The 56,874-nt window shown below is 57.0% G+C and carries 53 protein-coding genes, 2 tRNA genes and 1 pseudogene (1 of these 56 only partly in view); 36 read left to right on the top strand and 20 right to left on the bottom strand.

The window, feature by feature from the left end:
- Positions 1-1,230, top strand: the 3' portion of a protein-coding gene (locus AC2FJC_RS00280; protein ID WP_496737982.1) for a ribonuclease J. 438 nt of this gene lie to the left of the window's left edge; 1,230 of the gene's 1,668 nt are visible here — the last part of the coding sequence; its start codon lies off the left edge, out of view; it ends in the stop codon at positions 1,228-1,230.
- Positions 1,231-1,252: 22 nt separating this feature from the next.
- Here the strand turns inward: AC2FJC_RS00280 and AC2FJC_RS00275 are convergent, their stop codons facing one another.
- The gene (locus AC2FJC_RS00275) at positions 1,253-1,954 is read right to left on the bottom strand and encodes an NUDIX hydrolase (protein ID WP_058279673.1); all 702 of its coding nucleotides are present in this window, start codon (positions 1,952-1,954) and stop codon (positions 1,253-1,255) included.
- A gap of 25 nt (positions 1,955-1,979) precedes the next feature.
- Positions 1,980-2,378 (bottom strand): DUF983 domain-containing protein, encoded by a 399-nt coding sequence (locus tag AC2FJC_RS00270; protein ID WP_058279642.1) that lies wholly within the window; start codon positions 2,376-2,378, stop codon positions 1,980-1,982.
- 190 nt (positions 2,379-2,568) lie between these two features.
- Between AC2FJC_RS00270 and AC2FJC_RS00265 the strand changes: the two genes are divergently transcribed.
- The 4 genes from AC2FJC_RS00265 to AC2FJC_RS00250 are packed head-to-tail and all read left to right on the top strand — an operon-like array spanning position 2,569 to position 4,473.
- Positions 2,569-3,036 (top strand): EF-hand domain-containing protein, encoded by a 468-nt coding sequence (locus AC2FJC_RS00265; RefSeq protein ID WP_496737981.1) that lies wholly within the window; start codon positions 2,569-2,571, stop codon positions 3,034-3,036.
- Between the two features lie 6 nt (positions 3,037-3,042).
- Positions 3,043-3,657, top strand: a complete 615-nt coding sequence (locus AC2FJC_RS00260; RefSeq protein ID WP_496737980.1) for an RNA polymerase sigma factor — start codon at positions 3,043-3,045, stop codon at positions 3,655-3,657.
- Positions 3,650-4,003, top strand: a complete 354-nt coding sequence (locus AC2FJC_RS00255; protein WP_496737979.1) for a hypothetical protein — start codon at positions 3,650-3,652, stop codon at positions 4,001-4,003. Before AC2FJC_RS00260 ends, AC2FJC_RS00255 begins: the two co-directional genes overlap by 8 nt.
- Complete coding sequence (locus AC2FJC_RS00250; protein ID WP_496737978.1) at positions 4,000-4,473, top strand: periplasmic heavy metal sensor; 474 nt, start codon at positions 4,000-4,002, stop codon at positions 4,471-4,473. The genes AC2FJC_RS00255 and AC2FJC_RS00250 overlap by 4 nt, the downstream gene beginning before the upstream one ends.
- 5 nt (positions 4,474-4,478) lie before the next feature.
- On the opposite strand, the gene AC2FJC_RS00245 is transcribed toward AC2FJC_RS00250, so the two are convergent.
- Positions 4,479-5,867, bottom strand: coding sequence for a diguanylate cyclase (locus AC2FJC_RS00245; protein WP_496737977.1), 1,389 nt, complete (start codon positions 5,865-5,867; stop codon positions 4,479-4,481).
- Between the two features lie 87 nt (positions 5,868-5,954).
- On the opposite strand from AC2FJC_RS00245, the gene AC2FJC_RS00240 reads away from it, so the two are divergent.
- From AC2FJC_RS00240 to AC2FJC_RS00220, 5 genes are all read left to right on the top strand, one after another.
- Positions 5,955-6,236, top strand: a complete 282-nt coding sequence (locus AC2FJC_RS00240) for a DUF3572 domain-containing protein (RefSeq protein ID WP_496737976.1) — start codon at positions 5,955-5,957, stop codon at positions 6,234-6,236.
- A gap of 25 nt (positions 6,237-6,261) precedes the next feature.
- On the top strand, positions 6,262-6,954 hold the full coding sequence (locus AC2FJC_RS00235; RefSeq protein ID WP_496724522.1) for an HAD family hydrolase: 693 nt from the start codon (positions 6,262-6,264) through the stop codon (positions 6,952-6,954).
- 120 nt (positions 6,955-7,074) lie between these two features.
- Entirely contained in the window at positions 7,075-8,634 is a 1,560-nt protein-coding gene (locus AC2FJC_RS00230) for a trimethylamine methyltransferase family protein (protein WP_496737975.1), read from the top strand.
- Positions 8,635-8,753: 119 nt separating this feature from the next.
- On the top strand, positions 8,754-9,341 hold the full coding sequence (locus AC2FJC_RS00225; protein ID WP_496737974.1) for a heme NO-binding domain-containing protein: 588 nt from the start codon (positions 8,754-8,756) through the stop codon (positions 9,339-9,341).
- Positions 9,338-10,345, top strand: a complete 1,008-nt coding sequence (locus AC2FJC_RS00220) for a diguanylate cyclase domain-containing protein (RefSeq protein ID WP_496737973.1) — start codon at positions 9,338-9,340, stop codon at positions 10,343-10,345. The genes AC2FJC_RS00225 and AC2FJC_RS00220 overlap by 4 nt, the downstream gene beginning before the upstream one ends.
- A 33-nt stretch (positions 10,346-10,378) precedes the next feature.
- Here AC2FJC_RS00220 and AC2FJC_RS00215 read toward each other — a convergent pair whose 3' ends face one another.
- The 8 genes from AC2FJC_RS00215 to AC2FJC_RS00180 all read right to left on the bottom strand — a co-directional run bounded on the left by AC2FJC_RS00215 (position 10,379) and on the right by AC2FJC_RS00180 (position 18,013).
- A complete protein-coding gene (locus tag AC2FJC_RS00215) occupies positions 10,379-11,077 on the bottom strand; it encodes a CbiX/SirB N-terminal domain-containing protein (protein WP_496737972.1) in 699 nt (232 codons plus the stop codon).
- Between the two features lie 70 nt (positions 11,078-11,147).
- A complete protein-coding gene (locus tag AC2FJC_RS00210; protein WP_496737971.1) occupies positions 11,148-12,080 on the bottom strand; it encodes an AEC family transporter in 933 nt (310 codons plus the stop codon).
- A 63-nt stretch (positions 12,081-12,143) separates the two neighbouring features.
- Positions 12,144-12,941, bottom strand: coding sequence for an MBL fold metallo-hydrolase (locus tag AC2FJC_RS00205; RefSeq protein ID WP_496737970.1), 798 nt, complete (start codon positions 12,939-12,941; stop codon positions 12,144-12,146).
- Positions 12,938-13,744 (bottom strand): TatD family hydrolase, encoded by an 807-nt coding sequence (locus AC2FJC_RS00200; protein WP_496737969.1) that lies wholly within the window; start codon positions 13,742-13,744, stop codon positions 12,938-12,940. The genes AC2FJC_RS00205 and AC2FJC_RS00200 overlap by 4 nt, the downstream gene beginning before the upstream one ends.
- Positions 13,741-14,862, bottom strand: a complete 1,122-nt coding sequence (locus AC2FJC_RS00195) for a DNA polymerase III subunit delta' (RefSeq protein ID WP_496737968.1) — start codon at positions 14,860-14,862, stop codon at positions 13,741-13,743. The genes AC2FJC_RS00200 and AC2FJC_RS00195 overlap by 4 nt, the downstream gene beginning before the upstream one ends.
- A 7-nt stretch (positions 14,863-14,869) precedes the next feature.
- The gene (tmk, locus tag AC2FJC_RS00190; protein ID WP_108861556.1) at positions 14,870-15,496 is read right to left on the bottom strand and encodes a dTMP kinase; all 627 of its coding nucleotides are present in this window, start codon (positions 15,494-15,496) and stop codon (positions 14,870-14,872) included.
- Positions 15,493-16,659: a D-alanyl-D-alanine carboxypeptidase family protein gene (locus AC2FJC_RS00185; protein WP_108861555.1), complete on the bottom strand. Its 1,167-nt coding sequence runs from the start codon at positions 16,657-16,659 to the stop codon at positions 15,493-15,495. Before AC2FJC_RS00185 ends, tmk begins: the two co-directional genes overlap by 4 nt.
- A gap of 16 nt (positions 16,660-16,675) precedes the next feature.
- A complete protein-coding gene (locus tag AC2FJC_RS00180; RefSeq protein ID WP_496737967.1) occupies positions 16,676-18,013 on the bottom strand; it encodes an SPOR domain-containing protein in 1,338 nt (445 codons plus the stop codon).
- A gap of 202 nt (positions 18,014-18,215) precedes the next feature.
- Here AC2FJC_RS00180 and AC2FJC_RS00175 point away from each other — a divergent pair.
- From AC2FJC_RS00175 to AC2FJC_RS00100, 16 genes are all read left to right on the top strand, one after another.
- Positions 18,216-18,305: transfer RNA gene (locus tag AC2FJC_RS00175), tRNA-Ser, on the top strand.
- Between the two features lie 517 nt (positions 18,306-18,822).
- A complete protein-coding gene (locus AC2FJC_RS00170; RefSeq protein WP_496695637.1) occupies positions 18,823-20,169 on the top strand; it encodes a substrate-binding protein in 1,347 nt (448 codons plus the stop codon).
- Between the two features lie 113 nt (positions 20,170-20,282).
- On the top strand, positions 20,283-21,314 hold the full coding sequence (locus AC2FJC_RS00165; RefSeq protein ID WP_496737966.1) for a branched-chain amino acid ABC transporter permease: 1,032 nt from the start codon (positions 20,283-20,285) through the stop codon (positions 21,312-21,314).
- Between the two features lie 3 nt (positions 21,315-21,317).
- Positions 21,318-22,523: a branched-chain amino acid ABC transporter permease gene (locus tag AC2FJC_RS00160; RefSeq protein WP_496737965.1), complete on the top strand. Its 1,206-nt coding sequence runs from the start codon at positions 21,318-21,320 to the stop codon at positions 22,521-22,523.
- A gap of 10 nt (positions 22,524-22,533) precedes the next feature.
- The gene (locus AC2FJC_RS00155) at positions 22,534-23,289 is read left to right on the top strand and encodes an ABC transporter ATP-binding protein (protein WP_058277369.1); all 756 of its coding nucleotides are present in this window, start codon (positions 22,534-22,536) and stop codon (positions 23,287-23,289) included.
- Between the two features lie 9 nt (positions 23,290-23,298).
- Entirely contained in the window at positions 23,299-24,054 is a 756-nt protein-coding gene (locus AC2FJC_RS00150) for an ABC transporter ATP-binding protein (protein WP_058274761.1), read from the top strand.
- A gap of 109 nt (positions 24,055-24,163) precedes the next feature.
- Entirely contained in the window at positions 24,164-24,472 is a 309-nt protein-coding gene (locus AC2FJC_RS00145) for a Dabb family protein (RefSeq protein ID WP_496722009.1), read from the top strand.
- Between the two features lie 414 nt (positions 24,473-24,886).
- A complete protein-coding gene (locus AC2FJC_RS00140) occupies positions 24,887-26,896 on the top strand; it encodes a hypothetical protein (protein WP_496737964.1) in 2,010 nt (669 codons plus the stop codon).
- 75 nt (positions 26,897-26,971) lie between these two features.
- Positions 26,972-27,292 carry a hypothetical protein gene (locus AC2FJC_RS00135; RefSeq protein WP_282150864.1) on the top strand — a complete coding sequence of 107 codons (321 nt, stop codon included), beginning with the start codon at positions 26,972-26,974 and terminating at the stop codon, positions 27,290-27,292.
- Between the two features lie 14 nt (positions 27,293-27,306).
- Positions 27,307-28,380 carry a hypothetical protein gene (locus AC2FJC_RS00130; RefSeq protein WP_496737963.1) on the top strand — a complete coding sequence of 358 codons (1,074 nt, stop codon included), beginning with the start codon at positions 27,307-27,309 and terminating at the stop codon, positions 28,378-28,380.
- Positions 28,377-30,443 (top strand): glycosyltransferase, encoded by a 2,067-nt coding sequence (locus AC2FJC_RS00125; protein WP_496737962.1) that lies wholly within the window; start codon positions 28,377-28,379, stop codon positions 30,441-30,443. The genes AC2FJC_RS00130 and AC2FJC_RS00125 overlap by 4 nt, the downstream gene beginning before the upstream one ends.
- Positions 30,440-30,874 carry a hypothetical protein gene (locus tag AC2FJC_RS00120; RefSeq protein ID WP_496737961.1) on the top strand — a complete coding sequence of 145 codons (435 nt, stop codon included), beginning with the start codon at positions 30,440-30,442 and terminating at the stop codon, positions 30,872-30,874. Before AC2FJC_RS00125 ends, AC2FJC_RS00120 begins: the two co-directional genes overlap by 4 nt.
- A gap of 31 nt (positions 30,875-30,905) precedes the next feature.
- Positions 30,906-31,379 carry a putative molybdenum carrier protein gene (locus tag AC2FJC_RS00115; protein ID WP_496737960.1) on the top strand — a complete coding sequence of 158 codons (474 nt, stop codon included), beginning with the start codon at positions 30,906-30,908 and terminating at the stop codon, positions 31,377-31,379.
- Positions 31,380-31,471: 92 nt separating this feature from the next.
- Positions 31,472-32,149 (top strand): response regulator, encoded by a 678-nt coding sequence (locus tag AC2FJC_RS00110; protein ID WP_496737959.1) that lies wholly within the window; start codon positions 31,472-31,474, stop codon positions 32,147-32,149.
- A 51-nt stretch (positions 32,150-32,200) separates the two neighbouring features.
- Positions 32,201-33,370, top strand: coding sequence for an FIST N-terminal domain-containing protein (locus AC2FJC_RS00105; protein ID WP_496737958.1), 1,170 nt, complete (start codon positions 32,201-32,203; stop codon positions 33,368-33,370).
- A 3-nt stretch (positions 33,371-33,373) separates the two neighbouring features.
- Complete coding sequence (locus tag AC2FJC_RS00100) at positions 33,374-35,578, top strand: hybrid sensor histidine kinase/response regulator (protein WP_496737957.1); 2,205 nt, start codon at positions 33,374-33,376, stop codon at positions 35,576-35,578.
- Positions 35,579-35,582: 4 nt separating this feature from the next.
- Here the strand turns inward: AC2FJC_RS00100 and AC2FJC_RS00095 are convergent, their stop codons facing one another.
- Genes AC2FJC_RS00095 through AC2FJC_RS00080 form a run of 4 tightly spaced genes read right to left on the bottom strand, consistent with a single transcriptional unit; the run spans position 35,583 to position 39,548 of the window.
- Positions 35,583-36,362 (bottom strand): SDR family NAD(P)-dependent oxidoreductase, encoded by a 780-nt coding sequence (locus tag AC2FJC_RS00095; protein WP_496737956.1) that lies wholly within the window; start codon positions 36,360-36,362, stop codon positions 35,583-35,585.
- Positions 36,359-37,297 carry an SDR family oxidoreductase gene (locus tag AC2FJC_RS00090; RefSeq protein WP_496737955.1) on the bottom strand — a complete coding sequence of 313 codons (939 nt, stop codon included), beginning with the start codon at positions 37,295-37,297 and terminating at the stop codon, positions 36,359-36,361. Before AC2FJC_RS00090 ends, AC2FJC_RS00095 begins: the two co-directional genes overlap by 4 nt.
- The gene (locus AC2FJC_RS00085) at positions 37,282-38,196 is read right to left on the bottom strand and encodes a bile acid:sodium symporter family protein (RefSeq protein ID WP_496737954.1); all 915 of its coding nucleotides are present in this window, start codon (positions 38,194-38,196) and stop codon (positions 37,282-37,284) included. Before AC2FJC_RS00085 ends, AC2FJC_RS00090 begins: the two co-directional genes overlap by 16 nt.
- Positions 38,193-39,548, bottom strand: coding sequence for a flavin-containing monooxygenase (locus tag AC2FJC_RS00080; protein WP_496737953.1), 1,356 nt, complete (start codon positions 39,546-39,548; stop codon positions 38,193-38,195). Before AC2FJC_RS00080 ends, AC2FJC_RS00085 begins: the two co-directional genes overlap by 4 nt.
- Before the next feature lie 68 nt (positions 39,549-39,616).
- Between AC2FJC_RS00080 and AC2FJC_RS00075 the strand changes: the two genes are divergently transcribed.
- Together AC2FJC_RS00075 and AC2FJC_RS00070 are read left to right on the top strand one after the other, a co-directional pair.
- Positions 39,617-40,285 (top strand): TetR/AcrR family transcriptional regulator, encoded by a 669-nt coding sequence (locus tag AC2FJC_RS00075; protein WP_496737952.1) that lies wholly within the window; start codon positions 39,617-39,619, stop codon positions 40,283-40,285.
- Between the two features lie 129 nt (positions 40,286-40,414).
- Positions 40,415-40,955 (top strand): annotated as a pseudogene (locus AC2FJC_RS00070) (hypothetical protein); the annotation flags it as partial.
- A 516-nt stretch (positions 40,956-41,471) separates the two neighbouring features.
- Here the strand turns inward: AC2FJC_RS00070 and AC2FJC_RS00065 are convergent.
- The 4 genes from AC2FJC_RS00065 to AC2FJC_RS00050 all read right to left on the bottom strand — a co-directional run bounded on the left by AC2FJC_RS00065 (position 41,472) and on the right by AC2FJC_RS00050 (position 47,160).
- Positions 41,472-43,025: a serine hydrolase domain-containing protein gene (locus AC2FJC_RS00065; RefSeq protein WP_496737951.1), complete on the bottom strand. Its 1,554-nt coding sequence runs from the start codon at positions 43,023-43,025 to the stop codon at positions 41,472-41,474.
- Between the two features lie 307 nt (positions 43,026-43,332).
- On the bottom strand, positions 43,333-44,334 hold the full coding sequence (locus AC2FJC_RS00060) for a HupE/UreJ family protein (RefSeq protein WP_496737950.1): 1,002 nt from the start codon (positions 44,332-44,334) through the stop codon (positions 43,333-43,335).
- Complete coding sequence (locus AC2FJC_RS00055) at positions 44,331-45,161, bottom strand: peptidyl-prolyl cis-trans isomerase (protein WP_496737949.1); 831 nt, start codon at positions 45,159-45,161, stop codon at positions 44,331-44,333. Before AC2FJC_RS00055 ends, AC2FJC_RS00060 begins: the two co-directional genes overlap by 4 nt.
- A 76-nt stretch (positions 45,162-45,237) precedes the next feature.
- Positions 45,238-47,160, bottom strand: coding sequence for a DUF3604 domain-containing protein (locus AC2FJC_RS00050; RefSeq protein ID WP_058274781.1), 1,923 nt, complete (start codon positions 47,158-47,160; stop codon positions 45,238-45,240).
- Positions 47,161-47,709: 549 nt separating this feature from the next.
- Here AC2FJC_RS00050 and AC2FJC_RS00045 point away from each other — a divergent pair.
- The 8 genes from AC2FJC_RS00045 to AC2FJC_RS00010 all read left to right on the top strand — a co-directional run bounded on the left by AC2FJC_RS00045 (position 47,710) and on the right by AC2FJC_RS00010 (position 56,691).
- The gene (locus AC2FJC_RS00045; protein ID WP_496737948.1) at positions 47,710-49,113 is read left to right on the top strand and encodes an MATE family efflux transporter; all 1,404 of its coding nucleotides are present in this window, start codon (positions 47,710-47,712) and stop codon (positions 49,111-49,113) included.
- 191 nt (positions 49,114-49,304) lie between these two features.
- A complete protein-coding gene (locus AC2FJC_RS00040) occupies positions 49,305-50,666 on the top strand; it encodes a V-type ATP synthase subunit B (RefSeq protein ID WP_496722048.1) in 1,362 nt (453 codons plus the stop codon).
- A complete protein-coding gene (locus AC2FJC_RS00035) occupies positions 50,644-51,249 on the top strand; it encodes a V-type ATP synthase subunit D (RefSeq protein WP_496737947.1) in 606 nt (201 codons plus the stop codon). Before AC2FJC_RS00040 ends, AC2FJC_RS00035 begins: the two co-directional genes overlap by 23 nt.
- A complete protein-coding gene (locus AC2FJC_RS00030; protein ID WP_496737946.1) occupies positions 51,246-53,042 on the top strand; it encodes a V-type ATP synthase subunit I in 1,797 nt (598 codons plus the stop codon). The genes AC2FJC_RS00035 and AC2FJC_RS00030 overlap by 4 nt, the downstream gene beginning before the upstream one ends.
- Positions 53,039-53,482 carry an ATP synthase subunit C gene (locus AC2FJC_RS00025; protein ID WP_050602715.1) on the top strand — a complete coding sequence of 148 codons (444 nt, stop codon included), beginning with the start codon at positions 53,039-53,041 and terminating at the stop codon, positions 53,480-53,482. The genes AC2FJC_RS00030 and AC2FJC_RS00025 overlap by 4 nt, the downstream gene beginning before the upstream one ends.
- Complete coding sequence (locus AC2FJC_RS00020) at positions 53,482-54,159, top strand: hypothetical protein (RefSeq protein ID WP_496737945.1); 678 nt, start codon at positions 53,482-53,484, stop codon at positions 54,157-54,159. The genes AC2FJC_RS00025 and AC2FJC_RS00020 overlap by 1 nt, the downstream gene beginning before the upstream one ends.
- 1 nt (position 54,160) lies before the next feature.
- Complete coding sequence (locus AC2FJC_RS00015) at positions 54,161-54,853, top strand: hypothetical protein (protein ID WP_496737944.1); 693 nt, start codon at positions 54,161-54,163, stop codon at positions 54,851-54,853.
- Entirely contained in the window at positions 54,850-56,691 is a 1,842-nt protein-coding gene (locus tag AC2FJC_RS00010; protein WP_496737943.1) for a V-type ATP synthase subunit A, read from the top strand. Before AC2FJC_RS00015 ends, AC2FJC_RS00010 begins: the two co-directional genes overlap by 4 nt.
- 10 nt (positions 56,692-56,701) lie before the next feature.
- Here the strand turns inward: AC2FJC_RS00010 and AC2FJC_RS00005 are convergent.
- Positions 56,702-56,776: transfer RNA gene (locus AC2FJC_RS00005), tRNA-Glu, on the bottom strand.
- Between the last annotated feature and the right edge of the window lie 98 nt (positions 56,777-56,874).

Raw genomic sequence — 56,874 nt, 5'->3', positions numbered from 1 at the left:
CCCGAAAGCGCTGCCCTGGTGATCGACACGCCAGAGGGGCGGATCGTACATACCGGCGACTTCAAGCTGGATGAAAATCCGATCGTTGGTGAACCTTTTGACCCCAACCTCTGGGCTGAGGTTGCCAAGTCTGGCGTCAAAGCGCTGGTGTGTGACAGTACGAACGTGTTTTCCCCCCATGCGGGTCGCTCGGAATCCGAGGTCGGTCCCGAGATCACCAAGCTGGTTGAGGAAGCCAGCGGCATGGTTGTCGCCACCACATTTGCGTCGAATGTCGCACGGGTTAAGACGCTGGCCGAGGCAGGTGAACGGGCGGGGCGCTCGGTCGTTCTGCTGGGTCGCGCGATGCGCCGGATGATCGAAGCCGCGACCGAAACGGGCATTCTGACCAGCTTTCCACGCGTCGTCAGCGCCGAAGAGGCTGTGGACATGCCGCGCCAGAACCTGATGCTGATCGTCACCGGCAGCCAGGGAGAACGCCGCGCGGCCAGCGCACAACTTGCGCGGGGCAAATACCGCGGGTTGGAACTGAAAGAGGGCGATCTGTTTCTCTTCTCGTCCAAAACCATCCCAGGCAACGAGCGTGGCGTGATTTTCATCATGAACCAGCTCAGTGAAAAGGGCGTGGATGTGGTCGATGACAGTGCGGGCCTGTACCATGTGTCTGGTCACGCCAACCGTCCGGATCTTGAGAAAGTACATGGGCTGGTCGATCCGCAGATGATCATTCCGATGCACGGTGAACATCGTCACCTGCGCGAGCATGCCAAACTGGCCGAAGCTGGTGGGCGTACCGGTATTCTGGCCGTAAACGGAACCATGCTGGATTTGACAGGGAATGCGCCACGGGTTGTCGATTATGTCGAAACCGGACGGACCTATCTGGACGGCACGGTCAAAGTTGGCGCCCTGGATGGGGTGGTGCGTGACCGGATTCGCATGGCGCTGAACGGGCACGTCACAGTCACGGTCATTCTGGACGAAGAGGACGAACCACTGGGCGAGCCGTGGTGCGATACGATGGGTCTGTCCGAGATTGGATCGTCCCGGGCTGCATTGGTTGAAGTTCTAGAAGAAGACCTGAATCAGTTCCTGATGCGGGCCGATGCCAAGACCCTGCGCGATGATGACAAACTGGAAGAGGCAATACGCCGGATTGTTCGCCAAACAGCAAAGACCGAGATTGGGAAAAAGCCCGAAGTCACCACGGTAATCAGCCGCATGAAATAACGTGTCTGAGGGCCACCGGCCCTCAGTCTGCTTCTGGCATGGGATAACCGCGAAGCTTGAGGAAAAGGCTTTCCTCCTCACTGTTCAGAAAGAACGGAACAGTTTCAGGTGGCGTTGGGTCTGTCACCCGAGCGGCGATTTCGGCCAGCACGACTTCTGTAATGAACGGCAGGTCGAATTCGCGCGCCCGGTCCAGCGGCACCCATTGCAGATGTGACAGCTCGTCCGAGGCGTGGCTGAAATCATCCAGATCGCCCTGTATTGCGGCGGCGTCCACCAGGAAAAAGCGTGCATCGAACCGGCGGGGTCGCCCAGGCGGGGTGACGGCACGAAAAACGAACTGAAGTGCTTGTGCCGATGGGCGGTATCCCATCTGCGCAAATGTCGCCCAATCTTCGGTCCGCGGGCCCGCCCAATCACCTGGTTGGCCCAAAATCAGTCCGGTTTCTTCCCAAAGCTCTCGGATCGCCGCCGCCGCCAAGGCATTTTGCAGCCCGGCTTGTGACCGCTCCGCAAGGCGATCACAGCACACAGCGGGCAGATCTGTTGACAGTGCAACATCTGCATCAGACGCATCGACAGCGCCGCCTGGAAAGACAAATTTGTTGGGCATGAACGCGGCTTTTGCACCGCGTTGCCCCATCAGGATGGATGGATTGGTCAGACGATCCCGCAAAACGATGACTGTCGCCGCGTCGCGTATGGCTGTTTTGTCCACCGTCATCCGTTGCTCAACTTGCGGTCCAAGATCACGCGGACTGGCCAAAGCCGTGCATGCGACGAGCCCATTGATAGGCGACAACTGCCCCTTTCAATCGTGGCAGCAGGAATAGTGACAGGGCAGTACAGCCAATTGCCAAAACCAGGAACATCGTCAGGGGCTCTGGGCGCCAATGGACATAAGACAAGTGCAGCGCCGGTGCCAGCAGGTGACCCACCAGAAGAATCGTCAGATAGGCCGGCCCGTCATCGGCGCGATGGTGAAACAGCTCTTGTCCGCAATTCGAACATTCGTTGTTAACCTTGAGGTAGCTGTGCAGCAGTTTGCCTTCGCCGCAATTTGGGCAACGGCAACGGAACCCTTTGACCAGTGCTGGCTTTGTCGGGCGGTCTTCTACATCGTGGGTTTCGATCGTCTGATCTGTCATGTTGATACTCGCGCGTTCCAATGATGAGGATATAACGCTTGTTTGTAGCTTCGGGAAAGGGGGTGCGTCGCTTTGCATCGCCATAACGTTTTCAAAAAAGTTTCACTTCCTGCGACGGAATGGGGTGCCTGCCCCGTTTGAACCTATGTAAGCAGCGGCAATGGCGCCGCGAAAACAAGGGAAAAACGTTATGAAAAGCGCCAAATTCATTCCGGCAATCATTGTGTCCGCAGTGGCAATCACCGGCACATCCGTTTTCGCCGCAGGCGGTAAAGATCGCGAACCTGTGACCTTCCAACAGCTCGATGCGAACGGTGACGGGCAGGTGACTAAGGAAGAAATGCAGGCTCATCGGAATCAGCGTTTCACCAATGCCGACACCGATGGCGACGGCCAGCTGAGCGTCGAAGAGATGCAGACAGCAGGTCAAAAGAAGGCCAACGAACGTGTTACGAAGATGTTTGAACGCAACGATGCCAACAAGGACGGTTTTCTGAGCGAAGACGAGTTGCCCAAGCCGCGCCGTGCTGACAAGATGTTTGACCGGATCGACGCGAACGACGATGGCGCCATCTCGGAAGGGGAATTTGCCGATGCAAAAGACAGAATGGGGAAGCGCCACAAGAAACATGGGAAAGCGGACTCTGACGACAGCTGATGCGGGATGGAGGACCTGACCTCTGCTCCACAAGATGTTCGCGGCGTGGATTACGCCGCGGACGAACTGGGCGACGATGTGTTGCTCAGGCAGTTTGCCAATGGCGATGCTGCAGCGGCGCGCGTTCTCACCGATCGGCTTGCACCGCGCAGCTTTTCAGTGGCCCTGCGATTTCTGGGTAACCGCGCCGAGGCTGAAGATGTGACACAAGATGCGATGATGCGCCTGTGGCAGATGGCACCCGATTGGGTGCCCGGTCAGGCCAAAGTATCGACATGGCTTTATCGCGTGACGCTAAATCTGTGTGTTGATCTGCGCCGCAAAAAGACGCCGGACCGACTGGCGGATGTGCCAGAGCCAGCAGATGAAAAGGCCAGTGCAGCCGATCGTCTACAAGACGCAGCCCGAAAGGATGCGCTGCAAATGGCACTATCAGAACTGCCTGAACGTCAGCGACAAGCTGTTGTTTTGCGGCATATTGAGGAATTGCCCAACCCCGAAATCGCTGGGATCATGGGCATTTCGGTGGAAGCGGTGGAAAGCCTTACGGCACGAGGAAAACGGTCGTTAGCGGCGATTCTGGCCGGGCGACGTGATGAATTGGGGTACGACGATGACTGACGACAAAGACAATCTGGATCTGTTGTTCGCCCAAGCCCGGCAGGATCGGCAAGAGTTGCCGGATGATCTGGCTGTGCGCATTCTCACCGACGCGGAATCTGTTCGGCTGGGTCGCCTGAAACCAGATGAGCCAAAGACCAACTCTCTGTGGGCGCGTCTGCTGGCCGGGTTTGGCGGCTGGCAGGGAATGGGCGGTTTGGTTGCAGCCAGTATGGCGGGCGTTTGGATCGGCTTTTCAGCACCGGAATTTCTGCCTGATCCCGCCAATTACATCTACGCGCAGGATGTTAGTTTCGTGGTCGCTGACCTAAGTCTGGATACGAGTTTTCTGGAGGACGCCGAATGAGCGATAGTCCCAAACCCAAAAACCGCTGGATGTCGGTTCTACTGGTCATCTCGCTGGCCTTGAACCTGCTGATCGTCGGCGTTGCCCTGGGGACCGCACTGCGGGTCAAAGGGGGGGATCATGCAAAATCTCCGCCAGGTTTTGGTTCGGCGCTGTATCGTGCGCTGCCAAAGGAAGAGCGTAAAGCCATGCGGGGCGAGCTGTTCGACCGACACAAAAAGGGTGCACACAGCCGATCCCAGGATTTTGCCCAACTCAGCACTGCTTTGCGGGCAAATCCCTTTGACGCAGTAGCGGTTCAGGCCCTGCTGGACCAGCAAGCGCAGTCCATGGCGGACCTGCAGAACGCGCTGCAGCAAGAGTGGTTGGCCCGGGTTGAAGCCATGAGCGATGAAGATCGTCTGGTCTATGCCGACCGGTTGGAAGAGGTCGTTAAACGAGGCCCGCGTGGCCACAAGAAAAAGGACTGAGGGTCTCAGGCAGCGCTCTGCCTGATCCTTACTTGATTGCGACCTGCCTTCTTGGCTGCATAAAGTGCAGTATCGGCGGATTTCAGCAACCGCTCCACCGGGTCACCAAGGGGCAGGGGCGGGTTCGGTGCAGTCAGGCCGATGCTGATGGTGACAGGCACGGCGGCCGAGATATCGGGAAGCGAAAACGGTGCCTTGCTGATACAGTCACGCAGTGTCTTTGCTAGATCCATCGCCCCCGCCTGAGAGCTGTCGGGCAGGCCGATAATAAACTCCTCCCCTCCGATGCGCGCGACAAAACCCGCCGCGCCAACCGTGCGCTTCATGCGTTTTGCGGCCTCGGTCAAAACCTGGTCGCCACTGACATGCCCAAAACGGTCGTTGATGGTTTTGAAATGATCCAGGTCTGCCAGCATGACAACAAAACCGTGACCAGATCGCGATGGCTGTCGCGCCATCTGATCCATGGCTTTCATTGCATAGCGACGGTTGTGCAACCCGGTCAGCGGATCGACCCACGACTCGGCCAGCCCACGCCTTAATGAGGCGCGTATTTGGTCCATTCGGGCCTTTCGCGCGATCTGGTTATCCAGATGCAGTTGAACCTCTTCGACGTAGAACCCCCCCATGCAAACGGCGTCAGCGCCACGATCCAGCGCCTCGCTCGCCATTGTCGCGTTTTCATCGGCCAAGACGGCGATTAATACGGTATGCCGAGTTGCCCCCCGTGACTTCAGATCCGCCAACGCATTCAGCCCCGTGGCGGTCGTTCCTATTTCGACCAGAATCGCATCCGGTACCGGACCCGACAACAAGGCGCGCATGTTCGAAGCTGCATGTGTGCTTAGGCTGTGATGTGATCTCTCGGACAATGCGGTTTTCCACAATGTCCCGATCCGGCTGTTCTGAGTCAGTATGGCCACATGGGCCGATTTCGACGGCGTAATCAGCACGGTCGCGGGTTCTGCAAATCCGACTGGATGTGATCCGTCGCCCAGCTGAAGCTCTTGCGTATCAGCGCGCGCGCGCAGCAGGCTGCGAATTCGCGCCAGAAGCAGGGTGTCCTTGAACGGGGCCGCCAACACGTCGTCCAACCCATCCGCCAATGCCTGCAACCTTGCCGCCTTGTCGTTCTGCGGTGCGATTGCAACGACCGGTACATCGGCCAGTTCCGGATTGGCCATCACCAGTCTTTTGACGTCCGCAGCCGAGCCATCGGGCAGCGTTTGTGCCACCAGCACCAGATCGGGGCGCGTACGACTTAGCAACCCGGCCAGCCCATGGAGCTTTTCAGCCTGAACCACGTGATACCACGCCGCCGTCAGCTGAACTTTTAGCATAATGCGATTGGTCGAAGTCCCGTCGAGGACAAGAATGGTTCCTTGCACGGACATATCTATCACCGTTGATTGCATGCGTTGCCAAAGTGTTTATGAGTCTGGTTAACAAACCCTTTCCAAGTGCATACCTGAGGCCTCTTTATGCCGATCACCGCCCAATCCGCCGAAACGCTTGCCCTGAACGTCCTTGGCTGGCTGGTCGGGAATGACGAATTGCTGCCGATTTTTCTGGGTTCGACGGGCGCATCCACCAAGGATCTGCGGATTCGCGCATCAGAGCCGGAGTTCCTGAATTCGGTTCTAGAATTCTTGATGCTTGACGATTCGTGGGTGATCGCCTTTTGTGACGCCAATTCCGTGCCCTATGACCTGCCGGGCCAGGCGCGGGCTGTTTTGTCCGGTGGCGACGTTCACTGGACCTGATTCAATTCACTGACAGGAGCATGTAATGCCCATCGATGCGATCTTGTTCGACAAGGACGGAACACTGTTTGACTTTGCGAACACATGGGGTGGTTTCGGGCGCAGCGTGTTGGAAAAGCTGTCAGATGGCGACCAAAAACGGGCTGCCGAACTGGGCCAGGCCATCGGATTTGATCCGGTTTCGGAAGAATATGCTGACGACAGCATCGTGATTGCGGGGACCGTCGAAGAGATCGCCGAAGCTCTTGCGCCCTATTTCCCGGATATGCCCAGCGATGAGCTGATTGACATTTTGAACACGGAATCGGCGACGGCGACACAGGCGCCGGCTGTTCCTCTGGTTCCCTTCCTCGATGCTTTGCGGCAGGCGGGTCTAAAACTGGGTGTAGCCACGAACGACGGGGAGATGCCTGCGCTGCAACATCTCGCCTCGGTCGGGATTCGCGACCACTTCGATTTTGTTGCTGGCTACGACAGCGGCCATGGGTTCAAACCCGGACCCGGGCAATTGATTGCATTTGCGACCCATGTTGGTGTCGACCCGTCACGCGTGGCCATGGTGGGGGACAGCCTGCATGATCTTCAGGCCGGGCGTGCAGCGGGAATGACTACAATTGGGGTGCTAACCGGGCTGGCCCCGGCTGAGGCACTTGCGCCGATGGCAGATGTCGTGCTGCCGGACATCGGTCACATTCCCGCCTGGTTGGCTGAAAACTGATCCAGCTTCGGCTGAATTCGACTGTCCAAGTAATAAAACCGACAAACCTTGTCGCAGATAGAGCGGCCACTGGGCTGACTTCGGGGCTTGCTTGAAGAAAGCAAGTTCCGGAGGGTTCCAATGGCTGACACACAAACTCGCAAACGTCGCGGAGGGGGACGGGCAGGTGCGGCGGCACGCAGGGGCAGCGCGGTGATCGACCAAATGCCGTGGAATCCGCCGATCAACATCGACAAACCCACCGAACCGTTGGATCAAGCTGGCATCGAAGCGATCCACGAGGGGGCCATGCGCATCCTCGAAGAGATCGGGATCGAGTTCTACAACGAAGAAGCGCTTGGTATCCTGAAAGAGGCGGGCTGTACGATCAATGGCGACAACGTTCGTATGGGTCGTGACTTTGTGATGGAAATGGTGGCCAAAGCGCCATCAAAGTTCACGATCACTCCACGGAATCCTGACAAGACGATTGAGGTTGGTGGCAAAACCCTGCTGTTCGGGAACGTCTCCTCTCCGCCGAACTACTGGGATCTTGAGATCGGCACCAAGGTGGCAGGTAATCGCGAGATGTGCCGGAATCTGCTGAAGCTGACACAGTATTTCAACTGTATCCACTTTGCCGGGGGCTACCCGGTCGAGCCGGTCGATATCCACGCCAGCGTTCGGCATCTGGACGTTCTCTATGACAAGCTGACGCTGACCGACAAGGCAATGCATGCCTATTCGCTGGGCAAAGAACGGGTCGAGGACGTGATGGAAATGGTCCGGATCGCTGGGGGTCACAGCCATGAAGAGTTCGAGGCGACTCCGCGGATGTATACCAACATCAACTCGACCTCGCCGTTGAAACATGATCATCCGATGATTGACGGCTGTTTGCGCCTAGCGCGGCGCGGGCAGGCGATTGTCGTGACGCCGTTCACACTGGCAGGTGCGATGGCGCCAGTCACGATGGCGGGCGCGGTTGCGCAATCTCTGGCCGAGGCATTGTGCGCAATTGCGCTGTTCCAATATGTCCGGCCCGGAATTCCCTGTGTTATCGGGACGTTCACGTCCAACGTTGACATGAAATCTGGCGCACCTGCGTTTGGAACGCCCGAATATATGCGCTCAACCCAGATGACCGGCCAAATGGCGCGCTACTATGGCTTGCCCATGCGGTCGTCAGGTGTGTGTGCGGCAAACGTGCCGGATGGGCAATCGGTGTGGGAGACATCGAACTCGCTTTGGGCTGCGGTGCAGTCGGGTAGTAACATGGTGTATCACGCGGCCGGGTGGCTTGAGGGCGGGCTGATTGCTAGCCCCGAAAAATTCATCATGGATTGCGAAATTCTACAGCAAATCCAGCGATACATGCAGCCCGAGATCACAGCGACAGGCCCGGACGAAATCGCGCTGGATGCAATCAAGGCCGTTGGGAACGATGGCCATTTCTTTGGTATTCAGCACACCCAGGACCGCTACACGACCGCGTTCTATCAGCCGTTCCTAAGCGATTGGAAAAATTACGAAGGCTGGGACGTTGCAGGTGGTATCTGGACGGCCGAGCGCGCCCACCACATGTTCAAGGAAATCGTAACCAGCTTTGAGCCCCCGCCGATAGATGACGGGATTCGTGAAGAGCTGGAGGATTTTGTTGCCCGCCGAAAGGACGAGGGTGGCGCGCCGACGGATTTCTAATGTAACAACAATAACTTCCAGATTGAGACTCTGTCGGATAGTCATCCACGCATCGTGTTTTTTGGTATTTGTTAAGGATTATCTGAGCAGATTGGGGTGTAACCAATTTGGGGCATCTCATGCATGGTCTGATCAATCGGGCAATACAGTCATTTGTTTGCGCGACCTATGGACAACCCTGCTGGCTGCGGGTGACCGAGGCCGCGGGCCTGGGTTTTTCCGAGTTTGAGGCAATGCTGCTTTATGACGACGCCATGACCGCGCAGGTTTTGGACGCGCTAAGTGCTGACTTGAATCGCCCACGGGCCGAGATACTGGAAGATCTTGGAACCTATTTGGTGTCGCACCCGAATATGGAAGGTTTGCGCCGACTGCTTCGATTCGGCGGTGTGACATATGTCGAGTTTTTGCACTCACTGGATGACCTGTCAGACCGTGCCCGACTAGCGGTTTCGGATCTGCGCCTGCCGATGCTGGAACTGCAAGAGGTGTCACCAGCAGAGTATCGTCTGCACTGCTATTCTGGCATGCCGGGCTATTCCAGCGTGATGGTGGGCGTATTGCGGGCCATAGCGGATGACTATGGTGCATTGGCCATGCTGTCGCATGAAGGGGCGCAGGGCGAGGCCGAAGTCATCACAATCGTCCTCGTGGAAAGTGCCTTTGCCGAAGGGCGTCATTTCGATCTTGGGGCGCGCAAGTCATGATGCAAGCCTCTGAACTCTCGGCTCTTTTGGACACGTTGTGCCCCATGTTCGTGATGGTGGACAACAAAGGCAGGATCGTAAACGCGGGACCAACGCTGCAAAAGCTTCGCCCGGACCATCCGATGCGGGGTCGCGGTTTTCTGGACGTTTTTGAACTGGTAAGACCACGAGCAGTGACAACGATTTCCGCGCTGCTGTCTCTGCCCGGTGGCAAGGTGCATCTGAAGTTTCACGACGAACCCCGGACCGCGCTGACGGGGCTGGTCGCTCCTTTGCCAAAGGAGAGCGGGGCAATCATCAACCTGTCCTTCGGGATTTCTATCCTGGACGCTGTTCGTGACTATGCTCTGACCAGCGCGGATTTCTCTGGCACGGATCTGTCGATTGAACTGCTGTATCTGGTTGAGGCGAAAACAGCCGCGATGGAGGCGTCGCGCTCACTGAACCTGCGGCTGCAGGGGGCCATGTTGGCCGCTGAAGAGCAGGCGGTGACAGACATGTTGACCGGGTTGAAAAACCGCCGCGCGATGGACGTGGTCCTTGGCCACCTGATCTCGGGCAATTGCGCCTTTGCGCTTATGCATTTGGACTTGGACTTCTTCAAAAGTGTCAACGACCGCCTTGGCCATGCGGCGGGGGACTTTGTGTTGCAACAGGCTGCGCGCATAATGGAGGAAGAGACCCGAAATGAGGACACGGTCGCTCGGGTCGGTGGTGATGAGTTTGTAATAATTTTTAAAGGTCTGGTCGACGAAAATGTCCTCTCTGACATAGCAGGACGCCTGATCAGTCGGCTATGCCAACCCATGATGTTTCAGGGTGCCCCGTGTAGGATTTCGGCAAGCATCGGAACGGCCTTGTCCACGCAGTTCGGCAATCCGGAAGCGGCAGAGCTGCTGAATGCAGCCGATCAGGCGCTGTACGAGGCAAAGCGGCAGGGACGGTCGCGGCATTGTCTGTTCTCGGAGCTTGCGGCCTATGGGCTGAAATCGGCCAGTTCGTAATAACATCTGATCCCACGCGGTCAGTTATTTAGGCTAATCCTGCGTAAAAGCACGCGTCAGAGTTCTCGCAATATGGCGTTTGATTGGGGGAAGCTCTCCGACAACCGGCATCACGTGCCCATTGAACCGCGCTCGCTCTAGCTCCTGTGGCACGTCCTCCAAAACATGCCCACCCGTGCAAGCAAAGAAGGGCAGGCACAGAGATTGATCGCCAGCCCCGGTCGCGGCTTCAGCAATGGACGGGGCCTCTTCCACAAACCCGACGCGGATGGATTGGAAGGTCACGCACCCGGCCAATTCCTTAGAAAATTCAATGGCGACAGCTGATGGGTTGCGGCTGCGACCCGATCCGTGTGCAGCCAGAACCAGATCGGTTTTGTCCGCGTCCCACCCCTTGTTCAACAGCGTATCCTGCAACGCGCCCGCAGCCAAAGCGGGGAGTTTAGAGTCAACGCCCAGCGGGTCCAGAATTCGGATATTTCTATCACCCAGACGCTTAGGCAGCGCACGTGTCACGAACCACCCCTTGGCCATGAAAAGGGGATAGATGACAGTGTCGTCGGGCAGTTCATCCAAACGAGCCTCCAGCAATCCAGGCGCAGCAAGCGTAGCTGAACTAACGCTGACGCCATCGCAATACGCATCGACCTCTGCCGCATATGAAGCTAGCGCCGCATCAGCAGGGGCCGGGTCCGAGGGTTGGCCGTGGGCGACGATCAGGGCGTGCGGCATTTAGGAGTATCCTGTGGCTTTTCAGTTAGGTGTGTCCGGCTGGTGCAAAGTCAATCCATGGGACGTCACGCTATCCCAATAATGTCAGCCAAAGCCAGACTGTCAGGATCGAGACGCCGGTTCCGACCAGAACGGACGAGGCCGCGACCCGTTTTGCCCGTCCGTACATATTGGCAAAGATGTAAGCATTGAAACCGGGCGCCATCGCTGCCGTCAGCACACCTGAGCGGAACAGGTCCTGTGGCAGACCAACTGTTGAGCCGAATAACCAGACAAGACTGGGATGCAGCATCAGGGATATCGCGCAAACAAAGGCGATGGCGCGCAGGTCGCCTTCGGGCTTGTATTTCACCAGCACTCCGCCAAGCGCGAACAGCGCCCCGGGCAGGGCGGCGCGGGTCACAAGGCCCAGGGCTTCGTCCACGACCGCAGGTATGCCAATACCAGACAGGTTCACTGCAAAACCCAGCGCGATGCCAAGGATTAGTGCATTGCGGAACATGGCCGACAAGATGGATTTGACCATGCGTGGACCGCCCTGGCCGCGATTTCGAATAACCTCCATCACCGTGATGCCAACGCCGTAGCAAAAGGGCGAATGGAAGGCGATGATCGCATAATTGCCGGTCAGGTTTTCGGGGCCATAGGCGCGTTCGGTAATCGGCAGTCCCAATAGGACAGAGTTTGAGAACAGACAGCAAAACCCTATGGCGACGCAATCTTCCCAATCCCGGCCAAAGATAAACCGTGCACCGAACAGACCGGCCGTGAAGCATAATCCAGCTGCTGAGTAGAAGCTGACTAGAAGCCGAGGATCAAAACTGGCACTCAGATCCAGATGTGAGATTGCAAGGAACAGCAGGCATGGGATTGCAAAGCCCTGGGTGAACTTCATCAATCCATCGATGTGAATTTCCTTGAAATACCCCAACCGGGTCGAGGCATAACCTGCTCCGATCACAAGGAAAACCGGTAGAATGACGTCGATCAGACTTTGAAGCATAGCACCGCTTTGCAGGCTGGGCCGACGCAGGATTGCTGCGTCTCAGGTCGGTTGCGTGGGGTCTTAGAGCGCCTGATGGATCACCATTCCGTCATAGGCAGGGGTGATGTTGTCGGCGGTTTCCGCGTCAACCGTGGCATAGTCCAGATCGATATGCATGTTGGTCAGGACCGCGCGCTTGGGGTTCAGTTGTTCGATCCAGCCCAGCGTCCTTTCCAAATGCGCATGGGTCGGGTGAGGTTTCCGACGTAGCGCGTCGATCACTAGACAATCCAACCCTTCCATCGTCGCCCAGGCTTCGTCGTAGATTTCCGCCACATCCGGCAGGTACGCCAGGTTGCCAATCCGGAAACCAAGCGAGTCGATCGAGCCGTGGTTGACCTTGAATGGATGGAACGGAATCGGGCCGCCGGGGCCGTCTACCTCGAACGGGCCGTCGATGGACTTCAGGTCAAGGATTGGCGGATAAGGCGAGCCTTCGGGCTGGACAAAGGCGTAACCGAACCGTCCCAACAAGGCGTTTTGCGTGTCGCCATCGGCCCACACGGGCACTCGTTCGCGCATGTTAAACACGATCATACGCAGGTCATCGATGCCGTGAACATGATCCGCGTGCGAATGGGTGTAGATCACGCCATCCAGCCGCCCGGTCCCGCTGTCGAGCAATTGGCTACGCATGTCGGGGGTGGTGTCAATCAGCACCGAGGTTGTACCGTCCGGCCCGTCCCGTTCCACCAGCATTGAACAGCGGCGACGGATGTTTTTGGGGTTCTTGGGGTCGCAATCGCCCCAATGCCCGCCCAGCCGGGGGACGCCGCCGGATGATCCGCAGCCAAGGATGGTGCATCGCAATTCGGTCATGCAGCCGCCTTGTAGGTCGCTGCTTTGGTGAACAACCGGTCAAAATTTGCCTGCGTTTGGGCAGCAAAATCGACGTAGTCCATCCCAAACACCTCGGCCCCCTTGCGCGCTGTGTGGGCGGTATAGGCGGGCTCGTTCCGCTTGCCGCGATACGGGGGTGGGGCCAGGTATGGCGCGTCGGTTTCAACAAGGATGCGGTCGACTGGGGCGCTGGCAAAGATGTCGCGCAGCTCCTGGCTTTTGGGGAATGCTGTGATGCCGGACATCGACAAATAGAACCCCAGCTCAAGGGCGGCTTTGGCCAGTTCGGCAGAGGACGAAAAGCAATGCATCACGCAGGAATAGGGCGCGTTGCGGTGTTCCTCAGCCAGAATGCGGGCCATGTCGTCATCGGCGGCACGGGCGTGGATGATCAGGGGCAGGCCAGTGCGATGGGCGGCCTCAATATGTACCCGCAATGATTGCTTCTGCACCGCTGCGCTGTCGGCGGTATAGTGATAATCCAGCCCGGTTTCGCCGATACCTACAAATTTAGGGTGCCGGGACAAGGCGACGAGTTCATCGACCGATGCCATCGGCTCATCAGCGGCGCTCATAGGGTGCGTTCCAGCCGCGTAGAAGACGGGCGCGTGGGCCTCGGCAATGGCGCGGACGGTTGGTTCGTTCCGCAAGCGGGTGCAAATTGTTACCATGCGGGTCACGCCAGCCTCGGCAGCATTGGCCACGATCTGATCCAACTGACCTTCGAAATCGGGGAAGTCCAGATGGCAATGGCTGTCGGTGATTTCGGGGGGATTGCTCATCTGCTCTGACCGGCGGTTTCCTGTATCTTGAACACCGTATCTAGGACCAGAGCGGCAGGGTCAAGGTTCACCGCCTGCCCATGACGCGCGCGTGCGGTGATCACCGCTGCGACCTCGGCCCATTTTCGGGCCTGCTGCGGTGACGCAGACAGGCGGGCAAGGGTTTCTGCCTCGTTCGGCGCGGCCTCGGGCATCGGGGCCGCGCCGGTTGCACCGGTCAGCGCAAGCCGGGACAGGGCGACGTCGATCAACGTCAGTAACAGTTCAAACCGCTCGGCCGCGCCGCGTTGGGCGGCAGCCTCGGCCAAGGCCAACGCGCGCTGACGGTCCATTCGGGGCAGGGTGCCCAGAATGGCAATCAGCTCGGCATAGATTTCCAGCCCGCCCAGGTTGATCAGGCGCACCGCATCACCCACGGATCCGGCAGCCAGTGCAGCCAAATGATCCGCCTTGCCCGGCATTTCTGTGCCGGTCTGCATCAGCGCGGCTTCCATATCCTCAGATCCCAGCGGAGACAGGCGCAGTGTCCGGCACCGGGATCGGATTGTCGGCAGCAGGCGCGACGGCTGGTGCGAGATCAGCAGCAGGGTGGTGCGGGCCGGGGGCTCCTCGAGCATTTTCAACAGCGCGTTGGCGGCGCTGACATTCATCTCATCCGCGGCATCCACGATCACAACGCGACGGCCACCGTCAGTCGAGGAAAGGCCGAAGAACTTGCCAAGCTTGCGGATATCATCAACCACAATCTCATTACGCAACCGCCCCTGATCGTTCAGAGATCGGGTAATTGCGGCCAAGCCGGGCTCGGCCCCAGCCTGAATACGGTGCGCGACGGGGTGTTCAGGATCGATCTCAAGGCTATCGGGCGGTGGCGGTGCACCAAATAGCCCGTCATCCTCAGTCGGAGGTGTTGTCAGTAGAAATCGCGCGATCCGCCAGGCCAGCGTCGCCTTGCCGACCCCACGTGGACCAGTAATCAACCAGCCGTGGTGCAGACGCTCAGAGGTATAGGCACTTAGAAAAGCCTGTTCCGCCGCGTCCTGACCAAACAGGCGCAGTGTCTCGCGCGGGTGTGGGGCACCGGGTGCCTGATCCGGGGTTGGGGTGTCGTCGCTCATCTACCGTCTATCGCAAAGCTTGCAGAACGATATCTGTCACATCCTGTGCAACACTGTCCATGTCCCGGTTACCATCAACCACGCGGAAACGGTCGGAATACTCATCCGCAAGGGCCAGAAACCCTGCACGCATCTGTTGTTGCAGATCCAGCCCGAAATCTTCGAACCGTTCTTCTGTTCCCTGACGCCCCTTGGCTCGGGACAGCCCGGTTTCGGGGTCCATGTCGATCAAAACGGTCATGTCGGGTTCGCGCCCGATCATCAGGTCGTGCAATTGATCGACCAATCCCCGCAGATCGCCGCGCGACAGGCCCTGATACATGCGGGTGCTGTCGGCGAAGCGGTCGCAGATCACGACTTTGCCCTCGGCCAGCGCTGGCCTGATCGTGCGTTCCAAATGATCCCGGCGGGCCGCCGTAAATAGCAGGATTTCCGTCTCTGCAGACCAGCGATCCGGGTCACCTTCCAGAACAAGGCTTCGGATCTCTTCAGCGCCTGCAGATCCTCCGGGCTCGCGGGTCAGAACGACATCGTAACCGAGGCCACGCAAATGTTCGGCAAGCATTCGTGCTTGTGATGACTTTCCAGACCCGTCAATACCTTCGAAGGTCAGAAACAACCCTGCCTTCGTCACATCGCCTCCAGCGGATTGCCGATCACGTCTTCTAGAACAATACCGCCAACGGTTTTCATGCGCACGACAAAGCCGCCTACAGGCACGTCTTTGGCCGCGAACAGTGGGCGACGGATTTCGGGCAATCCTTCGGGTGTGATCACCAGCTCAGCCAGTTTCTGCCCCTTTTCCACAGGCGCGTTGATCGGACCTTCGTAGACGACCTCAGCTTTGACGTCCTTGTCATTGAGAACTGGGAACAACAAGGTCAGATCCCCTTCGGGCACCAGCCCAACAGTTTTTTCGGCGCCCATCCAAATCTGGGCTTCGGCTATCGGCGTTTCGGCGTCGGCAATGGTCCTCTCGACAAAATTGCGAAACGACCAGTTAACCACGGCCTCAGCCTCCTCTGCGCGACGGGCGGTGCTATCGAGGCCGGTCAGGACAAAGACAACCCGACGGTCGCCTTGCTTGGCCGAGCCGACAAGGCCGTAACCCGCCTCTTGCGTGTGCCCGGTTTTCAGGCCGTCGGCCCCGATCCCCAGTTTCAGCAGCGGATTGCGGTTACGTTTGTTAGACGGCGCACGGCCATCAAACTCAAACTCTTCTTCAGCGAACAGTGGGTAGTATTCGGGGAAGTCGCTGATCAGCCGGTTGGCTAATACGGCAAGGTCATGGACCGACATCATGTGGCCCGCCGCCGGCCATCCGTTCGAGTTGGCGAAGTTCGAGTTGTCCATGCCCATCTGTTTGGCGCGCTGTGTCATGTAGCGGGCAAACCCGGCCTCGGTCCCATCGGGGCTTAGCGCCTCGGCAATCACCACACATGCGTCGTTACCAGACAAAACGATGATGCCACGCAGCAGATCTTCGACGCTGACACGATCCTGCGTGTTCAGGAACATGGTCGACCCACCATAGCTCATGGCGTGTTCCGACACGGGCAAGGTTTCCCCCAGGGTCAGGCGGCCATCGCGCAGCGCCTCAAACGCGACGTAGAGCGTCATCAGTTTGGACATCGACGCAGGCGGCAGGGGCTGGTCTGCTTCTTTCGACAGCAGAACCGTTCCGGTCGTCTGATCGATCACATAGGCCGCGCGGGCGGTTGTGTCGAAAGCGTGGGCGGGCAGGGCAAACAGCGCCAGTCCGAGGGTCAAAACAGATGATCGCAGTGAGGACAGCATGGGGGCCTCCTAGGTTTCAATTTTTGACGGTGAACGCGTCGTTAAAGCCCAGGTCTTTGACATCGCGCTGCATGGCATTGCGTTCCGAGCGCGACGTGGCTGGGCCGACCAGGACCCTCCAGACCGTTTTGCCGTCCGAGGTTAGTTCTCGCACCTCGGCAGGCATTCCGTTGCGGCGGATCTTGTTGGCAGCGCTATTGGCGTTGGTTTCAACCCCGAAAGTGCCGACCTGGACGAACGGTTTTGACAAGGACGATACCGAAGCCGCCGTGGCTGTCGATGCGCCCGCTGTTGCGGCAGAAGGGGTGCCGGCCGGTGTGGGTTCTGCCGCGTCAATCGCCGCAGCCGCGCCCGCGATCGGGTCCAGCGGCGTTTCGGTGATTTCATCGGGCTTCTTCTTTTGCCACCATTTACGTTTGGCTGGTTGTTCAGTCGGCGGGGTAACCTCAGGGTCCACCAGTGAAGCCGATGCTGCTTCTGCCGTCGTTTCTACCACCTCAGTCGCTGTGTCGGTCGCCGTATCGGTCGCGGCATCAGCGGCCACGGCCGCCTCGGCAGGTTTTTTGCGCTGCCACCATTTGGGCTTGGCCGGTTTTTCAGTCTCTGTGACGTTTTCGACTGCCTCGGTGGCTATTTCCGCCGCTGTGTCGGTTGCCGTGTCGGTCGCGGCATCTGTGGCTACAGCAGCCGCAGTCGCGGCACCGGCCGCTGCAGCAGGTTTTTTGCGTTGCCACCACTTGAGCTTAGCTGGCTGTTCAGCTTCCGCGGCCTCATTTTCGGCGATGACGGTCTTGGACTCATCCGCTGCTGCGGTTTGCGTTTCTTCGACAGGGGTTTCTTCGGCTGCGGGCTTTTCTTCGACCGGCTCAGGTTTCGGTTCGGGCGCTTTGCGACGCAGGGCGACGACATCAACATTTGTAGGTGCACCAGCCAGAATACCCAGCTTTTCGGCCGCAGCAGAGGAAAGCTGCAGTTCGGGTCCCGGCAGGTTTCGCTCGCGGCGGAATAGCGCGGCAGTGACCGTTTTGTTGTTCTTGGGATTTTTGACGCGCACACGTTCGGGCTGTGTCACATCCGGGTGGGCAATCCAAATGCCCCCCAATGACGGGCGGCCGTCCCATAAGCCTGCCTCAGACAGCTGAAACACCTCAGGGGCTTCGACATCATCTTTCGGGCTGCCGTCAGGAATGGGGAAAAGGTCGGTCCGGCCGTCTGCTTGGGTATCAGAACTTTGGCTATCTGCTGAGACATTGTCGGGGGAAAGCACCTCATCGCAACCAGCCAAAACCACGGACATAACGGCCAAAGCCGCTAACGCTCGCGGATGTGCGCGTGTCTCTGTCGCTCGCTTCATCTTGTCATCCCTTGCCTGATTGGGCCTCGTTTTCCGAGACCCGCCGCCGATTGCTGGTTCTGTATTGCCAGCCTGCTTCGGTCTTTCCTACAGATCATAACGCGGCCAAAGTGTCATGGAAAGACCGCAGCAGGCGCTTCGGCAAGAATTCCCTATTTGGTCTTGCCACCGGTTCGCGATGGCCTTAGACCCGGCCCCACGCGGGGAGGTGGCAGAGTGGTCGAATGCGGCGGTCTTGAAAACCGTTGAACGTGAGAGCGTTCCCAGGGTTCGAATCCCTGTCTCCCCGCCACCCATACCCGCCTCAATTCAAATGTGTTTTCTGCCGCAGCGCCTTACCCAAATATCGGGGCGCTCGAACTGCCGCGTTTCGGGCGGCGGCAAAATCCGCTGCGGTCCGGTGCAATCCAGTCTAGCCCCGTTTGCCGTTTGGCCTGAGCGCCTAGTTTACATCAGGATCGATCGAAATAGACAGCGAGCCGCGTTGTATTGATGCAGTGCCGCAGGGTGGCCAATTCCAGGTCTCATGCTCAGCTTGTACCCAAATGCTCAAGCGCTCCGGCTACCATGCTGGAGGCACAAGATAAGTCCCCCACGATGACTTGCGCGACAATGCCGGGGCATGGCTGGTTGTCACTTTCTTTACAAAAATTCCCAAAATTCGTGAACAAATTTACAAAATTTTGTTTCAATACTAGTAATTTATTGAGAAATTTTCTGTCCGATTTCCATTATTGGAATGCACAAAAGTGCGCTTTCGTCTGCTGGAAGAGGAGCCAAAGGACGAAAAATGGAAATGGGAGGAATACATGACTAAGAATAATGTCACGCGCCGCGGCGTGCTAAAGTCCGGTGCCGTTGCAGGTACCGGTCTGGCCCTGCCTACGATCTTTACGGCTTCGTCGGCCGCTGCCTTTACCAATGAGCCGACAGGGGCGTCTGTCACTCTGGGCTTCAATGTTCCGCAAACCGGACCTTATGCCGACGAAGGCAATGACGAATTGCTGGCGCAACAGCTGGCGGTCGAACATCTGAACGGCGAGGGCGACGGTGGTTGCTTGAACACATTCTCGTCGAAGGCGCTGCAGGGGAACGGTATCCTCGGCAAAAAGGTTGGGTTCGTCACCGGCGACACCCAGACCAAATCTGACGCAGCCCGCGCATCGGCCAAGTCGATGATCGAAAAAGACGGCGCAATCATGATCAACGGTGGTTCGTCCTCGGGCGTGGCCGTTGCGGTTCAGGGCCTGTGCCAAGAGGCGGGCGTCATCTTCATGGCCGGCCTGACCCACGCAAACGACACCACCGGCAAGGACAAGAAGGCCAACGGTTTCCGTCACTTCTTCAATGCCTACATGTCGGGTGCCGCTCTGGCTCCGGTGCTGGCGGCTGAGATGGGCAAAGAACGTCGCGCCTATCACCTGACGGCTGACTACAACTGGGGCTGGACCCAGGAAGAGTCGATCGTTGCCTCGACCGAAGCCCTGGGCTGGGAGACGGTCAACACGGTCAAAACACCGCTGGCGTCTACGGACTTCTCGTCCTACATCGCACCGGTTCTGAACTCTGGCGCGGACGTGCTGGTTCTAAACCACTATGGCGGCAACATGGTGAACTCGCTGACCAACGCGATCCAGTTCGGTCTGCTCGACAAGGTTGCAAACGGCAAGGACTTCAAGATCGTCGTGCCGCTGTATTCCGAGCTGATGGCCGCTGGTGCGGGCGAGAACATCAAGGGCGTGCTGGGCTCGATGAACTGGAACTGGCAGCTGCAGGATGAGGGCACCAAGGCCTTCGTGAAGTCCTTTGGTGAGAAATACGGCAAGCCGCCGTCCAACTCTGCTCAGACCTGTTATGCACAAGTGCTTCTCTATGCGGATGCATGTGAGCGTGCGGGCACCTTCAATCCCTGTGGTGTTGCCGAAGCTCTGGAAGACTTTGAGTTCGACGGATTGGGCAACGGTCCGACATGGTATCGCGGTGCCGATCACCAGTGCTTTAAGGACGTGCTGGTTGTGCGGGGCAACGAGAACCCGACCAACGCCTATGACACGCTTGAAATCGTCGAGATCACGCCGCGTTCGCAGGTCGAGTACGATCCCGAGCACCCAATGTTCGCCGGTGGCGAACTGGGCAAGTGCAATCCGGGCGCGTAAGCCTTTTGGCGAATGTCTGACCGTCGTTCTCGGCGGTCAGACGACTTACGGCCAGACCTGTGGGCCTGGTCCCAACCACTCAATCCACACTGACCAACCCTGAGGTGGGCCCAATGGACGCCATCCTACTGCAAATACTCAACGGTCTGGACAAGGGCTCGGCTTATGCGCTGATCGCGCTGGGTCTGACCCTGATCTTCGGGACGCTCGGCGTCGTGAACTTTGCCCATGGGGCTTTGTTCATGATTGGCGCGTTCTGCGCCGTTACTTTGCAAAAGCTGCTGAACCTGAGTTTCGTGACCCTGGATGAAACGCAAAAAGACTTTCTGGGTAATCCGCTGAAGGTCGAAACCCCTTATATCGAGGCCTGGTTCGGCCCCGAAATTGGCGCAACGATTATCGACTGGTCCGTTCCGCTGTCCATCCTGTTTGCGATCCCGATCATGCTGCTTGTTGGCTATGTGATGGAACGCGGGCTGATCAAACATTTCTACAAGCGCCCGCATGCAGACCAGATCCTGGTGACCTTTGGTCTTGCGATCGTTCTGCAGGAAATCGTCAAGTATTTCTTCGGCGCCAACCCGATCCAGACCCCTCCGCCCGATGTGCTGAGCGGATCTGTCGATCTGGGTACCATGGTTGGTTTTGATCCCAATGCAATCATCTACCCGATCTGGCGATTGGTCTATTTTGGCTTTGCCGTAGGCATTATTGGCGCAGTGTTTTCCTTCCTGCAGTTCACCACCTTCGGGATGGTTGTCCGTGCTGGGATGGCTGACCGGGAAACGGTGGGCCTGCTGGGCATCAATATTGACCGCCGGTTTACCATTATGTTTGGCATTGCCGCCGGTGTCGCCGGACTGGCCGGTGTGATGTACGGGCCGCTCAACCCGCCGAACTACCACATGGGAATGGACTTTCTGGTCCTTAGCTTCGTCGTGGTTGTTGTTGGCGGAATGGGGTCATTGCCAGGCGCCGTTCTGGCAGGCTTTTTGCTGGGCATTCTGGAAAGCTTTGCCTCGACCACCTGGGCCACCACAACGATCCCAGGCATCAATCAGATCATCATCTACCTTGTCGCCATCATCGTGCTGCTGACGCGTCCGCGCGGGCTGATGGGGCGCAAGGGCGTGATGGAGGAATAATCAATGTTGGGACTGAATAAAAAAGACACCAGCCTGCTGATCGTCGTCGCACTCCTGACCTTGCTGGCGCCTTTCATCCTGAACCCGTTTCCAGAGGGCAGCGCCATGGCGCAGTTCAACGCGGGTTACCCGGATTTGATGCAGAGGTTCGTGATTTTCGGGATCTTTGCTATCGGGTTCAACATTCTGTTTGGCCTGACCGGGTACTTGTCTTTCGGTCACGCGGCCTTTCTGGGCGTAGGATCATACTCGGCAGTTTGGATGTTCAAACTGCTCAGCTACAACGTCATTCCAGCCATCGCGCTGAGTGTCGTCGTCGCGGGCCTGTTCTCACTACTTATCGGGTTCATCAGCCTACGGCGGTCGGGGATCTATTTCTCGATCCTGACGCTGGCCTTCGCACAAATGAGCTTTGCGCTGGCCTACTCAGTGCTGTCAAACCCCAAGTTTAACCTGACAAACGGGGAAACTGGCTTGCAGGTTTATGCAGACGATCCGCAGATTCTGCAGGGCGCCAACGCGCCCGACTTACCGCATCTGTTCGGCTTACCAATGCGCGCGACGTACACGATGGACGTCGGCGCGTGGAGCTTTGACTTCAACGCAGGCTACTATCTGTGTGCAGTGATCATGATGGTCGTGTTCTACTTGTCGATCCGCATCTTCCGCTCACCCTTTGGCATGATGTTGCGTGCGGTGAAGTCAAACCAACAGCGGATGAACTATACCGGCCTGAACTCCAAGCCATATACGCTTGCGGCCTTTGTGATCTCTGGGATGTATGCCGGTTTGGCCGGTGGTCTGATGGCCGCGATGGACCCGCTGGCAGGTGCCGAACGGATGCAATGGACGGCTTCGGGCGAGGTGGTTCTGATGACGATCCTCGGTGGCACGGGCACGTTGATCGGGCCGGTTCTGGGCGCAGGCTTCATCAAGTATTTTGAGAACATCTTCTCGAAGATCAACGACAACGTTTTGCACAGCTGGTTCGCTTTCCTGCCTGATGGGCTGGAGGATGCGGTCGTTTTCCTGATCCATCCGTTCATCGGCAAAGGCTGGCACCTGACGTTGGGCATCCTTTTCATGCTCGTCGTCATCTATCTGCCAGGCGGTCTGGTCGAAGGTGGGCAACGTTTGCTCAAGCGCTTCAAGCGCAAGGAAAAAGACACCGACGATGCGCCGTCGGGCAAAACAGAACCGGCGGAATAAGGGGCGAGAAATGGCAATTCTAAGAGTCAAAGACGTCAGCAAACGCTTCGGTGGCCTTAAGGCGCTGACAGATGTGAACCTCAATATCGAAGAGAACTCGGTTCATGCGATCATCGGCCCCAATGGCGCGGGAAAATCGACGCTGCTGAACTGTCTGGTGGGCAAGCTGATGCCAGACACCGGGTCGGTGTTGTTCAACAACAACTCGGTTCTGGGACTCGAGCCGTTCCAGATCAACCAGATGGGCATTAGCCGCGTGTTCCAAACGCCTGAGATCTTTGGCGAGCTGACCGTGATGGAGAACATGCTGATCCCGATCTTCGCGATGCGGGATGGGGCATTCCGGATGCATGCCTATGAGACCATCGCTCGCGAACGTGAGGTCGTCGAACAGGCCGAAGTCATGCTGGAAGAAATGAACATGGCCGACAAACGCGAAATGCACGCGGCGTCGCTGTCCCGGGGCGACAAGCGGCGACTGGAGATTGGCATGTGCCTGAGTCAAAATCCGCGGCTGTTGTTGCTGGACGAACCTACGGCTGGCATGGCACGGGCGGACACCAACAACACTATTGATTTGCTAAAACAGATCAAGGATGAGCGCGACATAACCATCGCCATTATCGAGCATGACATGCATGTCGTCTTCAGCCTTGCGGAACGCATCACAGTGCTGGCGCAAGGGACGCCGCTGGTCGAAGATACTCCAGAAAAAATCCGTGGACATCCCAAGGTTCGTGAAGCCTATCTGGGCGAGGCGGCGTAAGGAAAAGCTATGAACGAGAAACCCGACTTTTCAAAAAACGCCAATAGGGCAAGCACCGCGCCTGCGTTCCTGTCTGTATGGGACATGCATTCGTACTACGGGGAAAGCTATATCGTGCAGGGCGTCAGCTTTAATGTGCACGAAGGCGAGATTCTGGCCCTTCTTGGACGGAACGGCGCTGGCAAAACCTCGACACTCCGGTCGATTGCGCGGGTAGGCGATCCCGAAGTAAGGCACGGTGAAATCTGGCTGGATCATCAGCCGCTACACAATATGACAAGCTACGAAGCGGCGTCTGTTGGCCTTGGCCTTGTACCGGAAGATAGACGTATCATTCCCGGCCTGACGGTCGAGGAAAACCTGCAGCTTGCCCAGATTGCGCCACCAGTCGGATGGTCCCTGGAGCGGTTGTATGAACTGTTCCCGCGTCTGGGCGAACGCAGGAAACAAGAGGGGATTACGTTGTCGGGTGGCGAACAACAAATGCTGTCAATCGCCAGAGCCCTTGCCCGGGATATCAAGGTCCTGCTTCTGGATGAGCCTTACGAAGGTCTGGCCCCGGTCATTGTCGACGAGATTGAAAAAACACTGGCCCACGTCAAGCAACAGGGCATGACCACGATCATAGTCGAACAGAACGCCGTCCGAGCATTGGAGTTAGCCGATCGCGCGATCATTCTGGACACCGGCACTATCGTATTTGATGGGACGGCGAACGAGGTGCTTCAAGACACCGGCCTTCGCGAGGAGTATTTGGCCATCTAGGGCAGGCTCGAAGTCTTAGGTACATTCTGGTTGCAAACGCCTTAGTTATGGTGACGCTCGAATTCTTCGGGCGCGTGCGCTCCTACACTCATGATCAAGGCAACTAACTATGATCCGCCATATCGTTCTGACAAAATTCCGGTCCGACGTGACCGAAGAAACCATCGGGAAGATTTACAGGGGCCTGTCGGACCTAACCGACGCCCTGCCGGGTGCAGGCGGGTTTGCCGGTGGCCGCAGCGAAAGCCCTGAACAGATCGAACGCGGTTACAAGCATGGGTTTGTGATTGATTTCGATGATTGGGCCGCATTGGCAAGCTATCAAAGCAACGAGAGGCACAAAGCGCTGGGCGCGCAGTTGGTCGAAAACGCCGTGGGCGGCATCGACGGAATTCTGGTCCTGGATTTAGAGGTCTGAGACAGTAAAGCGGGTTTAACCAGATTCCGAATGGCTGACTGAAACGGTGTGCTGACCGTCGCAGCGTGGCGCCGCGCGCCTGTGTCCCTGTAACCGTTCGACGGCAAGATTTTTGATCTGCGGAAACAGCCCTGATCAGCTTGATCACCAATGATTTGACGGACCCAATTTTACTGAATTCGCGTCGCCAACGCAGTTAGCGTTAGGGCGCAGAAGGGGCGAACGGCGGCGCATTCTGCCCTTGCGAAAACGGCAATAGATGTACGTCGAACACCGGATTACTTGTCTTCCAGCGGTCAATTTTTTATACTACTTTGTACATTTTTTTGAATTTTTTGATGTTCACGAGTGTATTTGGTTTGCCCGAGTTGCGACAGCAAAGAGCGTGTTCCGGCGGCCAGTTCGGGGGTATTGATGACAAAGGCCAGCGATCCAAAAGCTCGCCCTGAAGTTGCCAAAAATGACGCTAACAAAGTGTCGGGTGTTTATGACTTTGTGCAATCTCCTGACTGGCAGGAGATGCTTGAAAATGCTCGGAAACAACGAGAAATAAACATCGCCACTCGCAAGGCAAAAGCCGCTGCTTCACAGTCATCTGATCCAGACCAACCCAAAGCCACGAACTCAACCGATGGTGCGCAACCAGCGAACGCGCTAAACGCAGCGGCGGGGCTGTCGGGAACCTTTGGTAAGTCTGCCCAAGCTACCAGCTCTCACCAATCTGGTGAGTCGGTTCAAAAAGCGACGGCAGGACGATTTGACAGTCAAACCGTCAATGATGGCAGTCGCGCGACTGAAAACGTGACACGCGATGCTCGAGGAGAAGCACACACTGTGCCGCCCGATGGCAGGCCCGCGCCGGGCATCCATCCCGACAACACGCCAGAGGATCTAGCCGACCCGAAATCAGGTCAAAAGCTTCCCGAGGGAGGGTTCGCGGATCGATTGCGCAGAACCCTTCAGGAAAGAACAGACGATCAGAATCGTAAGCGTCTCAAGATGCGGTTGGGACTGGTCGCGGCAGGATGCGGCATCGGTGTTGTTGCGTCGTCGTCGGTTTTTTTGATTTTGTCTGGGTTGAACGCCCCCGGTCCAACCGAAAATGCAGGTTTGGTGAGCCAAGAGACCGCTGCAACAGGCGCGATCATGCAACAAGACGCGGAACTCGCCGAGCGCTTGGTGCCGCCGTCCGACACTACAAGTGATGCGGCGGATCTGGCTGTAACTTCCGGAACCGTGTTCGAAAAATCATCTGAATCGAATTTGCCTGACGGTGACGCAGCCGCGTCACAGGATTTGGCCTCGTTGTCGCGACCCTTGTTAGATTTGTCCGAGCAACCGGGCGGTTTCAAACCAGAATTGTCGCGCTTGGCACCTAGTGTTCGGTCTTTCGTGCCGACCCTTGTCCAGCCACCACTGCCGATAACCCTGCTAAGCTATCGACCTCGAGAAGAGTTGAATCTTGGTTTTGTCCGGCTTCAATCTACGCCGGAAATTTTCAGCACTTCTGTCGCTTTGCTTGAAACAACTGTGACTGTGGTAAAACCCGAAGAGTTTTTGAAAGGCGTAAACGTAGCTGCAACCCCAAAAACAATGCGTCCGCCTGTAGTTCCGATCCAGCCCGTTGTACTGGACTATACCGTGACGCAAGTATCTTTGGATGTCCTCTTGACCGAGCCTGAGGTTGGTTCTCAGCCGGAACAGGGTCTTCAGACAAGCGAAGTAAATGGTTCGGACATTGCCGTGCGGCCAGAGGGCACAAGTCTTGCTGCCGAGATTGAGAAACCGTTGCCATACGAACCCCAGCCCGAGCCTGTCGAATTGGCGGCATTGCCAATCGCGCCAAAGCCAATCGACGCGCCGGCCCCATTGATCACACCGGCCGCTTACGAGACATCATTGGCTTTACGGGCACCGGTCCTTTCGGTGACACCAAGCCCGCTGGAACCACCGGTCTTGCCTCGGGCACCGGCTCTACTGAATGATGCAATCACACCCCCGGAACCAGAGCCTGCCCCGGCAAACATGTCCGTGACCTTCCGGATCTATGCGCCGACCAATGTTCCGCAGAGCGTTGTGGATTCTGTTGTGTCCAACCTGACTTCGACCGGACATGAGCTTAACGGGCAAGCCCGCGTGGGGTTTAAGATCACCCAGTCAAACGTTCGTTTCTATCACAAGCAGGACGAGGAAAGAGCCGCCACCCTTGCCAGAGACTCCGGTGCATTGCTGCGGGATTTCACAGGGTCCAACAACAAAACTCCTAGTGGAATCGTAGAGTTATGGTTGGCAGGAAAAGGCTCTGGCGTCGCCAGTGTCAAGCGAACCAACACACGCAGCACGGCCAGAACCCAAGCCCCTAACCGCGTCAATCAACTGAAAAGTCAGGTCCTGAGCAAACTTAAGAAAGCGACGACCCAATGACTGTATTTTTAAGCTATACTGAAAAGGCTGATTCAAGATTTTGTACTGTTAATTGTTTCCGACGAGGTATCCAAAATGACGGATAGACGACTTATCGGCATCGTAACTGCTCTGCTATTCTTATCGACGACCCAAAACGCGCGTGCCGAAATTACGCTTGAGCATCTGCTGGCCATCGACCAAATGCTGTCCACCAATGACATTCAGGCACTGTATTCCTACCTCGACAAAAACCCGGAGCTATTGACCGGCGAAGATGAACTGTCGCTGGAGCTGCGGAGCTTTCACGAGGTCGCATCTGTTGGCAATCTGGATTTCAGCTATGCCACCAGTGCACCGGCCAGCAGCGAGAACCGTGCGGCTAACGAGGCATTCGATGCCTCGCGGCAACACTGAGTCGGATGTCAGAAATGCTTGCCTTCGGGCGATCGAACACACCAACGATCGCCTATGTCATCGAGCCGCGGTTCTCTGGCGGGACTTCTGCGGCTGTGGCGGCCGAATTGCCGGTGGCCGCCGAATGCGGGCAGGTGGTCGTGCACGCGATCACGTCCAGGACGTTTGGCACCAACCAACACGTTTCACCGGTTTTGCGGCAGGTGCTGGACGAGCTGAACATTCCGATCATTTGGGATGCACCCCGGATCAGCGCGGATTTCGTGTTTTTGCACAACCCGTCTTTTTTGAAATTTCAGGACACGCTTGGCACAAGGATCATTGCGCGCGAGCTGTACGTGATCACGCATGAGAATTTTCTGCGTCCGGGCGGGGCGGAAGGGTTTGATGTTTCAAGCTGTCTAAGTCAGATCGAAGCCTCTACAATTTCGCTGAGGAAAACACTCGCGCCGATATCACCGTTTAATCGAAGCGGCGTAGTCGACTGGTTGGCAACCTCTCGTGTGGCGCGACAGTGGTACGTTTTGGGCTCTGACTGGTTCAACATTTGCAAGACCGAGATGAGCGCCCCGTGTGAAACACCACAGGACCGCCGTGGGCGTCATTCGCGACCTGGATTCGAGAAATTCCCGGTTATTGCTGATTTGGACAGCTGTTTTCCAAGCCATTCGCAGTGCAATGTAATTCTAGGGGCGGATGCTTTGTTGAATGCCCGTGTTCTTCGCGCGCATTGGACCTTGCTTCCCTTTGATGCCATAACTGTGCAAGAGTTCTTTGGAATGATTGACTTTTTTGTATATTTCACCGCGCCGACCTGGCAGGAAAGTTTTGGTCGCGTTGTAGCCGAAGCGGTTGCTGCGGGTAAGGTGGTTCTAACCAACGCTGATACTGGCGCTACGTTCGGAAATGCTGTCTTGGCTTGCCAGCCATCACAGGTGGACGCAATCATTGCCGACCTGATCGCCCAACCGCAGAAGTATCATGATCAGGTGGCCAGATCGCAATCGGCGCTGCAGAACTACTCTGCAGGGAAATTCAAGGCGATGCTGTCGGGGGTTTTGTCCGCCGATAGCGGGGTGAACAAATGATCTATGTCGAAGTGGGCACACGCTCATTGCGGTCGTTTGACACGCAGTTGATCTTTGCTGAGCAGCTTGCCGCACGTGGCTTCAATGTTTGCATTGATGCCGATTATCTGCCCGAGGATGCAGGGCGTGGCAGGATCTACGAGGCAGCCAAGTTCCTTGTCGACCCGGGTGAGAACAAGGCGCAGAGTGTATTCGTACTGGGTGCAGAAGAGATCGATGATTTTCTTCTTGCGTCGTTGCGCAACAAACAGCTCGACCCGAGTGTCCCGGTTGTTGCGACGGGCCGCTTTATGACTCAGCAAAGCTATATCGCGGCCAAGGCCCGGCTGGCCTATGCACTTGGGCGCGAAGCCCAGGTGATCGACCTGACAGATTTTCAACCGCGACCGGTGTTGCCATCTACCTCCAGCCCTTTGGTGGCGGATGTTCGGCCCGTATCACGGCGGTCCAAACGGGTGGTGCCGAACGTGACCGTTGTTCTGGGTTCGATGGAGTTGGACAACCCCGAGACGCTGTCTTGTTTTTCCCGGATGAGCAGCCAGAGTGGCTATAACCTGAAACTCATTGTTAGCGGCGCACAGAACGAGGCGATCAAGGCGTCGCCGTTTCACGATTTGCCGACCTACTTGTATACCGGACTGTCGCCGCTGACTTTGGCAATTTCGACGGATATTCTGGCGATGTTCGGTAATGGAATTGCCGGAGTTCGCATGGCCGCTTTTGCGGTTGAGCTGATTGCAACGGGCGGCGTTGCCATTGACTGTACCGACGATGAGGTTCTGATGTCCTCGGGCGCACCTGCATTGCTGGGCCCCAAGACTCCTTTCGCATTGGATGGGTATCTGATCGGCAATGTGATCGGGAACGTGCCGCAAATTGTCGAACAGGCCTCGAAATCGCAATGGTTGCACACAGTTGATATTTCTCGTCTGGAAACGGCTGCGGGTCTGAAGCCGAAACAGCGTCTGGCAGAACAGGACAAGCCTAAAACTCTGTTTTTCCCGACAAACGGGGTGGGGCTGGGCCACGCGCAGCGGTGCAGTATCATTGCCCGTGAAATGCCGGACACCATGACAAAAATGTTCGCGGCCTTTCCCAGCTGCGTTCCGCTTGTTCGCCGCAAAGGTATCGACTGCATCCCGCTGGTTCAGCGCACCGATACAAAGACCAATTCTGATGGCAATGACGTGCTGACCTATCGGCGTCTTGGTGGGGTGCTTCAGGAAAACGACACGTTGGTTTTTGACGGCGGCTATGTGTTTGACTCCGTCTACCGGGTGATCCGTGAACGCAAACTGTCGGCGGCTTGGATCCGGCGCGGGTTGTGGCCCGAAGGCCGGTCAAGGCAGACCATGCTGCGCCGCGAAAGCGTGTTTGACCGTGTCATCGTGCCCTCCGAGGCATTTGACGAGCTGAACGACGCTTACAGCTATGGTGACCATGTCCATTATGTCGGGCCAATCGTGCGTCAGGTGGAACAATCCGCCGCGGAAATAGAACAGCTCAAGACCCGGCTGGCGGAACGTTTCGGGCGCGACTTCAAGCAACTGGTTGTCAGCATGTTAGGGGGTGGGGTCGCCTCGGACAGGTCTGCACAATTGCAGGCGATCTCGGGCATGCTTGAGGCGCGCAAAGATTGCCTGCACCTTGTTGTAACGTGGCCCGGAAGCACGGTTCAGCCTGCCACATTTGGTTGGAAAAACACCCACGTGGTTCAGACGTTAGAGGCGACCAAGCTTTGTCTTGCCGCGGATGTGGTTATATCTGCAGCCGGGTACAACTCGGTCCTTGAGATGCTGTACCATCGCATCCCGGCGATATTTATTCCGCAGTCAGCCCCCTATCTGGACGATCAGGAACGGCGCGCCGCAGCTATGGTCGACCGAGACTTGTGCGCCGCCATCACCGAACGCGAATTCATGACGCTCGAGCGCACAGTGGCAGATTGGCTGGATCACGACGGAGCCGAATTTTACCGATCTGCATTGAATGGTTTTGAGCTGCCCAAAACGGGGGCAGTCAAGGCCGCCGAATTGCTAACCGAATTGGGGGCGCGGATATGACCAGTGATCTATGGTTCGAAATCCTCAGCCGAGCGTCGCCAAATCGACCCGAGCCGCTGGACGATCTGATCAATGAGGATTGTGACACCAAGCCGCTTGGCAAGGTTATCTTTCCGAATATGCGGCTGGCCCCCTCGCTCATGCTGTGGGATCGGGAACCCGGCGGCCCGGTGCATATCGGCGTGCGGGTGCATGAACCACCAGAAACGCCATATCGTATCGCAAGGCTGTTGGCCGCCGCCGCGATGGAGCGGGAGGTTTTTCCCGTCATTCTCAGCCGCGTTGATTATTGCGGTCTTGAACGGTTCGGGTTTCGGGTCGAACGCGTGCCCGAAGAGGCCGCTGCAGCCCAGGCCGCCGAGGAAGAAATCAGAAAATACTGGGATCTGGCGATTATCATTGACGGGCATGAAATCGGTCTGTTGGGCTAGCAAGGCGCTGATTTAGGGTAAGGAGCGTCTTGTGAAAATCATAACTGGCGGACAAACAGGCGTAGATATGGCGGCTTTCCAGTTCGCTTTGGAAAACGACATTCCCTATGGCGGTTGGGTTCCGAAAGGCCGCTTGAATGAGGCGGGCCGCATTCCGGATCGCTTCACCAATTTGTCTGAAACGCAGTCTGAAGATGTTGCCGAGCGCACAAGGATGAACGTTTTGTCCTGCGAAGCGTTGCTGGTGTTTTTGGATGGATCGACCAGTCCGGGAACGCAGTTGACCGTCGATTTCGCGCAAGAGATCGGAAAGCCTAATCTGGTCGTTGATCTAGGGCAGGGGCTTGAGGCGTGCGCGCGCCAAGTAAAGCATTGGGTTATGGCGAGACCCAATGCGGTATTGAACGTCGCGGGTCCCAGAGAAAGCGAAGCCCCCCAAATCGGAGCCAAGGTGACAGCAGTACTACGTCAGTCGATTTTGCCTAAAAAAAGGAATGTTAACTAAGCATGGGTTCCGGGTATACGACGTTTCGCCAGTAGGCGCGGCACCTGCTGGTTGCTAGGGTTGGGACAACCAGATTGCGAAGGCCAAGTTTCATGTTTGCAAAAAATGCCGGACAGATTGATTTTGACAAGGTCCTGATCGTCGATGACCATCCATTGTTTTGTGATGCTTTGTCGATGACGTTGCAAAGTGTCACTCGAATTGGTGAAATCCACACCGCAGATCGATTGGAAAACGCGATTGCTCTGATTGCCAGTGGGTTGCGACCAGATGCGGTTATACTGGACCTCAACCTGCCGGATGTGGACGGGCTTGAAGGTTTGGTGCGCGTCAAAGCGGCCACCGATGCACCGGTCATCGTGGTGTCGTCGATTTCAGAGAACCGTGTGATCAGTCAGGTGATCCGTGCGGGTGCCTCAGGCTATGTCCCCAAGCACAGCCAGCGAGATGTGTTTCGTACAGCTTTCGAGACAGTTCATTCCGGGGGCGTCTTTGTGCCGGACGGTTTTGCACTGATTGACGACGATGCGGAAACCGAACACAGCGACGCCGCCAATCGGCTTGCCACATTGACCAATCAGCAATCGCGCATTCTGCAGCTTATTTGTGAGGGTAAGCTGAACAAGCAGATTGCGTTTGATCTGTCCATTGCCGAAACCACGGTCAAGGCGCATGTAACTGCAATCATGCGTAAACTCGGCGTGCAAAGCCGTACGCAAGCCGTGCTGCTTGCCAAGAAGGCTTCTCTTGCCAGCGTCTTGCAAGAATAAGCCCTCGCGCCATATCATATGAAGACGTTGCGCTTCAGGGAGGAGGGCAGGATGAACCAAGCAGTCGGGTGGGCGACAGCTGCTGCCCGTGCGCCAGGTATCGTCAAAACGGGCTTTGTACATCGCGACACGGATCACGCGATTGAAAAACTCGCGGGATCCTTGGGCGATGATCTTTTGTCCTTGGTTATTATGTTCGTGAGCTCCGGCGCGGATGCGGCGGCGGTTATTTCCGAGGCAGTAGTTGCCTTTGCGCCAACGCCTGTAATCGGATGCACCACAGCGGGCGAGCTTGCAGATTGCGGCTATGGCGAAGATCAGATTGTCGCCATCGGATTACCGTCTTCGCATTTCGAGGTGCGCACTCTGTTGGTGCCCGACCTTGGGAATTTCTCGGCGCAGGACATCATCGACCAGATGATCCGCAACCGTAACGATATGGCGGCGTCCGTACCGGATTGGAAGCACGAGTTTTCCTTTTTGATGATCGACGGTTTGTCGACGAAAGAGGATGCGCTGACGTCGGAACTCGCTGTTGGGCTGGGGCCGGTGCCCTTGTTCGGCGGGTCCGCAGGGGACGGAACCTATTTCGGCGCGACTTATGTGTTGATGGACGGTCAGGCCATGCAGAACGCGGCGATCCTGACGCAGGTTCGCACGCGCTGTCCGATCAAAGTGTTCAAGACGGATCACCTGTTGCCAACGGCGCGGCGTATGGTCGTCACCAAGGCCGATCCGGCAAACCGTATCGTGCAGGAAATCAACGCCGAGCCAGCCGCGCGCGAATATGCCCGTCTGCTTGGTAAAGATCCTGAACAGTTGACGACCTTTACCTTTGCGGCCCACCCGCTGGTTGTGCAGATCGGCGGCCAGCATCATGTACGGGCCATCCAGCGCGTCGCGGGCAATGGTGACCTTGTGTTCTTTTCCGCGATTGATGAGGGGCTGGTGCTGACGCTGGCCGAACCTCGCGACATGGTTTCGCATCTCGAGGAAGAAATCGCTGCGCTGACACAGACCACCCGTCCGGACACGATCCTGGGCTGCGATTGCATCCTGCGCCGGCTGGAGGCACAGGAAAAGCAAAAGACGGGCGAAATTTCGCGCCTGCTGGCCGAGAACCATGTCGTCGGGTTTTCGACCTATGGCGAGCAATTCAATTCGATCCATGTGAATCAGACGCTGACCGGCGTCGCGATTTACCCTCCGGAAGACGGGTAGGCGATGATTGAATCCCTGACCGACCCCAATGATCCGCTTGATCGGCAGAATGAAAAGCTGCTGAAGATCGTCTCGGCCCTGATGCGGCGGGTCGAGGAATCCACTGACGCCTCGGGTGCGGCTTACGCACAGTTTCAGCGGGCTGCCATGCTTGAACAGGAAGTGCGGGCCCGAACAGATGACCTTGAGCGGGCGTTGGACTTGCTCAACGACTCGAACGCACGCTTGGCGCAGGCCAATCAGGAAACCGAAGCCGCCCGCGCAAACCTCGCCAATGCGATCGAGGCGGTACAGGAAGGGTTTGCACTGTTCAATCGGGATGAAGAAATGGTCCTGTGCAATAGCCGCTTTGGCCTGCATATGCCCGACATTCAGACCAAGCTGACACCGGGGTTGCGGTTCACCGATTATGTCGGGTTGGTCAGCCAGTCCAGGTTCCTGTCCTTGCCCGGGGTCGTTTCCCCAAAGGACTGGGTACAGCGGCGCATGGCACGCCATGCTGAAGATCACGTTGTCTTTAACATCCGCCTTAGCGGCAACCGCTGGATGCAGGTATCCGAACACCGGACGACGGATGGCGGCACGGTGATCCTGCAGACGGATGTGACCGACATCATGCGGTTCGAGCGGCAGGAAAGGGACCGAATCCTCGATGACAAAGCGCGCCTGATCCGCGCGACACTGGAACATATCGATCAGGGGGTCTGTATCTTTGACAGCAAGCTGCGTCTGGTCGGGTGGAACAACCGCGCCAGCGAACTTCTGGCCATTCCCAATGCGCAATTTCAGATGGGCGCACCGTTCCAGACGTTGTTTCACCGGTTAAGCGCGACAATCAGTTTTGAGGGCGGCGTGAGCGACGCTGACCTGCTGGCCTGGGTCAATCGCTCGACCGAACGTCCGCCGCTGCAATTCCAGATGCACAGCGGTCGTGCCAAGATTTTGTCAGTCTTTGCGCAGGAAATGCCGGATCAGGGATTTGTGATTTCTTTCACTGATGTGACGGAAGACAGAAAATCCGCGCAAGCCCTGGTCGAGGCCAAGGAACTGTTGGAACAGCGCGTTGCATCGCGGACAATGGAGCTCGCGGTCGCGCTGAACGAGGCAGAACGCGCGAACGCATCAAAATCGCGCTTTGTTGCGGCGGCCAGCCACGACCTGTTGCAACCTCTGTCGGCTGCAAAACTCTACGTCTCGACGCTGGGCAGTGGATTGGACAAGGCTGACGCGCGGGATGTCGCTGCGAAGGCGAAAAGCGCGCTCAACAGTGTAGAACACATTCTTGAGGCGCTGCTGGACATATCGAAACTGGATTCAGGGCGGGCATCGGTTCACTTGTCTTCCGTCCCGGTCGGAGAGCTTTTTTCCCAGATGGAGGACGCCTTTAGGCCTATGGCGCAAGCAAAAGGGCTTGGATTGGGATTTGTGGGTACCGATGCGGTTGTCAGAAGCGATGCCAGTTACTTGCGGCGTATTCTGCAAAACCTTTTGTCGAACGCGATCCGGTACACGGAAACGGGCAGGGTTCTGGTCGGTGTAAGACGACTGGGGAAAACCATATCGATTCAGGTCTGGGATACCGGCATTGGGATCGCACCTGACCAAAGAGACGTTGTTTTTCAAGAATTTAAACGTATTCATTCAGACGCCAGTGCGGCCGAAGGGATGGGTTTGGGCCTTGCCATTGTGGAACGCGCCTGTGGTTTGTTGAAACATCCGATACGTCTGCAGTCCGAACTGGGGCGCGGAACCGTTTTCTCAATCACGGTTCCATCAGCAGGCCAGGCACGCGACGCGCTGAATAGTGGTGAACCGTCGATACCGCCGCGCTCGGACGTGCTGCACAGGACGGTTGCCTTGCTGATTGAAAACGATGACAACCTGCGCGGCGCGCTGTGCATGACGATGGAAAACTGGGGCGTTCAGGTATTGGAAGCGGCCAGCAAAGATGAGGCTGCGAACCTGCTGCGCGAGATCGGGATCTTACCGGATGTCATTGTCGCCGATTATCAGCTGGATGGCGGCAAGTCCGGGACCGATGCCATTGCCGAACTGGCGCGCGAATTCGGGCAACTGCCCGGTTGCATCATTTCCGCTGATCGTTCGACTGAATTGGCGACCTCTTGCAAAACGGCAGGCTACCTTTTGCTGCATAAGCCGATTGATGCACAAAAGCTAAAATCAGTGTTAGAGGCTTCGGTCAGTTGACAGGTCAGGGCATTGGTCGTTTGCCGACTGTGCGCATCATCTGCCGGACGTAGAACTTTGGCGCCAGACGGTTCACCAAATTGGCGATCCGTGCGATCCGTCCGACAGGGATGTAGTCTTTACGTCGCCGATAACCTTGCAAAATCACCTGCGCCGCTGCTTCCGGCTCCATGTAGTCGATGCCATCTAAGGCTGAGCCGGGACGAACGAACCCAGCGTCAGCAGTTTCGGGTCGCCCGATATTGGTCGCAACAAAGGATGGCGCGGCGATGGAAACGCGAACCCCGTGGGCGGATTCTTCGGCGCGAAGGGACTTAAAGAACCCCTCCATCGCGTGTTTGCTGGCTGTATAGGCGGTTCGATGGATGAGCGGTGCAAAACCCGCGACGGAAGAGATTGCAAGGTGCGTTCCCTTGGCCTGCCTGATCGCCTCCAGAAAATTCTGGGCGCAAGTAACCGCAGCGAAGTAATTGATTTCGAACAGGTTTCGGTGAGATGTCATATCGCTGTCAGAAAACGCAGAAATCTGCGAGACGCCCGCATTGTAAATAACCAGATCTATGGAGTCTCTTGCCGCAATGATCCGGGTGCAGGTGTCTTTGCATTGATCAGCGTCGGTCAGATCACAGGCATAGATGCTGACGTCATCCTGATTGGCAAGCGCGTCAAGCTCTGGCCCCGGTAAATCGATCAACGCCGTGTGCCAGCCGTCGGCCCTCAGCGCGGCGGACAGCGCACGACCCAAACCGCCGGCGCCTCCGGTGATGACAGCGGTTGGTTTCATTGGGCAGCCTCCCACCAGCGATCAAACGCCTCGGCACTTGTGAATTTGGGGTGATAGCCGAATTCGCCTTTCAGCGCGGCATTGTTCAACACGGGACGGTATAGAAGGAAACGCACTTGTTCTGGCCCATAGCGCGACAGACCCAGCGGGCGGGCAATGGACAGGGCGATTCTGACCACCGCAGGGGACAGCCAACGCACCGATTTGCCCATTTGTGACGCGATCTGTGAGATGGTCAGCGCGCCGTCACCCGCAACGTTGAAAACGCCGGCAGGCCCGTCCGTGGCCGCACGAACCAGTATATCGGCCAAGTCTTCGTCCCAAATGAACACGAAAGGGCTGTCGGAGCCTTTCAAGCCCAGCAGACTGGGCTTGTGGAACAGAGCCGTTATCTGGTTTTCGACCTTGGGCCCCAATACTGTGCCCACGCGCAGAACAACCTGTTCGAGGTCGGGCGCGCTTTGTCTGGCTTCGGCCAGCATTTCTTCGACCAGCCGCTTGTGCCAGGAATAAGCGAACTCCTGATTGCCTCGTATCGTATCCGTTTCGCGCAAGGCAACCGGGTTATCGGCATGATACCCATAAGCGGCCCCCGAAGAGGTAACCACCAAACGCTTGACCCCGGCGGCAATCGCCGCATTCAGCACATTTCGGGTACCTTCGACATCAACCTGATATTCATGGTCTCTGGTCGAGTTGGGACCGGGGGTCACGATGGACGCCAGATGAACGATGGTGTCCGGTTCTTCGGCCAGAATGACGTTGAGAGGCGCGTTGCCGGTTACATCCATCCGTACGAACCGTGCATTTTTCGGCAAATTGGCGGGCTTTCGAATGTCGGTTGCGGTGATCGTGATGTCGGCACGACCGCCCAGCCGTTGCAGCAGGGCAGTGCCCACTGCACCAGCGGCTCCGGTGATCAGGATGTGGCGCATTCGGGCACCTCTCGTCTTGCGAAGAAGGCGGCCAGAGCCAGCCCCGAGATCGCATGCCAAATGCCCCAAAGTGCAGCGGCCACTGCCATGCCGCCAAGCCCTCCGAAAAAGGCGAAAATCAGGATGAGGCCAAGACCCGAATTCTGTATCCCTGTTTCGATTGTGACAGACCGGCGGTCGCGCTCCGAGAGGTTGGCGACAGTCGCGGTCAAATACCCTCCCATAAAGGCCAGCGCGTTATGCAGGATGACGATCCCGATGATCGCAGTGGCAAAACGCTGAAAATTGACCCAATTCGCGGCAAGAGCCACCAGGATGAATGTGATGAAGATCGCCATTGAGAGCCACTGCATCGGGCGGCGGATTTTATCGGCGACGGCTGTGAAACGCGCATTGACCAGCATACCGAGGATGAGCGGCAGGATCAGCATGAAACCGACCGTAATGGCCACTGCGACCGGGTCGATCTCGGTCCTTTGCAGGATCTCGCGCGTTGGCGCATAAAGGTTCCCCCACAGGGCAATATTGGCCGGTGTGATGAGGATGGCCCCCACTGTTGCAAACGCGGTCATCGACACCGAAAGCGCGACGTTTCCGCCAGCACGGTGCGTCATGAAATTCGATATGTTCCCACCTGGGCAGGCAGCAACAAGGATCAGCCCCATCGCGACCGACGGTAGTGGATTGACCACCAGCAGCATCAGAAAGGTGAGTGCGGGTAGAACCAAAAACTGAGACGCCAGCCCAATAAGCAACGGTTTCGGTCCGCGCAGGATCCGGCGAAAGTCATCTATCCTAAGATCCAGCGCGATTGAGAACATCACGACGGCAAGGATGGTATTAAGCAACTTTAGATTACCTGCATCGAAGTTCAGCGCGACATCGTCGATCCCGTTCATGACTGGGCCGCTTTCAACGCCGCGATCTGTCGGGTCACTTCACCGCGGTAGGTCGCTTTGTCGACATAATAGGCCATCCGGGGCAGGTCGATATAATTCATGCCGCCGGTCGCGCGTTCGAATTTTTCGGATTTGCTCGCGTGAATGGCCTTTGCAGCTGAGTTTCCGGAACTTAGCCCTGCGATATAGCGCGCCACCATCTCGGCCTGTTCATGCCGTCCCTGCCACCCCAGACCCGATGCTTCGATCATACCCAGGACGAAAAGGTCATCGCGGGTTGGGTGCATACAGTTCAGGTACAGGTGCGGGGCGTCGCCCTGCCAGTTCAAGTGCGACTTGTCGATAAACGGGTAGTGCAGTTTATAACCGGTCGCGGCCAGAATCATATCGTATTCAGCACTGGTGCCATCACGGAAATGGACGGTCTTGCCGTCGAAACGCTCAACGTCAGGGCGCACCTTCAAATCGCCATGCCCGGCGTGGAACAGGATCAGAGAATTGACGACGGGATGGGACTCGTAGAGGGCGTAATCCGGTTTGGGAAAGCCATATTTCTGCGGATCACCCACGAACCATTTTAGAATTGCCCCGTCCACTTTACGTTTCAGCCACATGGGCAGTTTGATCTTCCCGCCCATCGTGTCAGCCGGAACACCGAAGACGTATTTGGGTACAAAATAGTACCCCCGGCGCATCGAGATGTCACAAGACTGCCCGTGGTGAATGGCGTCAACCGCGATGTCGCAGCCCGAGTTTCCGGCCCCGATAACCAGAACCCTCTTACCTGTGAATTGCGTCGGATAACGGTAGTCCGAAGCGTGGATCAACTCGCCGGTAAATTCTCCCTCAAACTTGGGTAGATTGGGTTCGGACAAGGTGCCGTTGGCGATCAGAACACCCGCAAAGATCTGGCAGTGCTTAGTGCCTGCCTTGTCGCGCCACTTCACCTCCCATCCGCCTGCGTCCAGCGGTGTGGTGCTCAGGACCTCGGCACCAAAGTGATAGTGCTGGTACAGGTCAAATGCGTTCGCGAAGTCGTGGAAATACGTCTTGAGCTCGCGATGTGATGGATACTCCGCCGTTTCTTCCTGCATAGGGAAGTCGGTGAATTCGGTCATTTTCTTAGACGATATGAGGTGGGCGGTCTCGTACATCGTAGACCGAGGGGCATCGATGTTCCACAGACCACCCACATCATCAGCCAGTTCAAATCCCTGAAATGGCACTCCCTGCTCGACAAGTGTCTTGGCCATCGCCAGACCCATGGGCCCAGCTCCGATCAGAGCAAAACACTCTTCCGGGCGGGCCTTCATCGTGATCGGCTGGCCCGCTCCGACTTGCACCTGTTCCATCCGTCTCTCCTCCTGCGACACTATTTATCTTGAACGATCGTTCGAAATAAGGCAAATTAGTTTTTGAAATGGCACAACACGCTGTAAAAGAAAGAAAAAGGGCGCCATCGCAGCGATCCATTGCGGCACGAGAACGTATTCTTGACGCTGCGGAACTTGTCTTTGCCGAGCAGGGATTCGACGGTGCCTCGATTCGCGACATCGCCGAACGGGCGCAGGTTCAGAAGGCCAACGTGAACTTTCACGGTGGTCCAAAGGATGAGCTTTTTGAACGCATCGTGGCACGCCGAGCCAGCGAGCTATCGCAAGAGCGTCGTGAAGCCATCAGCCGATTGGAGGAGCGCGGCGATTGGGACGCCGCGGACCTGATGTCAGCCTTCATGCGGCCGCTGTTGACCCGCGCATTCAGCAATGACCCGCAGTGGCTGGCGTACGCGCGCATTGTGGCGATTGTTTCCGCTGATGCGCGCTGGCATGCGCTGGCCAAAACCCATTTTGATCCCGTCGCTTCGCTGGTCGTTCACAAGCTGTGCACAAAATACCCCAAGGCCGACCCGGCGAACGTTGCCGGGGCGTTGGTTTTTTCAGTGTCGTCCATGCTGGCGTTGTGCACGTCGGAGTGGCGGATTGGGGCACTTTCCGGCCCTGACCAAAAACGCGACGCCGAGGGTGCTATCCGGAACCTGTTGCAGTTCTGTCATGCTGGATTCGCCGGTGTTTTGAACCCGTCGCGGTAATCCTGGAACGATCACAACACTTCGCCCCAACCCGCTCAACTTGAAGTTACGCATGGGACCAAATCAAATGGTCGCATGCGTTATTATCTAGTGATTATCTAAGTTTAACGATTGGGAGCGTGGGGTGACATGACGGAGAAAAGGGACCGCCTGACCGCGGAGGAGGCGAGGGGGCTTCGGACGGCCAAAGAGCTTGAGGCGCATCTGGCCTGGTTGGACACGTTCACGCCCGCCGCTTTGGGTGTTTTGGCGATCGCTTAGGAAATCTACACTTACCTTGTGTTTCGTCACTGTTGGAAGACAATGGCGTGGTAACCCTCTTCGCAGCGGTCGCATACTCGATCGCGGTGTCCGTCGGCATCTTTGTGTTCTGGAGCTATATGCTGCGGTTACTTCCGTCGATGTGCACAGCCCGCGGTTCATTGGCCTGACGTTTTCGACGATCGTTGGTTCCGTTGCAATTATCGCTATGTCCAGCTGGCTTAACGCCGCTGCACTGGCTGGTGCCGCAGCGGTCGAACAGCACCTGGAAAACACCGTGCGCGACTACCAGGCGGCGCTTGAGCAAGCGCATGACATTGCACTCAGCGGTCAGGCGCTGGGGCGCGAGGTCGAACGCGCGCGTCAAAGCTTCGAAGATCTGGCTGAGCTGGAGCAATCCAGTGATCTGAGGCGGGTCCTTCTGGTGAGCGGTCAGATCGAAACCGGCGATGCCGAAAGGTTCGACACCCATTTGTCCGAGATGCAAGAACAACCCGACATGGTCGCGCTGCTCAGCCCGGGCGGCCACGTGTCCGAAGCCTTGTTGATCGGCGCGCAGATTCGCGAGACCGGGTTGTCATCGGCTGTACAGCCGGGCGCGGTCTGCACGTCCGCCGGTCCATATGTTCTGGCCGATGGGGTCGCGCGTATCGTGTCACTGCAAGGCATTGTCGGACTTCATCAGCATTACTATGACCAACCGCGCCTGATCCCCGTGGTCTTTGCCGTTGAAAGCATCCAAAAGGGGCAGGGCGAGACGATGCAGCATCTGATCGACATGGGTGTCGATCCTGCATTGATGTTGTATTCTCTGAATACGCCGCCGGATCAGATCTATGCCCTGGTAGAAGATGAGCTGACAACCACCGGTATCGCAACGCAAATTCTGGAATAGAGCAAAGGCCCGACCAGCGGGCCGTTCTTATCAATTCTGCAAGGCAGAGATGAGCGCCTCGGCCAGCGGTAACGAGGAATATCCGTACCGGGAGGGCGTCAAACCCAACCGCACAACGACCATGTCTTGGGATGGGAATACACCGATAAACTGCCCGTCATGCCCCTGAAGCCAGACGGCGTCCTCATAGGGTGGCAACCCTCCCGGAGAGTCCAGCCACAGATGACCTTTGGCGTACATCCCGTCAGATGCGGCAACCGGCTCAAACATCCAGTCCGTAAAGCCCTCGGGCAGGATTTGTTGTTCGTTCCATTCGCCTTTCTGCAACAGCAATTGTCCAAAACGCGCCCAGTCACGTGCAGTGGCATACATATAGCTGGACCCGACAAATGTGTCCGCCGCGTCGGTCTCGAGCACGACGGATGTCATGCCCAACGGTTCGAACAGAGCCTCTTGCGGATAGGTCAGGCTGCCATCGATCAGCTTATCCTGCCAGACGCGCGACAAGGCTGTGGTCGTCCCCGATGAGTAGTTGAAGTCCGCCCCAACCTCACTTTCCGCCGGGCGGTCCGAGACAAAACCTGCCATGTCATCATTGAGATACAGCATCTTGGTCACGTCCGAGACGTCGCCATATTCCTCATTCCATTGCAGACCGCTGGACATGGCCAGCATGTCCTTAAGGGTGATGCTTTTGCGCCTATCCTGCGCCCAGTCCGGATAGCTGTCGGTCAACGTATCATCCAGCGACATCTGGCCGGATTCGATCAGGGTGCCGATCAGGCCTGCAGTAACTGTCTTGGTCATCGACCACCCAAGCAAAGGCGTGTTTTCGTCAAACCCTTCCGCATAGGTCTCGCCAACGATACGCCCACCCTGCACGACTACCACTGCACGGTATCCTTCGCCCAGCAGGGTGCTATCCGCCAGGATGCGCGCAATTTCCGGGTCTTGTGACAATTGAACTTCGTCGCCGGCGGGCCAGAGACCAGTAGGCAAGGGCTCGATTGCGGCTAAGGTCGCAGTGCTGAGTGTCGCGTCATGGATATTGGTGCAGCCAAGCCCCTCGCGATATTGCGAGGTCGCGGGGGCAAAGAACCGGAATATCCGCGCTGTCACAGTTTGGGCCTCGGCGTCCACGTCGATCGATATCTGCTTAAGCAATGGATGCCCCGGGGCCTGAACATCGACGGTCAGAACCTCTTCCGGGTCGCGCCCGGCAATGAAGACATTGGAGCAGACGATCTTGGCCGAATAATTTGTTCCCACCTTCAAAAGGTCAGGCGGGGCGATCAGCAGATAACCCACAATTGCGACGACACCCAGAATAAGCGTGCTCGCGATAATTTTCAGCGCTTTGATGATCAATCGATTTTCTGAACCGGTCGTACCGGCCCCCTCCCGTTTCTCTCTGGATTTCGTCCGAGTTAAGAGCGTATCGCCTTTAGTTGCCACCTTTCCGTCGCGTAGGTTCCGACCAAATGCGCCCGTCGACCCGCCCTTGTCGTTGCACTTGGCCAAAGCTTTAGTGTCGTCCTTGATGGTGACATGCCCCGTCGGTGACGCCGGTAACTGGACCAGCAATTGCGATTTTCCGGGCACAAATAGGCGACTGTTTATGATGCGCCGACCTTTAACAACATCAGTGGGGTGCGTCAGACGGCCGAGGCCTGGTGGGACAGTGGTGCAGGGAACTACAAACGGTACCCGTTGATTTTGATCGCCAAGCTGATTTTTTAAGGCCGGTGATCCCGAGGGCGCCCAGCAGGTGTTGATCGAGGCGCGCCAGCACCAGAAACTAACAAACGAAGGCTGGGCGCAGGTCGAAACGGACCGGGTTCAGGCGTGTTTACTGCTGCTGCAAGAGGCCGCGAATTAGCGGACACGCCAATCAAAACCCGCTGACGCGTTCAACTAACCAGTACAGCGACACGCAGCCGATGGCATATCCGGTGACGGGTACGGCGACGACGCCAGCCTTTTGCGAAATCGTTGGCAGCGCAAGACGCCATAACAGGATCAGGGCCGACAGTGCGGCGATGAACAGAAGCTGACCGGCCTCGACCCCGATGTTGAAGGCCAGCAGTGCAGCGAAGATATCCTCGGTTGGAACTCCGATATCGGCCAGCGCGCCAGCAAATCCCAGTCCGTGCAACAATCCGAAGCAAAAGCAGACGATCCAGGGATATTGTTCGGACAGGCGCAGTTCACCATCCTTTCGGTTGAGGATTTCCAAAGCGAGGAACACGATCGACAAGGCGATCACGGCTTCGACCGGTGGACCGGGCACGTTCAGAACGCCCAGCGTGGCAAGCGCCAGCGTAATGGAATGCGCGACGGTAAAGGCTGTAACCGCCCCGACCAACCGCCATGGGTCGCGCACCAGCACAAATAAAGCGAAAACAAACAGAAGGTGATCCCAACCCTCCAGGATATGCTCGAACCCAAGGCGGAAGTAACTGCTCAGAACTGACCAGGTCGTTGGCTGTTCTGGTATGATCAAAGCAGGCGTCTCGGGTGTGAACCGCAAGGTGGATGGTTCCGACGATATGGGTTGGATGCGCAGCAGAACGTCGTTTCGTTGTTGCTCCAGCCCTTCAATGGTGATGGTGTGACCGGCGATATCGTCCTCGCACTCAAGAACCCAGGTCGTGATCCAAGCTGTTCCGTCGGATCGTGGCTCGGGTCCTCGGTTTTGGGCACATTGAGCGGGTAGTATGGCATCGATACCCATGGGGCGGCCATTTACATCAGGCTTGCGCCATAGCACTTGCCAGGTGTTGGCCGCCAATTGCCGCAGGTCCAAATAACCGGGGTCAAGCGCATGTGCATGTCCCGCTTGTGCCGCGAACATCAGCCAGCCCGAGAACATAAGACAAAAGAGTCCCTTCATTCGAGCGTCTGGTCCATGGCAGGTGTTGCGATCAGATAATTCGACGCCAGATTTTCATACTGCGCCTGAGCCAGATCCGAGCCGGTTTCGCGCCGCCACTCCAGCAAAACGGAATCGCGGATTTCTTCTAGTTTTGGCAGTATGGGGTCTTGTTTCTCTGTGACGCGAACGATGTGGATGCCATATGAAGATTGTACCGGGCCAGACCAGTTGCCTTGCTCTAATGCCCTCAATGCCGACGAAAAACCCGAGCCAAAATTTGCGTCCACCACGCGCTGCGCCGTCAGAGGCATGGACTTCGGAAGCAAAGTTGTCTGTCCAATGTTGCTCCAATCCTGCTTTGAATTTGCAGACGCAATGGTGCTTTCGATAGCGTCCGTTTCGGGATTTTCGCCCAGATAGATCTGGTCAAAAGCGATCTGTGCCGGTTTAGTGAACCGTTCCGGGTTTTCGTTCAGAAAGGTCTGCAACACTTCGGGTTCGGGCTCGACCGAGGCTGCGATTGCGTCAGTCAGAAAATCCATCTTCTGCGCCAAGCGTGCGCGGATGACCTGATCACCCTGATCTAGACCCAGCTTGCGCGCTTCGCGTACAAGAACTTCCTCACGGATCGCCCCGTCAATCAGGGCCTGTAACTCGTCTTCCGTCGGCGGACGGTTCCAGCTGTTTTGGAAACGTGTTTTCAGTAGGGCGACATCGTTACCATCGACTGTGATCGTGTCGGTTTCTTCAACGATGTCCTGTTGCGGGGAAATCCATGCAAACCAACCGAAAATGGCAACCCCGATCAAAATGAAGTGGACTAAAGGTTGTTTTAGAATTTGCATGCGGGTTCTCAATGTCGTGTCGCAATATTGCCGGGCGGGGTTGACCGCCCGGCAATGTCATTAGTGTATTGTTCGGTTATTCGCTAGGTGTGTACCAGATTGGCGACGAATACGCGCGCTCTTGATGGATCAGCTGCGCCTCTTCCGGCAATTCAATACCGAACCGGACCTTGTCGTACAGGACCCAACGGGGTGTGGGGATTTCAAGCGCCCGGACATAGTAGAAGGCCCGCGCATTTGGATCAAAGTCTGGATCGGCCCAAACCGACACAAGCTCGGCGGTTCCAATCGTGTTACTCCAGCTGGCGGTTTCGATATCGACGGTGTTGCCGACAGCCGGGACTTTGCCGTTTTCATCAGCAGCCCGGTCATCCGACCATGCAACGTCGTAGACTTTCTCGTGCAACTCTCCTTCGCCATCGAGCCACCCTTTTACGACCTGTACCCGGTCCAGATTGGCCCCAACCGGATCGCGTAGCGCTGCAATCAGGAATGAAGGCGCTCCATCACCTTCGTTAGGGCGTAAGTCCGAGCCCATCGGAACGCCTTTGGTGTAGCCAACGTCCGCAAGGAACCGGGTCTCAAGATCTGCTTCGTCAAATTCCCATCCACCAAAGAACCGCAGACCGATCCGAGGACCAGTCGTGGCATAGGTTTCACGCCGTTTGAAAGCATCAAAGATCGCGGAACGCGTGTTCTCGGTGGCCCAGACGGCAGTGTAACCAGATGCGACAAGAAGGTCGCCGGGGATTTCGCCAAGATCATTGGCGATAAAGGGGTGCTGGATTCTTGTGGCCGACGGTTCAACGCTGACGGATTTTCCGAAAAAGTTGTCCTCTTCAGCTGTTGCCAGCGATGTGTGACTGTCTGTTGCCCCACCCATTCCGAATTTATAAGGGTTCACCCCGAATTTTTCTTCCAGCATCAGGCCACGTTTCAAGGCTTCTCTGGCATATTCACCGGCCAGCATGTCCTCTGTTTTCAGCTCGGTAATGTCGAGGTTGCCGACGTCCCAGTTTTCATAGTCCGCAAATTCGTCTTCCGGGCTTAGGAAGGGGTGTGCTTCTCCGTCGCCTTTGATTTGGGTGACCTCATAATGCGGCTCCCACTTGGCGCGGTTCTGCACGTATTCTTCGTCTACCTTGCCGCCGTGATAAGTATCCTCTGTGGGGAACATCCAGCCATTTGACAGGTTGCCATTATGCGCAAAAGCAACCGCGCGACCGCCGGTTTTACCCTGATATTCTTCAAGCCACGCATAAAGCGCCTTGGGGTCGGTGTCGCCGTAAGGAGGCTGAGTCACCGGCGGCACCATTTGCAGTGCCCGAATTGGTCCGTCACGTAGCATGACATTGCGGTGCAGGTTGAATCCCTTGGGAACGGACGTCCATTCAAACCCAATAAAGGCGGTGAAATTGCCGGGGTCGTTATGCCGTTCCGCTGCCATAACGATGTTTTCCCATGTAAATGCGAATGCGTCCGCGCCTGGGCTGTATGACTCAAGTAGGATTTCCGGCAGGGTCATTTGAGAGAAATTTGTAATAATGTCGAAGGCCGCTTTCCCGGCTTCTTCACCACCCGCCTTGTAACCTTCGTACCACTCCAAGCCTTTTGGGTCACCAATAACGCCAGGTTTACCGGCCTGCAGGTCAGGGGCGAAACCCATCAAATCAGTATGATCCGTCAGCACCATCCAATCCAGGGGCCGCGCCAGCCTGACGGCCTGACCGGTTGACGAAATAACTTGTTCCCCCTTTGCGAACCGCCATGCCTCATCAGGAAGCAAGGTGTTTCCGAATGCGCCCGCATCCAGCGACAAACCGGTGTGCAGGTGTGTATCACCCCAAAGCGGCCGTTCGGGGAACGATCGGTTGGCGTAGGGCGAATAAGGGCGGTCTGCAAAGGTGCCCTCGGCAGCCTCTTTGCTGGGGACCGCGTCTGCCCAAACAAGCGCTGGTAGTGTCAGCAAAGAGATCAAACAGGTTGTAAGTCGAAGCATTGAATCCTCCCCAGGTCTTCGCGCTAATCGAATATCGTAAATTCAGTATATTCATTTCTTATAATGTATTGAGCGAGTTTTGGTACTGATTTTTCTACCATGAGACCTGCGTCCAGTGCAGGCTGGTACCCCGCATGGCGGTACCCGCGGTCAGAGTACCTCACCGCCATCGACCGTTTCGCACGGCGGCCACATGCGTGCCCGCCCTCGACATACACTACGGAAACGTTGGTGCCGAAAAGGTAATACACGCCGGGATGGGTGAGTTTGTCCTGTTCGTTGAGAACGGTGACCTTCGCGTCGATCAGGCAAATCCGGCAAAATCCGTTGGCGCAGAATGCTGTGTGCGAGGCGCCAGTGGACTCAGCGCTGGATGCCGATATCCAAAGCGGCAAGGATTTTCGTACTGCAACATCATCGCAGCGGTGCAAAATGCGGATTGCCAAAAATGGTAGGGCTGTATTCGTCGCGACCAGCACCAGTTTGAGGTTGCTGACTGGTGCCCATCAGGGGCAGATTGATTTCCAGAACAAAGGGACGGACCAGCCAATGACACAACAATCCAAGGGCATGGCTGTCTTTTTGATCGGCAGTCTGATGCGGCATGTGACCCGAATGTCGCTGACCACCAGCATTGGCCTTATGGCGATCTTTGCCGTGGATTTTGTGGACATGGTGTTCATCTCGATGCTGGGCAATGACGCCTTGGCCGCAGCGGTCGGCTATGCAGGCACGCTTTTGTTTTTCACCAACTCAATCAATGTGGGACTGTCGATTGCCGCCGGCGCCCTTGTCGCCCGCGAGTTGGGGGGCGGGCGGCCCGAAAAAGCCCGCCAATTCGGAACCAGCGTTGCCCTTCTTGGTATTCTGATGGGATTGATTGTGTCTGCCATAGTCATGATTAACATCAAGTTTCTGCTGTCTTTGCTGGGCGCACAGGGTGAGGTTCTGCAACTGGCCGCACGGTATGTCAGCATCATACTGCCGACCATGTGGGTGATGGCTGCGGCAATGACGGGTATGGCTGTGTTGCGCGCGCATGGTGATGCGCGCCGGTCTATGCAGGCTACGATTTACGGCGGGCTGACCAACGCGATATTGGATCCGATCCTGATCTTTGCTGTTGGTCTTGGCCTGGACGGGGCGGCGATTGCCTCGGTCATTGCGCGTATCTGTATGCTGGTAGCAGCGATCCGGCCCGCCGTGCGCGTGCACCGTGGTTTTGCGCGACCGTCGCTGAAGCAAGTGATGGAAGACCTCCAACCGGTGCGGGCGATTGCAATACCGGCGGTTCTGACCAATGTCGCCACGCCTGTCGGCAACGCCATCGTGATCCGTGAAGTAGCGCAGTTTGGCACAGATGCCGTGGCAGGCATGGCAGTAATAGGGCGGCTGATGCCTGTTGCCTTTTCCGTCGTGTTTGCATTGTCCGGGGCCATAGGCCCAATCGTGGGGCAGAACTTTGGGGCAGGGCAGTATGATCGGGTGAAGGGCGCATTCCTGGCAGGCGTAAAATTCACCGCCGTCTATGTGGTTCTGATGGCGGCGGTGCTGTTCGTCCTGCGTGCCCCCATCGCCGATTTGTTTCAGGCCCAAGGCGAGACGCGGGCGCTGATTTACCTGTTCTGCGGGCCGCTGGCCTTGGCGTCCTTCTTCAACGGGGTGATCTTTGTTGCGAATGCAAGCTTCAACAACCTTGGCTATCCCATTTATTCCACGTGGATTAACTGGGGGCGTCATACGCTGGGCACGTGGCCTTTTGCGGTCGCCGGGGCCTATTTGGCTGGTGCTCCGGGGGTGTTGTTGGGGCAGGCGCTGGGCGGTGTGATATTTGCTGTAATCTGCTGGGTAATGGTGCGCCGCGTTGTCTCGGGCCTGACCGCGCCATCAGAGGTCGATCCTTTTGCCGGGCAAAGCCGGCTGCAATCCCTGTTCGGGCGCAGGGGGTGGTGAGCCTTCCCAGCGCGTTTGAATACCAACGTTTTTGGTCACCAGAGGCAGTTTTCGTCTCCTTTGTCGCAACAAAGACATCCTCATTTGCCAATTCATGAATTCGTTGTAAGCTGAGCTTATGATTGCAAAAAACGCCAAGTTATTACGGGGCGTTGATTTCAAAAAACACCTTTAACGACCGAGGATGAGCAATGTCCGGAAGTCTTTTGAAGTACACGCGTGTTCTTGAGATTGTCGGAGACACGATCAAAGTCAGGGTGCCTCTGGACGGATCGACCGACGCAGCAGTGCGTTTCAATGATCTGGCCGTAATCGAAACCGTGGACGGCCACAAGACGCTGGCGCAGGCCATTTTCATTGACCGGGATGTTGTCACCCTGCAGGTGTTTTCCGGCACCAAGGGCATCTCGACCGAGGCGACGGCGACGTTCCTGGGCCACCCGATGCAGACGCCATATTCACAGAACATACTGGGCCGCGTTTTTGACGGCGCGGGTGTATCTATTGATGGTGGACCTGACCTGTCGTCTGAGCCGCGCGTGGATATTGGCGGGCCAACCGTGAACCCGGCGGAACGCGCCGTTCCCAACAAGATGATCCGAACCGATGTGCCCATGATCGACGTGTTCAACACGCTGGTCGAAAGTCAGAAAATCCCGATCTTTTCGGTTTCAGGTGAGCCGTTCAACGCGTTCCTCAGTCGTATCGGCATTCAGGCGGACGCGGATATCGTGGTGTTTGGCGGGCTGGGGTTGATCTTTGACGACTACTTTACCTTCAGGACGTCCTTCGAGGATGCAGGCGTGTTTTCCCGAACGGTGATGTTCGTCAATCAGGCGATGGATCCGCTGGTCGAACGGCTGCTGGTACCCGATATGGTGCTGGCCGTGGCCGAAAAATTCGCGGTGGAGGAAGGTAAGCGCGTTCTGGTCCTGCTGACCGATATGACCGCCTATGCTGATGCGATGAAAGAGGTCGGGATCAGCCAGGAACGCGTGCCGTCGCAGCGTGGCTATATGGGTGACCTCTATTCCCAATTAGCCCGTCGGTACGAAAAGGCCTGTGATTATGCCAAGGGCGGATCGGTCACTGTGCTGACCGTGACGACGATGCCCGGTAATGACGTGACCCATCCTGTGCCGGATAACACGGGCTATATCACCGAGGGGCAGATCTATTTGCACTCGGGTGTGATTGACCCGTTCGGCAGCCTCTCGCGGCTCAAGCAGAACGTGATCGGCAAGACGACGCGCGAGGATCACGGGCAGATCATGAACACCATGATCCGGTTCTATTCAGAAAGCCGCGACGCCGCGCAGAAACAGGCAATGGCGTTCGACCTTTCGGATTACGACCATCAGTTGTTGAAGTTTGGTGACCTGTTCAAAACCCGGTTCATGGACATCAACGTTTCAATCTCGCTGGAAGATGCGCTGGATTTGGGGTGGAAAACTCTGGCCGAGTGTTTCGCACCTGAGCAGCTACTGATGAAACAGGCCCTGATCGAAAAGTATTTCCCAAAGGATGCCGATGGCGCGGTTGCAGCTGAATAAATCGTCGCTCGCGCGCGAGCAGACGCAGCTGAAAAGCTATGAGCGGTTCTTGCCGTCGCTGGACCTCAAGCGCCAACAATTGATGGCAGAACGTGCCAAGGCGCGCGAGGATGTACAGCGCCTGCAGGATGAGGTCCAGGAACTGGCGCAAAAGGTCGGGGAAAAGCTGCCGATGCTAGCGCAACAGGGCGTCGATCTGGGCGGGTTGGTCGAGTTGAAGGACTACCAAGTCAAAGAGGTCAACGTTGTGGGGGTCAAGATGCCTTCGCTAGACCGGATCGAGGTCGCGGTGCGTCCGTATTCCTATCTGGCCAAACCTCATTGGGTCGATGCGGCGGCCCGGTTGCTGCACGATATGATCGAGGCGCGTCTACGGGTCAAAGTGGCCGAAGAGCGGGTGAAGATATTCGATAGGGCTGTGGCCACCATCACCCAGCGTGTCAATCTGTTCGAAAAGGTTCTGATCCCGCGCGCCAAAGCCAACATAAAGAAAATCCGCATTTATCTGAGTGATGAACAGATGCAGGCCGTGGTCCGGTCGAAAATCTCAAAGCGCAAACATGCGCAGGAGGCGGTGTCATGAGTGTCGCGAGGCTCAAGAAACTGTCACTGGTCGGGCGAGCAGATCAAAAGACCGAAACGCTTGAGGCGCTGCAGGAATTGGGATGCATGCACGTCCTGCCGCTGGCCCCGCCGCCCTCTGAACCGGAAAAGATCAGCGAGCGCGGTGCGCGGGACGCCTATAAGGCGTTGCGATTCCTGCATGACGTGCCCGAACCGCGCCGCCAGATACAGCGCGACCCCGGTTTTGACATGGAGCAGTTCGTCAAGAATGTGCTGGACCTGATGCAACGGACCCGTGACATGACGGACCAAAGGGATTTTCTGGCCAACCGGATCGCGCAGGTTCGCCCTTGGGGGGACCTGGATTTTCCACCCGACGATGTGTTGGCGGGGAACCGGTTATGGTTTTATCAACTGCCACTGAAGTATCGCGATGCGTTGGAGGCCCTGGATATGCCCTGGGCCATACTCGAGCAGGACCATAGGTTCATCTATGCCGTACTGATCGACCCGGATGAGCCGGATGACGATATCCTGCCAGTTCCGCGCACGCACACCGGATCGCTGCCCATTCACGAGCTTGAGGCGCAACTGGAAGAGGCTGAGATCGCCATCGAAGCGCTTGAGGCTGAACGCGTTGCGCAAACCCGATACCTAAAACTGATGCGCCGGAACCTTTCGGTTGCCGAAAGCGCGGCCGAGCTGGCCCATGCCACGCAAAAGGTTCGCGACGAAGAGGCGATGTTTGCCCTTCAGGGCTGGGTGCCCGAGGATCGTATAGATGCGGTTCTGGACATGGCAAACGCTAAGGATGCTGCCGTACTGATCGAAGAACCCAGCCCCTATGACAGCCCGCCAACTTTTTTGGAACAACCGGAAAAGCGTAGTGCTGCAGTGGACTTGGCGCTGTTTTATCAAGTGCCGGGTTACAAGGATTGGGACCCCAGTATCATTGTCGCCGTTTCGTTCGCGATCTTCTTTGCGATGATCGTGGCCGATGCCGGGTACGGGGCAATTATCTTGGCGGGGCTTTTGTTGTTTTGGAAACGGCTTGATCGCACACCACATGAGCGTTCCTGGCGACGCTTTGGCGTGATCATCTCGGGGGCGACGATCCTGTACGGCATATTAGTCGGCAGCTATTTCGGCGTATCGCCGGCAGACGGATCAATCTGGGCCAAGCTCCAAGTGCTCGATCTCAACAATTTCGGCGCGATGATGATGGTTTCGATTGTCGTTGGCGTTTTGCATCTGGTGCTGGCCAATGCGCTTGCCGCCCGCGCGGCTTGGGGGCACCGAAACGCCATTGCCAATCTGGGCTGGATCGCGGCGCTGATTGGAGGATTCATTTTGTGGCTTAGCTACATGAAGGGCAATTCTCCGGTGCCGGGTGCGGCCTTGATGGGGATCGGGGTTCTGGCCATCGTCTGGTTCTCAAGCGAGCGGGTCATCAAGAAACCAACCGACTGGGTTTGGCGCCTGATCGAAGGGCTGCAAAGCCTTGCCGGGGCCATGGGGGCGTTCGGAGACGTGCTAAGCTACATGCGCCTGTTTGCGTTAGGTCTGGCCTCAGCCTCATTGGCGATCACGTTCAACGATCTGGCGGGGTCGGTGATGCAGTCCCTCAAGGGGCTCGGCGTTCTGCTTGCCCTGCTGATCCTAATCATCGGCCATATTCTCAACTTCGCCCTCGCCATGATGAGCGGCGTCGTCCACGGATTACGTCTCAATTACATCGAATTCTTTAAATGGGGTCTGCCGGACGAAGGCGTTGTCTTTCGCCCGTTCGCCCGCAAGGAGGTTCAGGAATGAATGAGCTTGTTTTGACATTGGGTTGGCTGGGCATTTACGCGCCTATGGCGTTGGGCGCGGCCTCCAGCGCGATCGGGTGCTCCATCGCCGGCATGGCCAGTATTGGCGCCATGACAGAAACTGAAGGCGGCTATGGTCGCTTTGTTGGCGTATCAGCCTTTCCGTCGACCATGGTGATTTACGGCATCGTCATCATGTTTACCTTGAACCGAGATGTGACACCCGAAAACGCGGGTGGCTTGTTCGGGATAGGTATCCTGTCAGGCATCGCATTGATGTATTGCGGGATCTGGCAGGGTCGGGCCTGTGCTGCGGCGATCAACGCCACCAAAGAAAAGCCCGAGATCTTTGGCCTGGCACTGGCTCCGGCGGCGATCATCGAAGGGTTCGGCGTCTTTGCCTTTGTCTTTGCTCTGGTGATCAGCGCGGGGATCAGCTGATGGCGCAGGATGGCATGATTTCACACGGTGTGGATGCCCTGATCGATAAGCTGCGAAATGATGGCGTGGCGGCTGGTCAGGCTGACGCTGAAAAACTGCGGTCAGAGGCCAAGGCCGAAGCCGCCAAAATCTTGGCTGACGCGAAACGCGAAGCGGACGATTATCAGAAAAAGGCGCGCAGCGATTCCGACAAATACCGCGCGGCGGGGGAAGAGGCGTTGAATACCGCCATGCGTGATGCAGTTCTGACCATGAAAGGTGGATTGACCGACCGGTTTCGTGAAGATGTCGAACGTCTGGTGACCAAGGAAATGGCTGACCCGAAATTGCTGAAACAGATGATTTTGGAGGTCGTCGGTCGAGAGGCTGATGGCGTCAATCTGGATGGCAAGGTCCAGGTCATTCTGCCTGCCAAAGTCGCGACGCAGGAAGACATCAAGCAGAACGCGGATGACATCCAGTCTGGCAAGCTGACCAAATATGTTCTTGGGCTGACAGCTGAAATGTTGCGCGAACAGGTAGAGCTGCATGCATCGGACGATAACCAAGATGGTATCCGCGTTCGGGCCGAAGATCAGGGCGTTGTGCTGGACCTGACGGACAAGGCGGTCGCCTCACTGCTGATGGAGCATCTTCAGCCGCGGTTCCGTGCCGTGCTGGAAGGTGTGATCCGCTGAGATGTCAGACCCTGACGCCTATATCGCGCTGATCAGCAGCTTGCCGGGATCTGAACGGTTGTTTGTGGCCAAGCAGCCACCCTTGTCACGGCTGCGGCTGGATCGTCGCCTGACGGCGCTTGCACCTGAGGATGCGCGTGTTCTGAAAGTGTTGGAGCAGGCGTTGAACTGGAGTGCATATGACATAGATGTCACGGATGCGCAGGCGGTACAGAGATGCAATCAGGCGTTGGGCAAAATTCCGCAACCAACCTTGCGTAGACTGTTCCTTGAGCGGATGGACTTGCGCACTGTAGTTGCTGCACTGCGCCTGCGCGCGCGTGGAGGCAATCCGCCCTCGGGAGCGTACGGCATTGGACGTTGGAGCCGCCATATTCCAGCCAACTGGGGGGACCCGGATTTCCGACTTTCGGTGCCGATGCCGTGGATCAAGGAAGCGCGTCAGCTGTTAGAAGCTGAGGACCCTTTGGGGCTGGAGCGACTGTTGTTGTCGGTCAGCCATAAGCAACTGAAACGGTACGCCGCCCGCCACCTGTTCGATTTTGAGGCCGTGGCAATATACGTCCTGATCTGGAACATTTTTGATCGATGGGCGCAAAGCAACGCTCAGGACGCAGCCACGAGATTTGAGAAGCTGGCCCAGCAGGCCATGGCCAATGTCGCAGAATTCGATTTTGAGAGAGTTAGCGCATGACTGCCCAAACACCCCCGGTTCAAACCGCAACCGCCCGTGTCGTCTCGGTCCAGGAAGGGCTGGTGCAGATCCAGGCCAACCATGATGCAGCCGGAGTTCCCGGGCAACTGGTCAAGAACGAGGTGGTGTTCATCTTGCCGACCCGTGCTGGGCCGGGCGGGCGCCAGGAACGGCTCAAAGCAGAGGTGCTGCGCGTGCGCGGGGACACAGCTGATGTACAGGTGTATGAAAGCACAGACGGCGTGGCTGTTGGCGACCCGGTGGAACAATCGGGTCAGTTGCTGTCCGTAGAACTGGGGCCGGGGTTGTTGGGTCAGGTCTTTGACGGCCTACAATCGCCTTTGCCCAAAGTCGCTTCCGAATTTGGGACCTTCCTGCCGCGCGGTGCTGATGTGGCGCCGCTGGACGATCAGGCCAAATGGTCCTTCACGCCCTCGGTCAAAGTTGGGGACACAGTAACGGCGGGGGATAGCATCGGCACCGTTCCCGAGGGGCGGTTTACACATAAGATCATGCTGCCCTTCAATTGGGTTGGAGAATACAAGGTCGTCTGGGTTCAGAAAGGGGCCGCGTCGATTCATGAGATTGTTGCCCGACTTGAAGACGAGCAGGGGGGTGAACACACACTGACGCTTTGTCAGAAGTGGTCAGTTCGGCGGCCCTTGCCCGAAACAGTTCTTAAACGTGCCCTGTCGGAACGACTGTACCCGACTGAACCCGTACTGACTTCGCAACGTCTGATCGATACATTCTTTCCTATCGCCCGCGGTGGTACGGCCTGCATTCCCGGCCCGTTTGGGGCGGGCAAAACCGTGCTGCAAAACCTGATCGCGCGGAACTCCAAAGTGGATATCGTGATCGTCGTTGCCTGTGGTGAACGCGCGGGCGAGGTTGTTGAAACGATACACGAATTCCCCAAGATGACCGATCCGATGTCGGGCGGCAGTCTGATGGATCGGACGATCATCATTTGCAACACCTCTTCCATGCCCGTTGCGGCCCGCGAGGCGTCGATTTTCACCGGCATCACACTGGGCGAATACTATCGTCAGATGGGGTATGATGTTCTGCTGATCGCGGACAGTACCAGCCGCTGGGCGCAGGCCATGCGCGAGACTTCCGGCAAGCTGGAGGAAATTCCGGGTGAAGAGGGTTTTCCTGCCTATCTGGAAAGCTCGATCAGGGGCCTGTACGAGCGCGCAGGGGCGATGAAGACCAATGATGGCGACCTGGGTAGTCTGACGCTGATTGGAACGGTTTCACCAGCGGGTGGCAATTTTGACGAGCCTGTGACGCAGTCCACGCTGTCTACCGTGAAGTGCTTTCTGGGGCTGTCCTCGGAACGGGCTTATAAACGGTTCTATCCTGCGGTTGACCCAATGCTTAGCTGGTCGCGATACACCGATCAGCTTTCGGATTGGTACGACAAGAACGCCGCGCCCGGTTGGACAGGCAAGGTGCGCGATCTGCTGGCCCTGATTGAAAAAGGCGAACAGGTCGACCAGATGATGCAGGTGACCGGCGAAGAAGGTGTCACCATCGAGGACTTCGTCACGCAGCAAAAAGCGCTGTTCGTGGACATGGTGTACCTACAGCAGGATGCCTTTGACAAAGTCGACGCAACCGTCCCGCTAGAGCGTCAGAAGATGACATTCAAGCTGGTCTATGATGTTACGCAATCAACTGCGGAATTCGAAGATAAGGGTGAAGTGCGTCAGGTGTTCACCCAGCTCACAGGTCTTATGAAGAACTTCCACTACGCCGCGGAAAACACACCGGAATTCAAATCGCTGTGGGGGCAGATTCAGGATCTTTGCCGCGAAAAATTTGGGGTGTAAGTCAGGGAAGTGGTAGCCCGTAGGGGAATCGAACCCCTCTTTCCAGGTTGAAAACCTGGCGTCCTAACCGATAGACGAACGGGCCATCTGCTAATGGCACAAGCACAAGTGGTAGCCCGTAGGGGAATCGAACCCCTCTTTCCAGGTTGAAAACCTGGCGTCCTAACCGATAGACGAACGGGC

Source organism: Ruegeria sp. CDSB117 (assembly GCF_059611005.1).
This window is presented reverse-complemented; position numbering and strand designations above follow the sequence as displayed.

Excerpts from the sequence above, each read along its gene's own strand:
- AC2FJC_RS00275 (WP_058279673.1), bottom strand. The coding sequence starts at position 1,954 with ATGACGGTGGACAAAACAGCCATACGCGACGCGGCGACAGTCATCGTT.
- AC2FJC_RS00270 (WP_058279642.1), bottom strand. The coding sequence starts at position 2,378 with ATGACAGATCAGACGATCGAAACCCACGATGTAGAAGACCGCCCGACA.
- AC2FJC_RS00265 (WP_496737981.1), top strand. The coding sequence starts at position 2,569 with ATGAAAAGCGCCAAATTCATTCCGGCAATCATTGTGTCCGCAGTGGCA.
- AC2FJC_RS00260 (WP_496737980.1), top strand. The coding sequence starts at position 3,043 with ATGGAGGACCTGACCTCTGCTCCACAAGATGTTCGCGGCGTGGATTAC.
- AC2FJC_RS00255 (WP_496737979.1), top strand. The coding sequence starts at position 3,650 with ATGACTGACGACAAAGACAATCTGGATCTGTTGTTCGCCCAAGCCCGG.
- AC2FJC_RS00250 (WP_496737978.1), top strand. The coding sequence starts at position 4,000 with ATGAGCGATAGTCCCAAACCCAAAAACCGCTGGATGTCGGTTCTACTG.
- AC2FJC_RS00245 (WP_496737977.1), bottom strand. The coding sequence starts at position 5,867 with ATGTCCGTGCAAGGAACCATTCTTGTCCTCGACGGGACTTCGACCAAT.
- AC2FJC_RS00240 (WP_496737976.1), top strand. The coding sequence starts at position 5,955 with ATGCCGATCACCGCCCAATCCGCCGAAACGCTTGCCCTGAACGTCCTT.
- AC2FJC_RS00235 (WP_496724522.1), top strand. The coding sequence starts at position 6,262 with ATGCCCATCGATGCGATCTTGTTCGACAAGGACGGAACACTGTTTGAC.
- AC2FJC_RS00230 (WP_496737975.1), top strand. The coding sequence starts at position 7,075 with ATGGCTGACACACAAACTCGCAAACGTCGCGGAGGGGGACGGGCAGGT.
- AC2FJC_RS00225 (WP_496737974.1), top strand. The coding sequence starts at position 8,754 with ATGCATGGTCTGATCAATCGGGCAATACAGTCATTTGTTTGCGCGACC.
- AC2FJC_RS00220 (WP_496737973.1), top strand. The coding sequence starts at position 9,338 with ATGATGCAAGCCTCTGAACTCTCGGCTCTTTTGGACACGTTGTGCCCC.
- AC2FJC_RS00215 (WP_496737972.1), bottom strand. The coding sequence starts at position 11,077 with ATGCCGCACGCCCTGATCGTCGCCCACGGCCAACCCTCGGACCCGGCC.
- AC2FJC_RS00210 (WP_496737971.1), bottom strand. The coding sequence starts at position 12,080 with ATGCTTCAAAGTCTGATCGACGTCATTCTACCGGTTTTCCTTGTGATC.
- AC2FJC_RS00205 (WP_496737970.1), bottom strand. The coding sequence starts at position 12,941 with ATGACCGAATTGCGATGCACCATCCTTGGCTGCGGATCATCCGGCGGC.
- AC2FJC_RS00200 (WP_496737969.1), bottom strand. The coding sequence starts at position 13,744 with ATGAGCAATCCCCCCGAAATCACCGACAGCCATTGCCATCTGGACTTC.
- AC2FJC_RS00195 (WP_496737968.1), bottom strand. The coding sequence starts at position 14,862 with ATGAGCGACGACACCCCAACCCCGGATCAGGCACCCGGTGCCCCACAC.
- AC2FJC_RS00185 (WP_108861555.1), bottom strand. The coding sequence starts at position 16,659 with ATGCTGTCCTCACTGCGATCATCTGTTTTGACCCTCGGACTGGCGCTG.
- AC2FJC_RS00180 (WP_496737967.1), bottom strand. The coding sequence starts at position 18,013 with ATGAAGCGAGCGACAGAGACACGCGCACATCCGCGAGCGTTAGCGGCT.
- AC2FJC_RS00170 (WP_496695637.1), top strand. The coding sequence starts at position 18,823 with ATGACTAAGAATAATGTCACGCGCCGCGGCGTGCTAAAGTCCGGTGCC.
- AC2FJC_RS00165 (WP_496737966.1), top strand. The coding sequence starts at position 20,283 with ATGGACGCCATCCTACTGCAAATACTCAACGGTCTGGACAAGGGCTCG.
- AC2FJC_RS00160 (WP_496737965.1), top strand. The coding sequence starts at position 21,318 with ATGTTGGGACTGAATAAAAAAGACACCAGCCTGCTGATCGTCGTCGCA.
- AC2FJC_RS00155 (WP_058277369.1), top strand. The coding sequence starts at position 22,534 with ATGGCAATTCTAAGAGTCAAAGACGTCAGCAAACGCTTCGGTGGCCTT.
- AC2FJC_RS00150 (WP_058274761.1), top strand. The coding sequence starts at position 23,299 with ATGAACGAGAAACCCGACTTTTCAAAAAACGCCAATAGGGCAAGCACC.
- AC2FJC_RS00145 (WP_496722009.1), top strand. The coding sequence starts at position 24,164 with ATGATCCGCCATATCGTTCTGACAAAATTCCGGTCCGACGTGACCGAA.
- AC2FJC_RS00140 (WP_496737964.1), top strand. The coding sequence starts at position 24,887 with ATGACAAAGGCCAGCGATCCAAAAGCTCGCCCTGAAGTTGCCAAAAAT.
- AC2FJC_RS00135 (WP_282150864.1), top strand. The coding sequence starts at position 26,972 with ATGACGGATAGACGACTTATCGGCATCGTAACTGCTCTGCTATTCTTA.
- AC2FJC_RS00130 (WP_496737963.1), top strand. The coding sequence starts at position 27,307 with ATGCTTGCCTTCGGGCGATCGAACACACCAACGATCGCCTATGTCATC.
- AC2FJC_RS00125 (WP_496737962.1), top strand. The coding sequence starts at position 28,377 with ATGATCTATGTCGAAGTGGGCACACGCTCATTGCGGTCGTTTGACACG.
- AC2FJC_RS00120 (WP_496737961.1), top strand. The coding sequence starts at position 30,440 with ATGACCAGTGATCTATGGTTCGAAATCCTCAGCCGAGCGTCGCCAAAT.
- AC2FJC_RS00110 (WP_496737959.1), top strand. The coding sequence starts at position 31,472 with ATGTTTGCAAAAAATGCCGGACAGATTGATTTTGACAAGGTCCTGATC.
- AC2FJC_RS00105 (WP_496737958.1), top strand. The coding sequence starts at position 32,201 with ATGAACCAAGCAGTCGGGTGGGCGACAGCTGCTGCCCGTGCGCCAGGT.
- AC2FJC_RS00100 (WP_496737957.1), top strand. The coding sequence starts at position 33,374 with ATGATTGAATCCCTGACCGACCCCAATGATCCGCTTGATCGGCAGAAT.
- AC2FJC_RS00095 (WP_496737956.1), bottom strand. The coding sequence starts at position 36,362 with ATGAAACCAACCGCTGTCATCACCGGAGGCGCCGGCGGTTTGGGTCGT.
- AC2FJC_RS00090 (WP_496737955.1), bottom strand. The coding sequence starts at position 37,297 with ATGCGCCACATCCTGATCACCGGAGCCGCTGGTGCAGTGGGCACTGCC.
- AC2FJC_RS00085 (WP_496737954.1), bottom strand. The coding sequence starts at position 38,196 with ATGAACGGGATCGACGATGTCGCGCTGAACTTCGATGCAGGTAATCTA.
- AC2FJC_RS00080 (WP_496737953.1), bottom strand. The coding sequence starts at position 39,548 with ATGGAACAGGTGCAAGTCGGAGCGGGCCAGCCGATCACGATGAAGGCC.
- AC2FJC_RS00075 (WP_496737952.1), top strand. The coding sequence starts at position 39,617 with ATGGCACAACACGCTGTAAAAGAAAGAAAAAGGGCGCCATCGCAGCGA.
- AC2FJC_RS00060 (WP_496737950.1), bottom strand. The coding sequence starts at position 44,334 with ATGAAGGGACTCTTTTGTCTTATGTTCTCGGGCTGGCTGATGTTCGCG.
- AC2FJC_RS00055 (WP_496737949.1), bottom strand. The coding sequence starts at position 45,161 with ATGCAAATTCTAAAACAACCTTTAGTCCACTTCATTTTGATCGGGGTT.
- AC2FJC_RS00050 (WP_058274781.1), bottom strand. The coding sequence starts at position 47,160 with ATGCTTCGACTTACAACCTGTTTGATCTCTTTGCTGACACTACCAGCG.
- AC2FJC_RS00045 (WP_496737948.1), top strand. The coding sequence starts at position 47,710 with ATGACACAACAATCCAAGGGCATGGCTGTCTTTTTGATCGGCAGTCTG.
- AC2FJC_RS00040 (WP_496722048.1), top strand. The coding sequence starts at position 49,305 with ATGTCCGGAAGTCTTTTGAAGTACACGCGTGTTCTTGAGATTGTCGGA.
- AC2FJC_RS00035 (WP_496737947.1), top strand. The coding sequence starts at position 50,644 with ATGGCGCGGTTGCAGCTGAATAAATCGTCGCTCGCGCGCGAGCAGACG.
- AC2FJC_RS00030 (WP_496737946.1), top strand. The coding sequence starts at position 51,246 with ATGAGTGTCGCGAGGCTCAAGAAACTGTCACTGGTCGGGCGAGCAGAT.
- AC2FJC_RS00025 (WP_050602715.1), top strand. The coding sequence starts at position 53,039 with ATGAATGAGCTTGTTTTGACATTGGGTTGGCTGGGCATTTACGCGCCT.
- AC2FJC_RS00020 (WP_496737945.1), top strand. The coding sequence starts at position 53,482 with ATGGCGCAGGATGGCATGATTTCACACGGTGTGGATGCCCTGATCGAT.
- AC2FJC_RS00015 (WP_496737944.1), top strand. The coding sequence starts at position 54,161 with ATGTCAGACCCTGACGCCTATATCGCGCTGATCAGCAGCTTGCCGGGA.
- AC2FJC_RS00010 (WP_496737943.1), top strand. The coding sequence starts at position 54,850 with ATGACTGCCCAAACACCCCCGGTTCAAACCGCAACCGCCCGTGTCGTC.